This is a genomic window from Candidatus Zixiibacteriota bacterium (assembly GCA_040752815.1).
GTDB lineage: Bacteria > Zixibacteria > MSB-5A5 > GN15 > FEB-12 > JAGGTI01.
The window spans coordinates 57,672-115,342 of sequence record JBFMGC010000003.1; the positions used below are offsets into that span (position 1 = coordinate 57,672).

The following is a 57,671-nucleotide window of genomic DNA, read 5'->3' on the forward strand; positions in this document are numbered from 1 at the left end:
GGTCAAGGCAAATGGGGCAAAAACTGACGCAACACTGTTGGCGACTTTGCGGTCGGCAAGGCTATCCACCGCGTGCAAGGGCCAAATTAGCGCCCGCAGTCTATAAAGCTGCTGTCCGGACGCTGAACTTGTCGAGATGGCGCCACGCGAAAATGAATCCTTAGCTAACATTCTGTTTCACAACCAATTAGAAGACTTTTCAAAAAAACCTTGACTCGCCCGGGAACTTTCCCATATAATTAACCGTATAGTTAGTTAAAATGAATGGTTAGTTATGAACAGACACGAAACCTCACCGGAATCAAAACCCTTGGCCGCCGAGGATCAACCCACTCGCGGCAGAATCGTCGCTGCGGCCCTCCACGAGTTCGCTGTCCACGGCAGGGAAGGAGCTCGAATCGACCGTATCGCTCAAACTGCCGGAGTCAACAAGGCGATGATCTACTACCACTTCCGCTCCAAGGATCAACTCTACATCGATGTAGTAGTGTCGTTCGCGCGGGCCATGTTCCAGCAGATACGTGGGCCAGTGTTTGAAACCTCTGAGTTGTCCAGAGCACTTGAAATCATGGCCGAGCGTCATGTCGAAGCCTTCCTCGATGCCGGTCCGATTCGCCCCATCATTCTCAGGGAATTGGCCAACCCCACGCCCGAAGTAATGGACTCTATCGCGGATGTGCTTACCTCAACGGGTCTGCCTCAAAAGATAATGACCCTGATTGAGCAGGGCGAGAAGGACGGGCGCTTCCGACCTATAGACATCCGCCAGGCAATCGTCGCGTTTGTCAGCATGAGCATTGGTTATTTCATCATCGCCCCGATACAGGACCGCGCTCTGGGTATCACCGATCGCGCTTCGTTTGTTCGGGAGCGACAGAAGGTAATCGTCGACCTCTTCCTGAATGGGCTGAAAGTGAGATGAGCATGAAATACGTTATCATGGCGGCAGTCGTCGTGCTGTCAACGAGCGTGACCGCGCGTGAACTGACCCTGGAGCAGGCGCTACAACTGGCGCACGAACACTCGCACACGCTGAGAGAAGCCGAGGCCAATCGTCTGGCCGCGGAGAAACTGGTATCGGCGGCGCAGGCGGAGCGCTTTCCCACACTATCAGTGGATGCACTGGCGAAATTTGTCGACGAGGTGCCGTCGCTCAATATTGACCTTGCCGCACAAGTCGACATAGCGCGCGAATTCGGTTCCAAAGAGACCTATCAGACCGACCTCCGCCTGACCCTGCCGCTCTACACCGGCGGGCGGATAAGCTCGGCGATTGCGCTGGCCCGTTCGGGCAGCGAATATCGCGCCGCCTTGAACGACCTCGAGCGCGACCGGGTGTTCCTGCAGGCCCGGCTCGACTATTTTAGTCTGACCCGGTCGGCTGAGCTTTTGCGCGCAGCGAGGGCGTCGCTTCGGCGCACGTCTGTGCTTCAGGACAACATCCTCTCGCTCTACAGCGCCGGAGCGGCCGATTCGGTCGATCTGCTCGAGGCTCGCCTGGCCTACACGAGAGCCGACTTCCAGGTGCAGCAGGCCGAGATCAGCTCGCAGTCTCAGAGAATCACTCTCGTTTCCCGGCTGGGGCTGCCCGCGCAGGAGCAGATCGAGTTGACCGATCCGATTCCCGACCCACCGCAGGAACTGCCCCTGGTCGCGGTTTCTACAGAGCGGCCGGAGCTGAGAGCCGCGGTCGCCGGCATTCGCGCCGGTGAGGCGCGGGTCAGAAGTGAGAAAGCCGGATACCTGCCTACTCTGGCGGCGTTCGGAGGCTACTCCTACGGCAAGCCGAATATCGATCCCTTTACCAACCAGTGGAACGACAACTTCACGGTCGGCGCCAAACTGCAGTGGTCGCTGAACCTGGGCGGCGGGACCTCGTCGAAAAAAGCGGCCGCATCGTTTGAGCTCGACGCCGCCCGTCGCCGTCATGACAACACGGCCGAGTCGATTAGCCGCGAAACGGAACTGGCCTACGAGCAGCTTCGGCTGGCGCACCGTCGCTATTTCAGCTCTCGCACCGAGTGGGATGTGGCGGCGGCCAACTATGATCTGGCGCAGCAGCAACATCAGAACGGCGCGCTGTCATCGAATCGACTGCTGGAGATAGAGGCCGTCCTGTCACACGCGGAAGCCTCGCTGGCCGCCGCCAGGGTTGATTTCTACATAGCGCAAAGCGCCTATTACTTCGCTCTCGCTGATGAAAGACTGGGAAAGGGTCTATAGATGAAAAGAATCATGTCAATCGTAATGCCGGCGATGCTTCTGCTGGCCGGCTGCGGCAATGACACCGACCTGATCGGCGGCTCCGGTTTGATCGAGACCACCGAATCCGTCATCTCCGCAGAAACCGCCGGCCGCGTGGTGCAGCATCGCTTTGACGAAGGCACCGAGGTAAGCGCCGGTGACACGCTGCTCGTGATCGATCCAAGCAATCTCGAACTGGAGCTGGTCTCGGCCCGCGCGGGGCTGGACGTTATCAAGGCGCAACTGGCAACCGTGCGCCTTCAGGTCAAACAGGCTGCAACCAGCGAGGAGTTTGTCCGCGCGGAATTCGAACGAGTAGACCGGCTGATGAAAGCCGGCACCGCGACCAAGAAGCAGTTCGACCAGGCCGAGTTTGAGCTTAATCAAGCCACGCTCGCACACCAGAGCGCCGAGGCTCAGGTCCGAACTCTGCAGGCCAATCTATCCAAAGCGGAAAGCGATATCGCCCGGCTCGAACGCAGGCGGGTCGACTGCTACCCCGTGTCACCGGTGAGCGGTGTCGTGACCGAGAAGTTCATCGAGCCGGGGGAATTCCTCGCGCCGGGCAAGCCGATCGTGCGCGTTTCGCGGCTGGATACCGTTACGGTCAAGGTGTACCTCTCGACCGCGGATTTCGCCGGGGTAAAGCTCGGCGACGCGGCCGTAGTCAGCACCGAGAGCGGGGGGCAGGAATTCCGCGGCACGGTGGTGTGGACTTCCGATCAGGCCGAATTCACCCCTAAGAATGTCCAGACCGAGCAGGCCCGCGCCGACCTGGTGTACGCCGTCAAAGTGTCTGTACCGAATCCGGACAGGAACCTGAAGGTCGCCATGCCGGTTTTTGTCAGGCTGGAGAAGTAATGTCATTCCTGATAGCCGACAGACTGGTCAAGAATTACGGCACGCTGGTCGCGCTCGATAGTTTTTCGCTCGAGGTCGCTCCGGGAACGATATTCGCCCTGGTCGGACCCGACGGCGCCGGCAAGACCACGATGATGCGGATTCTCTGCCGCCTGCTGGATCCGGACAGCGGAATGATTACGATCGCCGGGCGCGACGCGGCGAAAGAGTATGAGGCCATCAAGCCGATTCTCGGCTACATGCCGCAGCAGTTTTCACTCTATCCCGACCTTTCGATCGAGGAGAACCTGACGTTCTACGCCGGTTTGTACGGCATCACCGGGCAGGCGTTTCGCGAGAAGCGCGAGCAGCTCTATGAGTTCTCCAACCTCAAGCCGTTTTCCGGCCGTCGCGCCGGAGCGCTCTCCGGCGGGATGAAGCAAAAGCTGGCGCTTTCCTGTGCGCTGATTCATGATCCGCGTTTGCTCATTCTCGATGAGCCGACTACCGGGGTCGACCCGCTCTCGCGCCGCCAGTTCTGGGAAATCCTGCTTCAGTTGAAAGCGGAGGGGGTGACGACTCTCGTCTCTACTCCGTACATGGATGAGGTCGCCCGGTGCGACCGCGCGGCGTTCATCTACAAGGGTCGGAAGCTGGCCGAGGATACCCCGGCAGGGCTGGCCGGCTCATTTACCGGACGGATCTACTATATCGATCACGAACCGACCACCGCGATTGTCCAGGCGATCAACCGCCTGCCCGATCTGTCGGCCGCACGTTTCGGCGCCGGCCTTCATCTGTATCTCGATCAGGATGACAACATCGAGCGACACCTGGCGGCGCTGGCATCTCTCGGCGTGGCTGCCGAGCGAGTTACGCCGATTAAGGCTGAGCTCGAAGATCGATTCATACAACTGATGGAGACAGGCGCATGAACCCAATTCAGGACATCGGCCGGAAACACGCTGTCGAGGTCGATCACCTGAGCCGAACATTCGGTCATTTCACGGCTGTCGATCAGATTTCGCTTACCGTGAATTACGGCGAGATTTTCGGTTTCCTCGGCGCCAACGGAGCCGGCAAGACGACCGCCATTCGTATGCTGTGCGGCCTGCTCATGCCCAGTTCGGGCAATGGACGGGTGGCCGGTTTCGATGTCTACCGCCAGCCGGAACTGATCAAGCCGAGTATCGGCTATATGTCACAAAGATTTTCACTTTATCCCGACCTGACCGGACGCGAGAACCTGGCGTTCTACGGCGCAGCGTACGGCCTCGGCAACGCGCAGTTGAGGCAGCGGATCGATGAAGTCACCGCGCAGTTGGAGCTGGGACAGTTTCTCGACGAACTCTCGAAAAGGCTGCCGGTCGGCTGGCGCCAGCGCCTGGCCCTGGCCGCGGCCATCCTGCACAAGCCGCGCATTTTGTTTCTCGACGAGCCCACCGGCGGGGTCGATCCGGTGTTCCGCCGCCGCTTCTGGGGACTGCTCTACGAACTGGCCGACTCGGGCGTAGCCATATTCGTCACCACTCACTACATGGACGAGGCCGAGTACTGCGGCCGGATTTCGATCATGCACCGGGGCAGAATTATCGAGCAGGGGCGTCCCTTCGACCTCAAGCAGAAACACGCCACCACGTCGCTGGACAACCTGTTCGTCGATCTGATCCGCAGCCAGGAGGCCGTACGTGCATAGGATCAGGTTTATAGCCCAGAAGGAACTCTACCACATCCTGCGGGATTTCCGCTCGCTGATTATTGTCATCATTATGCCGGTGATGATGATCTTCCTCTACGGCTACGCCATCAATATGGACATCGAGAGGGTCACGCTGGCGGTGGTCGACTTCGATCATACCGTCGAATCGCGCCAGTTTACGGAGCGTTTCTATCGTTCGGATTATTTCAGCAGACCCGACAGGGCCGCAGATCTGAGCGATCCGGATCGCCTGCTCCGCTCCGGCGAGGCGGCGGCAATTCTCTATATCCCGGCCGGATTTGGCCAGGCGCTCACGCGCAATGAGGATTTCGAGGTGGGGATGACAGTCGACGGCTCCGACGCGTCGCTGGCGAGTGCGGTGCAGGCCTACTCCAACGGCGTGCTCGTGGAGTTCATGAGAGACCGCCTGCCACCCGGTTTTGAAATCCCGGGCGTGACCATATCCCAGCAGGTGCTCTACAATCCCGACTTGAAGTCATCGCACTTTCTGGTGCCGGGACTGGTGGCGGTTATCCTGATGATGATCTCGGCGCTCATGACTTCCATGACTATCGCGAGGGAGAAAGAGTCCGGCACTATGGAGCAGCTTCTCACCACGCCGGTCAAGCCGCGTGAGATCTTGATCGGCAAGCTCCTGCCGTACGTGGTGATCGCGTTCCTCGACGGCATCCTGGTGATCCTGTTTGCCAGGGTGGTTTTCGGCGTTCCGTTTGTGGGTTCGCAAACGCTGCTGCTATTTTTCGGCCTCATCTATGTGACGACGGCGCTGTCGATCGGCATTCTCATCTCATCGATTGCCAAGACTCTCCAGGAGGCCACGATGCTCGCCCAGATCGCCACCATGTTGCCCTCGGTGATGCTATCCGGGTTCATCTTCGCCATCAAGAACATGCCGTTCGTGCTCCAGGCGCTGAGCAACCTGGTAGCCGCTAAGTTCTTTGTCACCATCATACGGGGGATTATGCTCAAAGGCGCCGCTTTCACTGTGCTGGTTCCGCAGGCAGTGGCGTTGATCCTGCTCATGCTCGTGCTTATGACCGTGGCGGCCCGGAAATTCAAAACCAGGGTAGGTTGATTATGTGGCGCGCTTATTTGGGCCTGATCCGCAAAGAGTTCATCCAGATCCGCCGCGACAAGGCGATGCTGCGGATAGTCTTTCTGATGCCGATCGTCCAGCTTCTGCTCCTTGGGTATGCGGTCAATACCGATGTCAAACTTCTCAAGACCGACGTATACGACTACGACCGCAGCAGCCACTCGCGGGAGTTCATACGGTCGTTTGACGCCGGCGACTACTTCGTGCCGGACGAGCGACTTGTGTCGGACGAAACCACTCCTCTCTGGGAAATGGAGGACCGTTTCCGCAAAAACGAGACCCAGATGGCGATTGTCATCCCTGAGGACTTCTCCGAAAAGCTCACGCTGGGTGATAACATCAGGATAGGGATGATTGCCGACGGTTCCGACGCCAACGCCGCCCGCTCCGGGCTCGGCTACGCCGGGCTGATCACCCGCCAGTACAGCCAGCGAGTCACCGGCATGGAGCTGCCGCTGGAAATCCGCCATACGTTCCGCTACAATCCGGAGCTGGAGTCGGTCTACTTCATGGTGCCCGGAATCGTGGCGACCCTGCTGACCATGGTGACAATTTCCCTCACCGCGATGGGGATTGTGCGGGAGCGAGAGATGGGCACGCTGGAGCAGATCTCGGTCACACCGATCGCCGGTTATGTGCTGCTGCTGGGCAAGATCACGACCTTTGCGCTGCTGGGTCTGGCCGAAATGATGATCGCGCTGGCGGTGGGTATCCTCTGGTTCGGTATCCCATTCGCGGGCTCGCCGCTTTTCCTGGCCCTCATGAGCGGGTTGTACCTGCTGACCACGCTCGGGCTGGGCACGTTCTTTTCGACCGTGACGTCGACCCAGCAGCAGGCGATGTTTCTCGCCTGGTTCTTCTCGATCTTCGCCATCCTGACATCAGGCTTTTTCAGCCCGATTTCCAACATGCCCGGGTGGATGCAGCGGATAACGATGATCAACCCGATGCGCTTTTTCATGGAGGTGGTGCGCGGGATAATGATGAAAGGCTCCGGCCCGGCCGACCTGGTGCCGGAGATTATTGCCATCGCGATATACGGTCTTGTCATCTTCAGCCTGGCCGCCGCACGCTTCCGCAAGCGGAGCGCATAGGGCGCGCGGGCCACGCGGGTTCGTTTCCATAACACACTAAAGGGTGGGCCACCGAGTAAAAGCGTAGGGCAGAATCCCACGCCGCTTCGGTGTGGTGATTCTGCCAAATCCCAAGTGGCAGAATCACTCCGTCGAAGCGCCGGAGGATTCTGCCCTACGATTGTTCACCTGTCGACCCGCTTGTGCGAGGTGGACGTCCTCGTCCACCTCGTTCTTCACTATACGCGACGCCCGCTGGCCCCACCAGAAGTGACGGACCACTGGCCATTCCGCATCGCCCTCCACGGAACTTTTTATGCTCTTTCCGCATTATGAGAGGACCAAACGCAGAGATTAACTGAGGTTGTTCAAGTGTCAGATAACACTAAGCTCGATATCGGCGCCAAAGCCCCGTTGTTCAGCCTGCCGAATCAGGACGGCACCAAAGTCTCACTCAAAGATCATGCCGGGCGCTGGCTTGTACTCTACTTCTATCCCAAAGACGACACCCCCGGCTGCACCACCGAGGCCTGCGACTTTACTTCCGGACTGATAGGATTCGAAAAGCTGGAGGCATCGGTACTTGGGGTCAGTCCCGATTCGCCCGCAAGCCACCGGGAGTTCATCGCCAAGTACAAACTCGGTTTCCCGCTCCTCTCGGATGAAAGCAAAGAGGTGCTTGCGCAGTACGGCGCGTGGAGTAAAAAGAACATGTACGGCAAGGAGACGGTCGGAGTGATTCGCTCGACCTTTCTGATCGACCCCGAGGGCAAGATTGCCCATACCTGGTACGGCGTTAAAGTCGAAGGTCATGCCGATAAAGTCAGAGAGAAACTGGCCGAACTGGCAGGCTGATTATGAGAATTCACCGACGCACCGGCTTTGGCACTGTCTACCGTCGCCGCCAGGCGGCCATGGCGCGAAGTCGGATGGCCTGGCACATCCACCCGGGGCGACTGAATCTGGTAAGGCTCAGGCGATCATTGTCGTGCTGCATGGACACGCCGACGGTTTAGTTAATCTAACGATCTGATCGACAGCCTCGACAAACAGACCGAATTTCATCACCGTTCACCGCGCATACCACTCGGAAACTCGTCCTGCTGCAGCTATATTAGTTTCTATGCGGGTGCTTATCTCCGGATCGAGCGGTTTTATCGGGCAGGCGTTGACCGACACGCTCCTCGCCCACGGCCACGAGCCGATCGCGCTCAAACGCACGACGGGCAAGGTGTCTTCGCATACCGTAGTGTGGGAGCCGATAGCGAGAGGCACGTGGGATTCTGACATCGGTGATGTGGACGCGGTCGTTAATCTGGCGGGCGCTAATCTCGCCGCTCGGCGCTGGTCCGCGGATTTCCAAAAGATCATTCGAGAGAGCCGCATAACCGGCACCACGCAGCTCTGCTGCCACCTCGCCTCACTAAACCGGAGACCGTCGGTGCTGATTTCGGCGTCCGCCACCGGTTACTATGGCCATCGGGGAGACGAGGTCTTGACAGAGGATTCAACACCTGGCCGCGGCTTTCTCTGTGAACTCTGTCACGAGTGGGAGTCCGCCTCTGCGCCCGCAAAAGATGCAGGCATTCGAGTGGTGAACCCACGGATCGGCGTGGTGCTGGCCAGGCACGGCGGTGCGCTCGCTAAGATGTTGCCTATTTTTAGGTTAGGTCTTGGAGGAAAGCTTGGTTCGGGCAAGCAGTGGATGAGCTGGGTCACGCTTTCGGACCTTCTAGAGATTATTCTTCGAGCTATATCCGACCAGACCCTGTCCGGGCCGGTGAACGCCGTTGCGCCCAATCCGGTCACGAATACGGAGTTCACCAGACAGCTCGGCCATGTACTAAGAAGACCAGCTTTGTTACCGGCCCCGGCTTTTGCGCTTCGCGTAGCCTTGGGGCCGATGGCCGACGAGGCGCTGCTGTCATCGGCGCGCGTCCAACCGCAGAAACTCCAGGGTGTTAGGCACAATTTCCAACACTCTGACGTTGCCGCCGCATTGCAGAGCGTCCTGACTGCGCAGAAATAGCTTGCATCCTTCGCTCCTGCGCGCATATAAGAACTATGTGCCGGAGGAGGATAGCTGAAGAAATCGGTTCAGGTTTCCGTACCTCCTGCCGATTAAAAATGGATAGAAGATACTGTTATCACGGAGGATGAAATGAGAGCCCAAATTGGTGAGACCGCCGGCAAAGTCTGGCGGACGCTCAGTCAGCACAAAGAGGTTAGCCTGTCACAGATACCGAAACTGATCGGCGAAAAAGATACGGTGACCTACCAGGCGGTCGGCTGGCTGGCCTGCGAGGACAAGCTTCAATACCGCACCGAGCGCAACCGGACGCTGGTTTCGCTGCGGTCATAGGGAATTGTAGGTCGAAACCATAGTGATCCGGACACAATGTCGGGATGACGAGCATCCCGACCTACAATCAATCCTTAAACAAATCGTCGAAACTCTTCCGGCGCGATTCCTTGTCGTCGGACCGTGACTTCATGCCGCCGGCGGTCTTGTAAACCTGCCGCACCTGGAAGAAGTCACAGAAGTTGGCTTTTTCTTTGTTGCCGACCGGATGTTCGATATTCTCGCGGCACTGGTGGCGACGAGTCGGGTCAAAGTGACGGCACCCGCGACAGCAGCGCAGATCGGTCTGGCAGTTCTGGCACTGATCGTGCCGGGTCACGCTGCCCTTGATGCCGGTTGGCCGCCCGCAACTCCAGCAGAGCAGCCCTTCTTCGCGCATTTCGCTGCCGTGAAGTGGCATACGTAAAGAATAAGTTTTGGAGACTAAGCGGTAAAGGGAAATGTCACCCTCCCAGCAGCGGGTGACGCTACAGCCTTGTAGGGTATAACCCGAACCCCGCTTGTCCGACCAAGGCGGGCAAGGAGGAGCGAGTGGTTCTGCCACAAAAGTGAACGGCAGAATCACTCCCGCAAAGCCGGGAGGATTCTGCCCTACTCCAATCTGAAGGATTATTTCTTCTTGAGCACCAGCGTCCGCATCTCGACCAGCGATACCCACGCATTTTCGTTTTGCCGCGCGAGAAACACCACCGCGTCAGCGACCTCGCTGGACAACAGGCGCGGTTTGGTCGACTTCTGGTCGAGCGGTGTGCCGCCGAAATCGGTCGCGACCGAACCGGGGGCCAGCACGCAGATTTTGATGTTATCGTTGCGTACCTCGGCGGCGGTCGATTCGCTCAGGATATTCAGCGCCGCTTTCGACGCCGCATAGGCGGCATGTTCGGGCGCCGCCTGCTTGGCGCTCATCGACGAGATGTTTATGATCTGCCCGCCCCCCTGCTTCTTCATCAGTGGGATTAACTCGCGAAACGAAAGGAAGACCGCGCGGAGGTTCGTATTAAACGTATGATCGAACTCCTCCTGTGTGGTATCAGAGACGGCCTTCCAGTACCCGATTGCGGCGTTGTTGATGAATACGTCAATGCGCCCGTACTTGCGTACGGCAGACGCGACGATTCTCTTAATACCCGCCGGCTTGCTGATATCAGCGGTAACAGTCAAGACGCGGCTCCTGGGCAAATCGGCGGCCTCGGCAACTTTGCCAAGACGCTCACGGTCACGCCCGCACAGCACCAGCCGGCACTTTTCGCGCGCGAAGGCGAGGGCAATCGACGCCCCGATTCCGCGTGACGCCCCGGTGATGACGACGGTTTTGTCGGCGAGGTCTCTCATGCTTACATCAAAAGGTCGCATTCCGATTCAGGTAGGTCGGGTTCCGAACATAGTCCATTGGAGTGAGAAACCCGACACCCGATCACTCGCCGAACTCCCCTTCGAACTCCAGCTTATCTATTACCCCCCAGTCTCTCGTATAGAAACCACGGTCGCTCCAGGATTTCAATGTCGAGTAGGGATAGGTAAACGGGTCTTTCACTTGCCCGTGATGGACCGGATTGTAGTGAATATAGTCCAAGTGTCGATTCATATCGACCTGATCCCGTATCACGTGATCCCAGAAGCGGTTTTGCCAGACCCACCCCGCGCGCACTCTATCTCGGAACCGTCTGGAATAAGTGATCTTGAAACTGTGCATTAGCATTGAGACGGTTGTCGAGTTGACATCGAGCAACGCGTGGAAATGCTGTGGCATCAGTACCCATGCTAAGGGAACAACCCCCGGCCACGACTCGAGGAAAAGAGACGGTAATTCCAATAAGAGTGGCTCGCGATCATAGGTGACACAGGTGATAAAGAAGACAGAACCGCTTTCTATGTAACGACGCAGCGTTTTCATGTCATCTTCTTAGCCTACCTGAAGGCTCACGTTGCAGTTGATCGGGTTCCGCCGCCTACGTCACCGGACAAGAAACTCGACACCAAATCCTCGTCCACGTCATGTCGGGTTTCTCCCTCCAGCCCAGGGGGCGGTCGCTCGGAACCCGACCTACGATTCTCCTTCCAGCCATGTCCCTTCGCCCCCTACGCCCCGTACATCTCGATTATCTCCTGCTTGGTCTTGCCGAGGATGTCATACTTCTTTCCGACTTTCCTGAAGGCATCGAGCGCCTTATCGAGATGATGTATCTCGTGGCCCGCCGAAATCTGCGTGCGGATACGCGCCTGGCCCTGAGGCACCACCGGGAAGAAAAACCCGATTGCGTATATTCCCTCGGCATACAGATCGCGCGAGATGTCCTGAGATAGCTTGGCGTTGAACAGCATGACCGGAACGATCGGCGTGTCGCCCTCTTTCAGGATGAAACCGGCATCCAGCAGCCCCTTACGCCAGTACTCGGTGTTCTTCTCTAACTTATCGCGGCGTTCAGTGGACTTGGAGAGTATGTCCAGCACCTCGAGCACGCCCGATACGACTACCGGCGCAATCGTGTTCGAAAAGAGATACGGCCGCGCCCGCTGACGGCACATCTCGACCAGTTCGCGCCGTCCGGAGACACAGCCGCCAGAGGCCCCGCCGAGCGCCTTGCCGAATGTTGTCGTGATAATATCCATACGGCCGACCACGCCGTATTTCTCATGCGTGCCGCGACCGGTCCGGCCGATAAACCCGCTGGCGTGAGAATCGTCGCAGAACAGCATGGCGTCGTACTTCTCGCACAGTTCCGCCATTTTGTCAAGCGGGGCCGTGTCGCCGTCCATGGAGAAGACGCCGTCCGTGATGACCATTCTGACACGCCGATCCTTGTGTAACTGCAGCTTCTCCTCGAGATGCTCCATGTTGGCGTGCTTGAACGTATCCTGTTCGGCGCTGCACAGGCGCATGCCGTCGATAATCGACGCGTGCACGAGCCGGTCGGCGATCATCATGTCGTCCTTGGTGAGCACAGCCTCGAACACGCCGGCGTTGGCGTCCATGCACGACGGGAACAGGATCGTATCTTCCGTGCCGAGAAAAGTGGTCACTCTTTGTTCCAGTTCGTGATGAATATCCTGCGTGCCGCAGATGAAGCGCACCGAGGACATCCCGTAGCCGCGACTATCCAGTCCTTCGTGCGCTGCCTTAACTACATCGGGATGACTGGACAAACCGAGATAGTTATTGGCGCACATGTTGATGACTTTTTTGAGCGACGAACCGGTCGGGAACTCGACCTCGATGTCCGCCGCCTGCGGCGAATGAATAAACCGTTCCTGTTTGAATAGGCCGGCTGCCTGGATTCCCTTTAGTTGTTCCTGATATATGCCACGAACCTTATCGCTGTAGCCCACTTTCCGGCTCCTTGATTTGCCGATTTATGTCGTAACCACATCTTTCGTTTTGCGTGCACGAGCTGTCGGGCAGGGTCGCCCGACAGCACACCGTAACTGTCGCCAGTTATGTGCGCGGCAGACCTCCTGGTCTGCCCGCTGACCGGCCGGACGACCTGATGTCGAGAGGCAGACGAGGACGTCTGCCGCCCACAAGAGTCTTCACCTTACGAGCCGGCAGATGGGGGCATCTGCCGGGCACTTTATGTCTGCCGCCCACGCAATCCCGATCTACGAACTGCCGCCCTGACTCCAGCGCAGTCATCACTTCACGAACTTGTTCACCAGCGTAACGATCTTGTTTACCGAATCGAACGACTCCGGGGTCGCCTGGTCATCCGGGATGCTGATCTTGTACTTGTTCTCCAGAAACCGCTTGAGCGAAACCATGGAGAACGAATCGACTATCCCGCCAGAAATCAGCGGCGTATCGAAATCCAACTCCTCGTCCTCGTCTTCGAGGTACTCGTTCCTCACATAATCCAGAACGACCTGCTTCATGTCTTCCATTATCATGCCTCTACTTGTGTATATGTCGCCTCATTCGTTTTCCAATGTCGACGTATCCCCGATTTCCTCACCCCACTCCTTGGCGCGAAGCACCCGGCGCATGATTTTGCCGCTGCGGGTTTTCGGCAGCGACGCCACATATTCGATTTCCTGCGGCATGGCGAGCGGGGAAAGTTTTCGCCTGATGAAGTTCATGATGTCCAGTTCGAGATCGACACTCGCCTCGAACCCCGGCTTGAGCGTGACAAACGCCTTGACCACCTCCATGTTGACCTCATCCGGCTTGGCTACCACTGCCGACTCCGCCACCGCCTTATGCTCAAGCAGCGCCGACTCGACCTCGAACGGGCTGACCAGGTGACCGGCAGTGTTGATGATATCGTCGTCGCGGCCCGCGAACCAGAAGTAGCCGTCGGCATCGATACTCGACCGGTCGCCCGGAAGGTACCAGCCGTCGCGAAACTTCGCCTTGTATGTTTCTTCGTTATTGCGATAGCCGCGCATCATGGCCGGCCAACCGGGTTTGAAAGCGATCAGGCCGACCCGCCCCGGTTCGTGGATCGGTTCGTAGGTTTTCAGATCAAGCACGGTGGCGGTTATTCCGGGGAACGGCCGGCCCATCGATCCCGGCTTTACTTTCATGCCGGGGAAATTGCTGATCATCATGGAACCGGTTTCTGTCTGCCAGTAATTATCATGAAAAGGGAGCCCGAATAAGCGGAGCGACCAGTGCACCGCCTCGGCGTTGAGCGGTTCGCCCACGCTGGCCAGGTGGCGAAGGCTGGACATGTTGTACTTTCTGACTACTTCGTCGCCCGCCTTCATCAGCGAGCGAATGGCGGTCGGCGCGGAGTACCAGACTGTCACCCGGTTTTTCTCAATAAACCGATACCAATTATCTGCCGAGAACCCGATATCGGCTACACACTGGGTAACGCCCAGCGTGAAGGGTGCGATGATTCCATACGATGTACCCGTGACCCAGCCCGGATCGGCGGTGCACCAGTAAATGTCGTCATCATGAAGATCGAGCACCCACTTGGCGGTCAGATATTGCGATATCAGCGAGTAGTGGACATGCTGCACACCTTTGGGTTTGCCGGTGGTGCCCGACGTATAGTGCAGCACCGATGGCGACTCGGCCGTAGTGCGATGCGACTCGAAATCGTCGACCGGTTTGGCCGCTTCGAGCGAGAACGCCATCTCGCGCTCTTTGAGTTCTTTCTTGCCGTCGTGATCGACAACGATGATATGCTGCAGGAACGGCATCTGGTCGATAATCCGCCGCACCTTGCCCACGTGCTTGCGCTGGGTGAGAATCACTTTCGCCTGCGCATCTTCCAGCCGCACGAACAGCGACTCCTCGCCGAAAGCTGAAAACAGCGGCTGGGCAATCGCGCCCAGCTTAAGAACGGCCACGAACCCGAGATATAACTCCGGGATACGATCCATGAAGAGGCAGACCCGGTCGCCCGGATGCACGCCCAGGCCGCGCAGGTAAGCGGCGATCGTGTTGGTCGCCAGGCGGACGTCGTTATAGGTGTATTTTTTCTCCTCGGATCCGGCTCCCTCCCAGATCAACGCCGTTTTGTCGGCCTTGCCCACTTGGCAGACGCGGTCGGAACAATACCAGCCGATATTGATGACCTCGCCCGGCTTGTAGCCCAGCTCTTTCTCGGCGATGTTCCAACTGAAGCTCTTAGCTCGGTCTTCGTAGAGGCCAAAATGACTCATTGTTTACTCGCTTGTTTGGTGTTGCAGGGCGACTACAGCGCAGGCGAGGTCATCGGTGAAACCCGAAGACACTAGGCAGCGCCCGCCATTTGTGTCGCCGATAATCTCTCTCAATCGGCCGTGCAATCGCACCGTTGGTCGGCCCGAGTCATCACTCAGTACTTCTATTTCCCTGAATCTCAAACCTTCATGCAATCCGATCCCCGCCGCTTTCAGCAGCGCTTCCTTGACCGCCAGGATCGCCGCCAGCCGGGCGTGAGGATGTCTACGTGATACGCAGCAGGCCAGTTCCTCCCGCGAAAAGAAATCATCGAGCAGCCTGGTTTGACCTTCCGCAGCGCGCTTGACGCGCCCCACCGCGACTATGTCGATGCCGAATATCTGCGCCAAAGCCAGTTCCTTGAGTTTGGAGAGGGAAAGTCCTCAACTCGCGGCGGGGGCGGTCTGAAGCTTGCGTGTGAGCACGTTGATCATGTCCTCGGTCATGCGGGCGAGATCGTATTGCGGCTTCCAGCCCCACTCGGCGCGGGCGCAGGAATCGTCCATCGAGTTGGGCCAGGAATCGGCAATCGCCTGGCGGACATGATCGAAGTCGTAGGTGACAATGAACTCCGGAATATGTTCGCGGATTTCATCGGCCAGCATCCTCGGCGTGAAACTCATCGCGGTGATATTAAACGCGTTGCGGTGAACGAGCCTCGCGCCGTCGGCTTCCATCAGCTCGATCATTGCCCGGATGGCGTCCGGCATGTACATCATGTCCAGCCAGGTATCCGGCTTCAGATAGCAGGTGTACTTCTTGTAGCGGATGGCCTGATAGAAGATATCGACCGCGTAATCGGTGGTGCCGCCGCCCGGCTCGGTCTCATAAGAGATAAGTCCGGGGAACCGAACGCCGCGGGTGTCAAGATTGAACCGCTTGTGGTAGTAGTCGCACAGAAGCTCACCCGCCACTTTGGTGACGCCATAAATCGTATCCGGGCGCTGAATCGTGTCCTGGGGGGTTTTATCCTGGGGCGTCAGAGGCCCAAAGGCGCCAATCGAACTGGGAAAAAACAACGAACACTGGTACTGCCGCGCCGCCTCGAGCATGTTGTACAAGCCGTTCATGTTGACCTGCCAGGCCACCCCGGGGCGCGACTCGCCGGTGGCAGACAATATGGCCGCCAGATGGTAGACCGTCCCGATCTCGTGAAGCTGCATCACGCGTGTGATATGGTGCGGATCGAGCACATCGAGAAACTCGAACGGGCCGGCGTCGCGCAGTTCCACATCGGCAGGCATTCGAACATCGGTAGCCACCACTTTGTTCTTGCCGTAGCGCTTTCGCAGCGCGGCGGTCAGCTCCGAGCCGATCTGCCCAACGGCACCGGTTACCAGGATCTGCTTCATCTCAGAGGACCTCAATACCTTACTCGTAGTTGACACGGCTGGCTGCGCTGGACGGTCCAAGTCAGCCGTATCGGCGTAAAATCAGGCGGGATAATACGAAACAGTCCGGGAAAATCAAGCGATTCGTCCGGGTTTGGGTAGTAGTCTGCAGTTCTCACTTCGTAGCCCTCAACTGGCGACAGATGAAAGACTTGCCGTAACCTCTTGAGAGGCAGTGCACTTAGATGGTGTGCTGTCATTCGATCCCACCTGACTGCACACGCACAACAGGCACAACCACGACAACCGCGATGCCCCAACTTGACTCAGGCGTCCATGTCTAGATCTCCTGGCGTGTTAATTCGACGTCCTGATGCGTCACGGTCAAGGCCAGTTCGGCCTCGCAACCGGTGCTCCCACTCTCTAACCTGTGGCACTCAACCAGGGCGTCAATGCCGGGTGCAAATGATAACTTGACAAACGAGGGCTTGAATCGTTATGAGAAGATAGCAGCAGGGGTGCACTAGCTAACTCTCTCGTAGAGACTCAACAGGAGTTAGGAGAATGAGCCAATAGTCAGATGACTTCAAGCAGGGACTACTGTCCGAAGGAGAAGGAGGTGTCGCATGATTTGATGTTCGGCTCACTTGTGGCGCAAGTTGGGGACCATGGGAATGACGATAGCTGATAGCGTCTGAAGGCGACTTTGACACACTAGTCAGGGCCTTTCAGACAGTAACTGCGATTCGTTAAACAGATGGAGGCCGATTATGTTAGTAGACAATTCATTACGGCGAGCCATTCTGTTCGGTACAGCATTCGTGCTGGGGCAATTTTGGGGTTGCAATTCTGACACAGGGATTGACGGGCCTGCGCCTTTCGTGCCAAACGAATCAGAGATCAAACTGAACGATTACTTTGATGTGAATGACAACCCGCTCGCTAATAACACTGACAATGCAGCTGTACTTCACACGTGGGATGACTCCCACGGGCGACTCTACATCACTAAAGCTGCCAGCTCCTATGCCGTCCGTTCTCGCATGAGTGATTTGGAGTCGCTGGGGTATCGTTTTTCGCCTGATCACTCATTCGAATTGGAAGACTACGGGATTCCCGAGAACAGCGGCAGAGCGATCCTTGTTCGCTTTGTAACTATTGCAATGACCTATCAGCCCGATCCAACACGCCAAGCGATGTATATTACTTACGCCGAATGCGAACTCGGTTAGGTTCTGGCGCACTACATGCTGACCTTTGTTGAACCACCACCGGATCAGGGCTTCATCTCAGAAGTGCCGGGAGTATGGCGTCTCAACTACCCCGCTGAGTTGGGATACTATCGCTCGGCTCAGAGCGGTGCACTTTCCGTCACAGTGTACGACTTCCTCGATTGCCTTGCCGCCCGTACCGCGGCCACTTGCGGGACTGCCCTAATAGTCTGTGGCGTTACCGGCCCAGGGTATCCGAAATGCGTTGCTGGCGGATGTGCCGGTGGAGCCATTAGCCAGCGCTATCTTGTGTGCATTCAAGCTCTGCTAGCCCTGGTGTAGAGTAACAGAGAGGTATTATGTCAGCGAATAAGCGAGACGAAAATCAAAGCACGTCATCGGCGCACGTCGGATTATGGTTTGGTCTCGGGCTGGCGCTGGGCTTTGCTGCGGGCTTTGGACCAACCGCGGCCAGCACTTTTGCGTTGGGATTTGAATGGGCCGTGTATCTTGTGGCCTTTGCGCTAGGTGCGGCGGGTGTTTTGTTAGCTCAGCGGCTGCTAGGCTATGAACTTGTCCGTTTGAAAAAGTAGCGTCGGGCGAGTCGCCTTATTGGTCGGGCAGTTTGTGGTGCTGAAGCTAGGAGTAACCATCGGTCTGGTAGGGGCTGAACGACCACCCGTATTTCGTTAAGCGAACTATGGTTGGTGTTCGTCCCTACCGCCCGCCGTGCCTTGCCGAGGCTATCGCCTCGAGCAACTGCTCCTTGTTGGCAATTGAGATCTGCCGCCCTTTGATCGGCAGGTCGGCGATCGTGCGCGCATAGCGGCGCAGCTTCACGACCGCCATCGCCTCGAGTTGCTCCCAGGTCGGCCGCCCCGATGATGGCGCCAGCTGAGGAGGCACGCTCTTCAGTGCCGCCGGCGTTGCCTGTGATGCAGCGTCAGGAGCGGTTGGCATTGCGGCCGGCTTGGCACGGACTTTGGGTTGGGGAGTTGATGTCGTTTTCGCGCGGAGGGGGGTGCGTGGCACAGACTGCTCTCTCGCTTTCCGGAGCGGAGCAGGCGCTGCAACCTCAGGGATCCCGCCCGGGCGGTACTTTCCGACAAAGCGTGGATACGGCAGGATCGCAACGACTTCGTCGTCCGACTTGGGGATCACGTGCATCGACACCAGCTCCCCGGCCGTATGCGCGGCCCGTGCTCCGGCCTCGACCGCACCCTGCACAGCGGACCAGTCGCCCTCGATCTTGACCGTCATCCGCCCGGCCGCGCCCTGCTCCGCGGAGACTATGACCACCTGTCCGGCATCCGATGCCGCCCGGGTTGCCGCGAGAGCACCGTCGATTCCGCTCGTTTCGATTAGTCCTAGCGCTGGTCGTGGCATGATCCGCGAATTTACATCGAGGGATGCTCCGTTTCAACTTAATAATCTGAACGGCTTTCGGCGGGCCACAAAAGAGTGTCGCCCGTGCACCCCTCAGGCACGGGCGACTGGGCACCAAGAAAAAGAGGACCTACCGAGCGCCTTGTCAGCGCCAGGAGTAAGAATGACGGACGGTATTGAGCAAGGGTCATGCCGCAGGATTGGTCCTGACGGCTAACCGTAAGTTCCCCAGCTTGTTACGCCGACAGACTGAATCGGGTACGTCGAGACTCCACCGTCCCCTTCGTATGAAAATACGAAACTGGATCGAAAAGAAAGGCGGTAAGCGCTTGACCGGTAAGCACTTACCGCCACCAAGGAGGGTTCAGTGATTTCGTACGGACTAACGAAACGGTTCTGACAGACCGTACTCGTCTTAATCGGGCATGCTGCCCTCCAGGCTGATGCCGTACCGTTTCAGCTTGGTTCTTACGGTCGCTTCGTGGATGCCGAGTATGCGGGCGGCCTCGCTCTTGTTGCCGCCCGCCGCGAGCAGCGCCTCGGTGATCAGTTGCCGCTCGAACAGCTCCACCCGCTCAAACAGCCCGGGGGAGTGATCCGCCGCCTGCTCGGGGGACAGAATCGAACGGACCACTTCGTGGAGTTGTCCGTCGGCCACCGACTGCGACATGAGCGAGAGCCGATTAATCACGTTGTCGAGTTCGCGAATGTTTCCCGGCCAGTCATGCGCCAGGAATTGCTGAACCAATTCGGGCGACACTCTTTGCTGCGGCCCGAGCAGTCCGCGCTTGCGCGTGAAGTGCTCGACCAGAAGCGGGATGTCTTCCTTGCGCCGGCGCAGCGGCGGCAGGTGGAGCGTAATGCCGCTCAGGCGATAGTAGAGGTCGCGGCGGAACGTACCTTGCTCGACCATCGCTTCCAAATCACGGTTGGTCGCCGCTACCAGGATGATGTCGATCTCCACCTGGCGGGTGCTTCCCAGCGGCGTGATGCGGCGAGACTCCAGCACGCCCAGCAGCTTGGCCTGAAGGCCGAGTGGGAGATCACCGATTTCGTCGAGCAGGAAAACTCCGCCGTTAGCCGCTTCGAACAGACCCGGCTTGTTGTGGTCGGCGCCGGTGAACGCTCCCTTGCGGAAACCAAACAGCTCGGATTCTAACAGATTCTCAGGCACCGAGGCGCAGTTTACTGCCACGAACGGACCGTCCGGCCGAACCAGCGAATGATAGTAGCGGGCGAGATGGTCCTTGCCCACACCGGTTTCGCCGGTAATCAGCACCGGCAGATCGGAGCGACTCAGCAGGGGCAGTTGCTTCTTTATCCGCTCCAGCGCGGGGCACCGGGTCAGATAATCGAACTCGCTTCGGTTTGTGACCGCCGCCGACGATGAACTTTCAGCGGTGAACCGTCCCAGGGCGTTGATTAGACGGCTGATTTCGTCCTGCTTGTTCCTGATTCGATTGCGCGAGTAAAACTCCTCCGCGCGGAACAGGTAGGTCAGCCTCTGGCGCTCGGTGAACACCGGCGATGATCCCGCGGCAGTCAGGGCCTCGGCTTTCTCCCAGCGCACGCCGGATTCGTCGAGGATATCGATAGCGCGCTGGAACAACTGGCGGGCCTCAGCGGCCTGCCTTTCGCCGAGATCGTCGGAGTTGCCGGTTGTTACCTGCGCCATGATCTTCTTAAGCGCGCCCAGTTCGACACGTTCGTCGACCCGCTCCATGATAACCGTAGCGCGCGCGGCTATCTTCCGCGCCAGGCGGAAGTCGCCGGTGCGCACCGCCAGCTCCGCCAGGTGACGCATCACCCGACCGGCCAGGGTGGTTCCGGGTGCAATAGTCTCGGCCTTCGCCAGCGCCTTGCGCAGGACGCTGCCGGAGAGATCAAACTCGCCGGTGCGATACTGCAGCTCGCCGAGATAGGTGAGATAGATGACCTCGTCGCGGGGCGAGTTGACCGCGGTCAGGAGAACGCCGGCTTTGCCGAACATCTCTTCGGCGTGCTCGAACTCGGCCTGCTGCAGGTAAACGTAGCCGAGCGAGAGCTGCGCCCGCATGGTCTCGAGATCATCGCCCAGATCGGATGACATCTCGATGTTGATTAAAAGGTGCCTCTCGGCCTCGGCAAAGTCGCCCATGAAGGTGTGCAGGCGGCCGATATTACCCATCATGAATGCCAGTTTGCGGCGGTCATCGAGCCGACGCGCGATCACCACCGCGTCCATCAGCACCGCCAGGGCGTTGCGATAGTCGGCGAGGCGGAAATACAGGCCGGCCAGATGATTGAGCGCCCGGCTTTGTCCTTCCGGGCAGTCGTTTCGTCTAAAGATCGATTCTGCGTCGCGGTACGCCTTTTGTGCTTCCGCGAGCTCACCCCTGTCACGCAGGATGCCGCCCAGGGTGACAAAGACCTCCGCCAGCATCAGGGAGTCGCCGGCTTTGGTCATTAGCGCCTGGGCGAGACGCGCCGCCTTAAGGGCGGCCGTGTAGTTGGTGAGGGAAGCATAAGCCTGGGCGGCGAGGTGGAGAATTTCCCCGACCTCGACTGACCCGACCTCAGTGGCTATCTGGCTCTGCTGAGCCTCATAGCACTGCACGGCGCCGACAAAGTCCCGCCTGGCCAAAAGTGTGCGCATGTGCGCGGCGGCCGAGACGCAGAACGCCTTGTCTACGTCGTGTCGGTTCATTATCTCGCCTCCCGGAGCAGTCTGTTACGTGCCGAGAACGACGCCTTCTCGGGTCGATAGCCCGAGCCGGCGCCGCCGCTCTGTGCCGCAGTCTGAACCGTGCTTTTCGGCTGACTAACGGCGGTTTCAATGGTCGCGCCGATCAACAGCGAGTTCACAAAGATGTCGATCGCCGGATAACCTGTGACTATCGCGAGGCGATAGGTCTGTTTGGCGGCGATACCGCCGCCGTCCGTTATCTGATCACCTCCCCACGGATGATCACCATCGTCGCCTTCGCCCCCGCCGGTCAGGCCTGGGTTGTTTACACCTTCGCCGCGGATCACCCCCGCCGGGGCGGTCACCGCCATGGCGAAAACCAGCGCCAGCACAAGAGCCGGCACCATGTACGAATGTTTCATGACACACTCCTTGGTTTGAGTATTTGATAAAGCTGTATTTTTCACGTCGTCCGCCATCGGCAGTCAGTCAGGCGGTGGTGAGGGGAAATGTCACTCCGGTCAACTACAGGATAACGCTGAGTTTATTTTGTGTCAATTGATTTGTGGGGTGATAAAGTAGCCTGAATCGGACTATATTCGCACGACAGAGCCGTGTCGCGTTTGCGTTGATGACATTGGCGTGATGCATACGCATAAATGAAAACCAATCCGACTGTTGCATGCCTGGGAGCGGCTGGAATAGGCAGAGTGCGTGCTGAGTGTACCTTCGCTCATCCAACAATCCCCATGACAACGCGTTCGCCTACAAGTATATTCCGACCGGACCCTGTGACCAGATCGCAACACAATGACCGGCTCAACCTCTGTTAATCGCATCGCTACTTCGCCCGCGGTGCCGGGCCTGCTCGCCCTGTCTCCGTTTCTGGCGGCGCTTGCGGCTGCGATCGGCATGATGGCTATCGGCCGCATGCTCGTGGCGATACTACTCCTTGCCGGGGCGGTGGCCGTGGCGCTCACGCTTCTACCTCGAATCTCGTTCTATTTGTTTATGGGATCGATGGCCGTCTGGCTGCCCCAGCAGGTCACCATGACCTTCGCCGTGCACGTTTTTGACTTCATGTTGGCGGTCTTGTTCGCGGGTGTGGCTGTCGAGTTTCTGCTGAAGTCGAATGGTGAAATTCGCTCCACCGGCTACGATCTGGCCTTTCTGGCCCTGATAGCGGCTACGTTGATTTCGGCCATCCTGGCCTACCGGCCGGTATACTCGATAGTGCCGGTTGTGCGTATCGCGACCATCTACATTGCTTTTCGAGTTTTCTACAAGTACGGTGAGGAGCTAGGGGTCAGGCGAGTCCTTACCACGTACGTCGGAATAGTGACACTGTTATCCGTATATAACTTCGTCAAGTTCATCGCTCACGGAGGGCAGATACGGGTTTTCGGGCTGGCGGAACTAGGATACGAGCCGATGTCCATGACGGCACTCCCCATGGCGCTCGCTTTCCTCCTCTGGGCGAACAGGTTCGGCGAGCGTTTCTGGTATGGCGTGGTCTGCGTGCTTATTGCCGCGGGAATATTCGCCACTCAAGCGAGAGGGCCGCTACTGACAGTAATGCTCGCAACGCCGGTGCTGCTCTGGTTTACCTGGCGTAAGGCGAAACGCGAGCAGAACCACACGGTAGTCCGATCGGCGCGACTGGTCACGCTTGGCATGATTTTGCTCGCCGTTGTCACAGTTTCTCTCAGCACCAATTTGCTCGCTAATGCCTGGGGGAGGTATCAGGAATTCATCGTGTCGCTGGGAGATCCTGAGGGGACAATTGCGCTCCGTCTGGTGCTCTGGAGAATCGCGCTGCGCACGTTTATGGATAATCCGCTGGTGGGAATCGGGATCGGCAATTTCCGAATTGTCCACGAAATCTATCCTGATTTGCGTGTGATTCCGTTGCACTTACAAGTCAAGGGGATGTCTGCTCACAATGTTCTACTCCACTATCTGGCAGAGACCGGCCTGGCCGGGACACTATCCTTGCTGACTCTCACGTGGCTTGGCCTACGCAACAGCTATCGTACTTACCGAGAAAGATTCTCGACAAGTGGCACGCAAGTATCGGCTGCGCTATTCATTGCCCTGCTTGTCTTTGCCCTCACTTTGCTTTACATGCGGGCGTGGACCTGGGGCGAGGGGGGGTACGTGATGGCGCTGCTTTTTGGAGTGGGCGCGGCGTGGAATCGACCAGCGCGACGGTCCTGACTAAGGCATTGTGTAGCGAGGGCCCCCTCGCAGACAGTCTCGGCCTGTTGCGAATAACAGTTGACAAATGGATCGAAGTGCCGATATTAATATTAGCGAAGCGCTGCTTGAGGGCATTTGAAGGACTTAATACCCGCCACCGAGTGTGGCTGAATCGGCAGACGCTTCCAACATCTAAATCTTCGGACCAGACAACCCCTGGCTCACCAGGGGTTGTTGTTTTCCGGCTCCTTGTGGTCCTGCCTGAGACTACCCAATTGCTGCAAGCGATCACCCCCCGGCCATCCCCCGCAGACTTCGTTGACCGACCAAGTGATTGTGATACAGCACCTTAAACTCACTCTTCCAGTCATTCCTGGTTGGGCGCGAGTTTTGCACAGCCTGGCCTGATGAACACGCCCCTCGACCCCCTCGGAGGTATCAGATGACTCGCAACCCCGTAATCATTTCGACTCTTGCAGTTCTCCTGGTGATAGCCCTGGCCGCCGGATGCAACAAGGAGAAGATAGTCGAAAACACTGAATACGTCCACGATATCGAGTACATACAACTGCCGCCCGATACAATCATCCAGTTTGACACGGTGGTGGTCGAGGACTCTGTGACGGTCCACGAGGTCGATACCGTAATGGTGATTGATACGGTTGTTCAGGTAACTCATGTCTATGATACCGTCGTAGTAACCCAGACCGTCACCATCCATGATACCGTGTTCACTGTTCAACATCATTACGACACGACTGTAGTTGTGGACACCGTCGTCACGCTGCAGTGCAACCCGAATCAGTACTTGGCTTTCACGGCGCTGGAGTACCATACCGATCCGCTGGTAATCCAGTTTATTTACCAACAGTTCGGCTACAACGACGGCTGGGTGCTGTATCTGTCGGCGCATCAGTCTGAAATCACGCGTCGATCTGCCGACGTTTACGATATCTACGGATACATTGACTACTGGACTCCCGACTGGTCGGCCTACTATCCTCTGGAGTATTACTGGCGGATGACCTTCACCGGCGGCGATCCGGCTGATCCGAACAAGTGGAATATCAGCGAGCCGCCGACCGGGGCACCGTCGGGCCACCAACCGGGCGTGCGTATGGCGCCGAAGGCCTCGCCGATTCAGCGCGAGATGAACTAGGGGAGTCGAGTTGCGCGCATTGTCCACCTGAGCGCGCGACCGGGCATTGTCCTTCGGGCAAGGGCCATGTCCACACGCGCTGACTTAACGTTAGATATCGTGCCTGGCGCAACTCCTGGTGCGCCAGGGTTCAGGGAGCAAGCCGTGTTTTTTCCGATGCATGGGGCTGTGGTCTTGGCAATGGTCGAGTTGGCGCACGAGGACGTACGCCAACCACGAATATGCACACGACTTACCGCGAAGCGCCTAAGCTGTCATGCCCGATCCAGTCGGGCATCCACGGCCACTCTCAGTTGCAAAAGGCGAGACGGTAGCCCACAGCTTGCCGTGGCTTGTTCGCATCTGAACGAAGTATCACTGTAGTGCCCGGCCCTGCGCAGAAGCGCGGGGTCCTCATCTGCCGGCGAAGGGCAGGTCTTCGTGCGAGAGTTGTTTCAATCCCACCCGCAAGAGGGTGGGCCACCGGGGCATCCGTCGCGTGCATTCTACAGTCACTCGTCTCACAAATCCATCGGGTCGATGCGGCGGCCGAAATCGTCGACTCGGTAAAGCGCCCGCCGATGAAACGGGAGTGCTTCGATTGGAACGGTCAGACTCTCTGTCAGAAACGTCGCCACCTCGGTCGGCTTGGCGTAGCTCCCCTCGCCCAATCCCAGAACCATAACCAGCTGGTTGGTTTCGATCTGTAGAGTGTAAACACCGGGCCTGAGATTCACCGTTTTCACCTTGTCTTCCGCGCCTCGTTCGCACTCGAGCTTTTCGCTCGCCAGGATCGTGGCTAGCGACGCCTCCAATTGTTCGCGATCCGACCAATACTCATACGATACCGCGTACTCGGCCCGGTTGAGCGCTCCGCTTAGCGACGCCTTTTTCTCCAGCGCGGTGCGCGCCTCAAGGATTTCGATCCCCTGCGGCAGCTGCCTGCGCAGATTGTCGATCATGTACGGCATCAGGCCGGTCTCGAGTGTGATGTCGATATACTCCGCTTCCGACGTAAACCCCAGCGGCAGCGGCGGGCCAAGCGAGAGTTTCATGATCGGATTGTGTCCCTGGCTGTAGGCCACCGGAAGGCGGGCGCGCCGTAGCGCACGTTCCATCAAATGCAGATTGTCCAGGTGCGACATATACTTGAATCGGGCCGACTTGCTCCATCGCACCCGCACCCGATTCTTGGTTGGCGCGGTCTGATCCTTGACGATAACTCGTTTCTTGGCGCGTCCGAACTCGGGTTGCTTCTCGTTCCGGCTGCTTTCTCTCTCAGGGGGTTGCATCTGGGCGACATGAGGTTGAAGTTGCAACGACGTCTTCTGCCGCTCCTCGATCAGGTGCTCAACCGATTTGCCTTTGGCAATGTGAGACCACGGAAGCCGCTGGGTGAACGGTATCGGCTTCATCTTGGCGACCGTGTCGATATTGTGCCGCTCGAGCGCCTCTGTCCACTTGGCGAAATCAAACGATTCGCCCCAGCTGTCGAATCGGCAACCCAGACGAAACGCCGTCTCGATCACGTCGGCCATCTCCCGCCCGCCGCGTCCGATCAGCGCCGAAATCGTCGCCATCTGGCTGCTGGCAAAGCGAAACTGCACCTGCCCGGAGCGCGTCTGTCGCTTGACAAATCGTATGCGCTCGAAAACTTCTTTCTCGGGCAGGGCTTCGTCCCACTGGAACGGCGTGTGCGCTTTCGGCACGAACGGCGAGAGGGTGACGTTGATGGCCGCCTTATGCGTGTACTCTCGTCCGACCGTGAGCACCTTGCCGCACAGATCGGCGATACCGCGAAGGTCGTCCTCAGTTTCGGTCGGCAGCCCGACCATGAAATACAGTTTGAGGCTGGTCCAGCCGTTGGAAAAGGCGATCCGCGCCGTGTCCAGAATCGCTTCATCCGGGAAATCTTTGCGAATCACGAGGCGCAGCCGTTCGGTGCCGGCCTCGGGGGCGATAGTCAGCCCGAACTTGCGCACTGTGCTCGCGGCTTTGATAACGGTGGGCGAAACACTGCCCGGCCTGAGTGAGGGCAAGGATATCGATACTCGCTGCTGCGCGAGGCGTGACGATAATGATATCACCAGCTTTTCGAGATCGGGATAATCGGTTGCCGATAATGCCAAGAGCGACACCGCGCTGTAGCCGGTGGCGTTCAGCTGCGTCTCCACCTGGCGGCTGATGTCGCTCACAGAGCGAATACGCACCGGGCGATAGATCGGTCCCGCGTAGCAGAACTTGCACCCTTGCGGGCAGCCGCGCATGATTTCGACCCCGAGATGATCGTGCACGGTCTCGACCAGAGGTACCAGCGGCTGACTTGGATAGTATTCGGGCTTCAAATCCGGGATAACACGCGCCTTAATCGTCTCCGGCGCAAACGGCACAACTGGTTTTGCCTGGGTGTCGTAGAATCGCGGAACGTATACTGATTCGACTCGCTCAGCTAACGCGCGCAGACGCTCTTCTTTGCTGTGGCCGCGCAACTCATGCAGAATCGCGAGCATCTGCGGGAGACCTTCCTCGGCGTCGCCGATAAAGAACAGGTCAAAGAACGGCGCGAGCGGCTCCGGGTTGTAGACCGCGGGGCCGCCGGCCATGATTATCGGATCGCTTTCCCCGCGCTGGTCGGCCCGAAGAGCGAGACCGGCGAGTTCGAGCATCGCCAGCGTGTTGGTGGCGACCATCTCGTCAACCAGGGTGAACCCGATTGCGTCGAATTCGCGCGCCGGGCGGGAGGTCTCCAGCGAAAACAGCGGAATCGCCTCGCGCCGCATGAGCGCTTCGGCGTCGGTATCGACCGCGAACACCCGCTCGCACAGGAAGCGGTCGTCTTGGTTGACGATATGATAGAGGCTTTGAAGGCCGACATACGACTGGCCGACCTCGTACTTGTCCGGGTAGGCGTGGAGGTAGTTGACCCGGCCCTTAGGATCCTTGACGATCTGGCCCGGTTCGCCGCCGGAATACCGTCCGGGGCGGATGACAAACGGGAAGAAGCGTTCTTCGAGCAGTTTTCTCATAGGAAGCAGGTGCGACGGTTTCCGGTCGGCGGGGGGAAGGATAAGGGATTGGGGGGAGGGGGGCAAGGGGGGGTGTTTTTTGGGGGACGGACCTGCGGTCTGCCCCGACTGGAGGGGCATGACGCTTAGGGGTCGACAGCCACCAAGGCCGTCACCGCCCCCTTAAATCGAAAACCGCCAGCCGCAGTAGTGGCGGTCGCCGGCCGACGTGTCGGGCGGGCAGCATATCACCTCGGTTTTGATCCGGGGATCGATAGTGCGCGCGAATTCGGTGTACTCAACTACGCCAACCGACTTGCAGGGAAACAGCGGGAGCTGCTTCTTCCGGCGCGCCGACTGCACCCGGCAGTCGACCATATAGAACTCGAACGACGATTCGGTCTCGTTCCTGATTTCCTGCGTGTTCAGGAAAGCGTACATACGATACCGCAGCGCCTTTTTCAGACCCGGCAATCCGCTGCCGGGCGGTATGCCGTGAAGCGCCATGATCCGCTGCGCCTCGATTACGGTGAATTTCGCCCACGCCTGGGTGTCGAGTTCAATCGCGGCTGCCATGCCGGAATGTCTCTCGACCGCCTGGAACCAGAGGCCGTCGTGGGCAAGCCAGTTCTTGGCGAAATCGGCCAGCATTTTCTCAAGGGTTTCGCGATCAAGGTCTTTCAGTTGCTCGAACATCGCCGTGCTATCCGGTCAGATCGTATTCGGATACAACTATAAACCGAATGCCGCCTTTACAAAAGAAACTTGTGAGCCTATTTTGGGGGTTAGAGACTGTAACGGTTGTCGAATGGGCGAACGGGCATGGTTTTCGCTTTGCATGGCTCCGGCGCTCATTCGTCTTGTTTTTGGAGTACCCGATGAGACTTCCCGCCCTGGCGATTTTGTTATCGACTGGCCTGCTTGCTTTCAATGCCCCCGCGCATGCCGGGCAACTGGACCCTGATTTGGCCGAGGTCATCCTTAATGCTCCCGCAGACTCGCTGATCAGTGTCTGGATCGAAACGGTGACCTCTCATGACGCCAAAGACCTGAAACGATCTGTCGCCTCTCGGGCGGCCACGCCCGCCGAGCAGCACGCGATCGCCTGGAATGAGTTGAAACATGCCGCCCGCGAGCAGGACGGCCTGGTAGAACATCTCAATACGCTCAAGGCACGTGGCCGGGCGGAGCGCGTGAAAGGGCACTGGATTGTCAACGTTGTCGAGGCTGAGATAGCCGCCGATCAGTTTGCTCTACTGGCAAAGCGAAATGAGATAGTCAATATCTATTTGAAACCTACAATCGCCCTGGTCGAACCACTGAGCGAGGTGGAGCCTGCCCCGCAATCGCCGGACAGCGCCATGTCCAACCTTCAGCACATACGAGCCCGTGAGGCCTGGGCCGCGGGCTACACCGGCGCGGGTCGACTGATATGCAGTTTCGATACGGGTGTGAACGGACTGCACCCGGCTTTGTACAGCCGGTGGAAAGGGCACGACGGTGACTCGGCGGCCGCCTGGTTCGACCCGGTCATGGATCAGCCATTTCCCCACTACTTCTCCTACAGCCCGGCCCACGGCACCCACACCATGGGGATCATGGTCGGAGCCGACCCGACTACATTTGACACTGTCGGGGTGGCCCCCGGGGCGAAGTGGATTTCGGCGGCGGTTATCGATATTCCCGGCGCGTCTATTCTCGACGCTTTCGAGTGGGCGGCCGACCCCGACGGCAACCCGAACACGGTAGCCGATGTGCCGGATGTCATTAATCACAGTTGGGGTTACACGTACATTTCATGCCTGGACATTTTTTACGACGCTGTCGACAACACCGAAGCGATGGGCATTGTCAACATCTTCTCGGCCGGAAATGTCGGACCGAACCAGATGACTATTGTAAGCCCGGCCGACCGGGCGCTTGACTCGATCGATTGTTTCGCGGTGGGTAATCTCAATCATGCTATCGATCAGCTCGCCGGTAATTCGTCACGAGGGCCGTCGCCCTGCGACGCCCTTGCTATCAAGCCGAACGTAGTCGCCCCAGGGACCAGTATAAGATCGTGCTGGTACAACTATACCACCACGCGATATAACACGATGAGCGGTACGTCGCAGGCGGCGCCGCATGTCTCCGGTCTGGTGGCGCTGCTGAGGCAGAAGAACCCAAATGCCACGGTTGACGAGATCAAGACGGCAATACTAACCACCACCCGCAGGGTGATCGCCTGGGGTGGTATGCCCAATAACCTGTATGGCTGGGGCGAGATTGACTGCCTCGCGGCACTGAACGCGCTGTCCTCGGCCAATCCGACATCCCACCTGCGCGTCTATGATTTCGATCATGCGCCGATTCTGCCGGGTGATACTGTCCGTGGTGCGGTCCTTCTGCAGAACTTGGGAGCGCTCGCCACCAGTGTGACTGCGCGGCTTTTGGCGACCAACAGCGCCCTGACGATACTGGATCCAAATCTAACATTCGGTAATATCGCCCAGGGGAGTATTGTGCGGTCGACCGATTCGCTAACGGTAGTTGTCGCGGATACGGTCACCGACGGCACCCTTTTGTCGGCGGACTTCCAGATCCAGCGCGGGGCGGTGAATGATACCGTGCTGCTACACTTCATCACAGGCGATCCACCCGATAAGATGCTTGCCACCCACAGCGGCAGTCGCATACGCTTCACGCTCTCGGATTTCGGCGCCTATGGGTTCGGGCCAATGACCTATCCTTTCTTCCCTCTACCCGAGGGAGTCGGATTCACGTTCGACGGTCTGAGCAATGATCTTTTCGAGGGCGGGCTGATGATCGGCACCGGTTACTCCAAGGTCTCCAGCGGCGTTCATTCGTACTTGTTCGAACCGGACATGGATTTCAAAGTCGCGCCGAGCGGGCAGATCCAATATCTCGCCCCCGGACCAATCGCCCCCCAGCAGACCTGGGCGATGTTCAACGACAGCAATGCCAAGCGCCCGCTGGGAGTACTGGTCACTCAGGAGTCCTTTCTGTACGATACGCCGAATGACGATTTTGTCATACTCCGGTATATCCTGAAGAATGTCTCCGGGGCGACGCTTTCGAACTTGCATGTTGGCCTTTTCATGGATTGGGATTTATCGCCTAATGTCAACTCCAATGCGGGAGCGTACGAGCCTGTCGGCGAGTTTGTGTGGCAGGCGTACTACAACGGATCGACATACTCACGCTACCGGGGAATAAAACTCCTTGTTGGACCGCAGTCGGCGGCCGGTGTAATCGATTTCGATGTGTATCGCCACTGGCCGCCAATCACTGAGCCGCAAGTCGGCGACGGGTATTCTACGGATGAGAAGTTCGGTACGATGGTCAGCGGTTTTCTATATGCCGACATCAACAGAACCGAGCGTGATGACTGCTTCTCGATCGTCGCCGCCGGTCCAATGACACTAGCGAACGATCAGGTCGACACCGTCACTTTCGCCGTCCTGGCCGGCACCGCACTGGAGGATGTTCGCGACGCCGCCCTGCGAGCTGAAGCACTCGTGACCGATGTCGACGATGACCCTGGAGATCCGACCCTGCCGCGGGAGTTTGTCCTCCACCAGAATTACCCCAACCCGTTTAATCCGTCGACTACGATCAGTTTCGACCTGCCGCGCCGCAGCCGCTACCGTCTGGAAATACTGAACGTGCTCGGCCAGACCTTGTACGAGGTTGAATCCGAGGCGCCCGCCGGCCGCCATGATCTCGCCTGGGATGGCGCAGGGTATGCAACGGGAGCATATTTCTATCGCCTCACGGTCAGTAAACGCTCATGGACGCGCAAGATGATGCTGTTGAAGTAAGACACGCCTGCAACATGCAAGTTGAATCCTCACACAGGCAAAGCTGACGGCACGGTTGGAGCCCTGCCGATCGATTCAGGTTGTGGTTGGCGTACGTCCTCGTGCGACAACTTTAGCAGTGACGTGAGCTGCCTAGGCCTGATCACAAGAACAACGGCCAGATGGGACCATTGTGAATCGCACGGAGTTGCTCGGCCTCGGCTGAGGTGCGGCAAAAGAACACCAGGGATTCGATCGGCACCAGGTTCAGATCAAAATCCCCCAGGTGGCGGAACTCCTGCTCGGCCCGCCAATCAGATTTTTGGCCGTTCGACTGCCAGAGCCAGCGGTCATCTCCCGAACAATCCGGGGTAGACCCGCTCGCATGATAACGTACCTGCTGCACGCCCAGCCGTTCGGCCAGGAGCCGCTCAATACCCACACCGTACGGTTCAAACGACATCTCACTGTAACGTGCCCGCCAGCGCATTAGCGGGATGACCTCGGCCGGATTGAGGCCGGAAAGGGAAACAGTCGCAACTTTCCCCGGCATATGTCGACCGCTTGCGATGATTCGCTGCATCTTAGCAATACGCAGGAGAGTGTCGAATGCCGTTCGAGTCCAACGGTCCGACCGAATGACTTCGCGATAGAATACGACTTTCCTCTCATCAGGCCACGGCTGACTCACACTACGTGTCCAATGTATCAAGTACTTTTCGCGCACCTGCTCAAGATCGAGGTTCAGCCGCTCGGCGCTAAGGTCGTACTTGAGTGGCATGGACCGATCCGCCTCGGTCAGGATAAACCTTTTGTCTATATCGCGGCCCGATACATCCGCCTCCGCCAGCAGAGCCTCCATCGTGCCACCTGGGCGGCAGCAAATCGGCAGCAACAGGTCGGCATGGACGACAACCGCCCGATCCCGCTCCGCCGCGCCGGCCGATACTGTGTCCGTCCCGCTGCTTCTCGCGCGGACAAAGCGGGTGAGTTCATGGTCGAGATTGAATTCCGCCAGTGCGAGATCACACTCGCCGAGAAAACTCGCCTCCGACACCGACGGTATAACCAGTACAAGGGGGAGGCGAAGGTCCGACGCTAGCGACGTAAGCAGCTCCCAGGTCTGCAGGCCGACCGAGCTGACCAAGCCGAGACCCTCGCTCTGCAGCCAACGCATGGCCGCGACCGATCGTCTGACCCACTCGGTGCGACCGGTCGGTCTGAGCGGCTGTCGCGACAGCAGTATGGCGGCGTAGCGCATCGCAGCCCTCCTAAGCCGGGGTGCTGAATGATTCTCCTGCCAGATTAAAACGGTTCAATCGACCGGTGTCAAGCATTTCTCGCCGCCTGTTGACACAGAGCGAATGGAGCGCGTATTGTTAGTATGCGGGAAAACGAATCCCAGCCAGGAGCAGCCAGTTGATACAACCAAGAAAAGCGAGTTCCACTATCAGCTCCGCAAGTCGAGTGCTGGAGCTTGCCCGGCGGTGGCATCCAACTCAAATCAAATGGCGACGCCACCTCCATCAACATCCCGAAATCGCCCATGAGGAGCACGAAACGACTGCTTTTCTCAAGAACGAGCTCGGCAAGCTCGGCTTGAAGTTCCGCCCGCTCAGCCTTAAGACCGGGGTTATCGCTGAGCTTGCCGGTTCCGCGCCCGGGCCTACAGTCGCGATAAGATCAGATATCGACGCGCTGCCCGTACCAGAGCAAACCGGCCTGCCGTTCGCCTCCAGAATTGCCGGAAAAATGCACGCCTGCGGGCACGATATGCACATGGCCACAGTTCTCGGCGCGGCGGCGGTGCTTTCGGAATTGAAATCCGAGCTAAAGGGCACGGTGCGGTTTCTCTTTCAGCCTGCTGAAGAGGTCCCTCCGGGAGGAGCGATCCTGTTGATCAAGGATGGCGCATTGGGCAAAGTCGACGTCATCTTCGGGCTGCATGTTGATCCCGCCCACCCCGCCGGCACGATCGCTCTGTGCGATGGTCCATTGATGGCCAACGTGTACGATTTTGATATTGGGATCAACGGAAAGGGCAGTCACGCCGCCCGTCCGCATCTGGGTGTGGACGCTATCGCCACGGCTGCGGCCGTCATCGATGCCCTGCAGGTTTTAGTCTCTCGACGGATCGATCAAAGCGTACCGGCGGTGATTACGATCGGCCAGATCGACGGCGGCACGGCCAGAAACGTGATTGCGGCAAACGTGCGCCTTATCGGCACTGCCCGTACGCTTGATCCAACCATGGCCAAACGGATCCCAGGTCTGATACGGCAGACAGTCAATGCCGTGTGCCGGGCCCATGGCGCGAGCGCCGAAATAACGCCGGTGGCCTCATACCCGATGCTCATAAACGACCCGGCTGTCAATCGCCTATATACCGATCAATTCGCTTCAATGTTCGGACGAAGGCAGGTCCGAATCGCTGACCGCAGCCTGGGCGGTGAGGATTTCGCATACTATCTGCAAAGAGTGCCGGGCGCGATGTTCCGCCTCGGCATTCGCAACTCGAAAATCGGCGCCGACCAGCCCTGGCATTCATCGAAGTTCATCGCAGATGAGGATGCCATTTTCTACGGCACGTCGTTGCTCGCAGCGGCCACCATGAAATACGCGGAAACCGGTGCTTCATGAAACGCGCCGCCCTGACATTGCTTTTCGTACTCGCGGGGATGATTGTCTCTACCCCGGAGGCCGTGGGTCAACGCACGCCGGGACAGGCGGTGACCTGGCGCAATTTCGATTATGTCCGTGCGGTGACATCGTCAAACAGTCACGTTTATTACGCCACCTCCGGCGGCATAATCCGCTACGACAAACTGCGCCGTCAGTGGGAGTTGCCGCTTACGGGCGCCGACGGCACCCCGACTGAGGACGTACAGCAGTTGTGGGTCGACCAGTTCGGGCAGACACTCTTCCTCGGCACTGAATTGGCGCTGTACGAGTATGATGCGTTCTTCGATCGCTGGACCTCAATCACCGAATTGCCCCAGCTTGATAACCAGATCAGCCATGTGCCTGCGCCGGACATCCTCACACCCCAGTTCGATGCCATCTATCGCGGCCAGGGGGAGTTTGTCGATTTTTTCAGCCGTCGTTTCGAGACCACTGATATCGTTCAGGACGCCGTCGGCGATCTCTGGATCGGCACATGGGGCTTCGGTCCGGCGCGGGGAGAAGTATTATCGGGCCTGATGGAGCTGCTTCCGTACGGATTGCTGCAGAACCAGGTGGATGTCATCCTGCCGGACGATACGGTCCTATGGCTGGCGGGTGAGATCAGGGGTGATTTTCGCACCGGACTCACCAGCTTTGACCCGTCGGGCAATCGATTCTCCTATATTGAATCCGGCCTTACGGGCGATTTTCCCGCCAATGATGTCTACTGTCTTCAGGCGGATTCGGCCTGGATCTACGTGGGTACGCCGAGAGGGTTGTATCGCCTAAACAAATCTGACCACATAGCCCGCGGGCCGCTTAATAGCCGCCGCGGATTGCCCGATGATTTCGTAACCTCTCTCGCGCTTACCGGCGAATCGCTCTATGTAGGCACGGCCGGAGGGCTGAGCCTTCTGCGGCTCCGCTCGGACTCGCTGGTCCGGATCTGGCCAGAGACGTTTCGCCGGCAGATCATATACGACCTGGAGGTTGTCGACAACACCGTGTGGATAGCGTCGAGCGCCGGGGCATTCCGCTACACTCCGGAGAATGACCGCCTCCAGCAGTTTCAGGATTCCGACCTGGTGCTATTCCATGAGGTGCTAAACGTCGAGCATTATGGTTCAGCGGTCTGGCTGGCCGCCGATGAGGGTGTGGTGAGACTCGATCTGAATACGGGCAAATCGGAGGCGTTTCGAGAACCATCGAGCCTGCGCGACCGCCGCGCCCTGGCGGTGAATGACCGCCTGATAGCACTGGCGGTCAACAACGGAGTGGCGTTGATAATTCCGGGCCGAAAGAAGACTCGCACGGTGAAGCTGACGACCAACGATGGTCTTTCCTCCGATGACATCCGCACGCTCTATCTTGGCGGCGACTACTTGTGGATCGGTTCCGACAGAGGACTGACCCGATTCCTTTGGAACGACCCTCGCTGGGTGGATTGACCCGGAGACCCGCGGCGCACGGCTCGTAGCATACTGGGATGACCATCGCGCCTTGTGCGTTCGGTGCGAGGCGGACGTGCCGGTTCACCACGCACCGAATGTCGGGTTCTACTGCCGCGTGTACGTGCCGCGCATGGAGACAAACCAGGTCTGGCCGTCCATCGAGTTCTCCATCATCCAATTCATCGTCTTGTCAGTGATGTCATAGTAGGTAGTCCGGGTGAACATGGTCATGCCCTGCATGAGGTCCTTGCCTGAGTGCACCAGTCTGCCGTCCATGAAATCGCCCTCGTAGTATGACATCCGCCCGGCGAAATTGTCGGTCCAAATGCCCTGCCACTTGCCGGTCTCGCGATCGAATCCGGTCAGGCTGAGACCTTTCATTTCCATGCCCATCATGTTGCCGGTGAAATCCATTTGCAGGGCGGCGCCGCCGCACACCAGAGTAAACACTGCAGCGGCATCATGCTTGGTCCACTCGGCATTCGGGTCCATGCGCATTTCGCCCTGGTATTTCCACGAGCCGACAAATCCGGCCACCTGTTTCATCTCGGCAGGCGGGCCGAACGCGTGCATTTCCTGAGTCTCGCCGTGGCCCTCATGCTGAGCCAGTACCGGCAGGGCCGGCACAGTTGCGGCGAGTACTATCATAATGATGTTGAACACTGACTTCATACTGTACTCCAGACGGGAAAAGTATCGGTTATAGGTTTGAGTTCCTGATTGGTTGGTTCATATACGAAAACGGCCCCTGAGTGTCAAGCCGTCAATCAGCAAACATCAGGTTGCTCGCGAGGGTTCCCGCATGAGGGCGAATGTGATGCGACGGCAGAAGGTGGTAGCCCACAGCTTGCTGAGCGGTACTCCACATCTACAATGATGGCAGAATCGCCGGTAGGGCGCTATCGCGCGCGACCCAGGGATTCTGCCCTACGCCGCTGTCGCCACAGGCTGACGGAACCGGTCGGTTCCGTCGGCTACTTCTTCTTCACCTTGTCGCGGGACAATACCGAATGAAATTCGTTGAAGATCATCTCCTTCGGTGTAAACGCAAACGGGCCCAGTTCAAACGTGGTCTGCTGCCCTTCGATCAATTGACGAACATACACCGACTGTCCACCCTCGGATGCCACCCGGATTATCACCGGCATCTCGAATTTGGCGTCAACTTTCTCAGTACTCACCGCAGCCGTGATATAGTGGGCATCGTCCCGTTTGACGATTTGGTACTGCACGTTGTACTCTGGAATGTTCCGTCCGAACAGCCAGTGATGGAAAAACCAATCAAGCGAGTCGCCGTAGTGCTTCTCGGCCAGACGAATGAACGATTCGTTGGTGTACGGTGTCGTGTTGACCATGGTCTTGAGCTCGTTGAGAAAACGCCAGAAGGTTTGGTCGCGGTTGCCCTGGCCCTCAAGATCGTACATCATGAAACGGAGCATGTGCAGCAGCCATGAACCCTTGGAGCGGGCCAGCGCCGATTCCACCCGTCGCCCGGTTCCAAGAGGTCGGTCATTGTTCAAATCCAAAAGATCATAGATATAATCACGGCGGCGGCGCAGTTCGCCGAAGAAGATTCCCGGGTCGAGCTCATGCCACACGGCCATGAGAGACAGATAGTCCGGCACCGCTTCCATCAGCCAGTATTCGCGGTCGGTTTTGGGCTGCATGAGCGCGCCGAAGTACTGCCGCGAGGCCGCCTCGGCCGCTTCCATGAGCAGTCCGCCAGTGCCGTCGACATGGCACGTGGTCTGGGACACGCCCATCAGGCCGGGCATGGTCGGCGACGGTTCAGGGTAGATGAACTCGGCGAAGGTCGACGGTGGCGGACCGAGCCGTCCGGTCATGAAATTGAAAGCGGCGACCACAGTAGGTTCATACTGGGGCGACGGGATAAAACACTCGTAGTGCGACTTGTCAATGTGACCTGAGCGGAGGAAGTTCAACGTGATGCCGATATCGCTGACCACCGTGGCCGTGTCGAACCCGGAGGCGTACGGCTGAAACTGAAACATGCGGCAAGGCTCGGACGGCGCCGACATAAACCGGGTGCGGCCGCGCTCGGATGATTCCAGCGGTGTGACGGCCGGCATTACGTAGTTATAGCCGGTGTGAATATCGAACGTCAGCGTATGCGGCGTTGCCGCCGGGTTCTCCACAAACGGCAGCACCTGGTGGTACTTCGTGCCGTGGTAGACCACGCGAAGATCAAGCGTGTCACCGCGGCGGCGGTATTCGGGTAGTAGTATTCCCATGAAGGTAAACGAGCCGCGACGCCAGAAGTCAACCGGCTGACCCCGATAGATGATGGAATCGACGCCCAGGTTGTGGTGCAGGAAAAGGGAGACAAACCGAAGGCTGTCGGCGTTTACCAGGATTTTCAAGTCGATCGCCGCTCGATCGATATTCTTGCCGTCGAGGCCGACCATGCGCAGTTCGCCGGTGCGGTCGAGAATCGTGCTAGGATATGCGATGTCGGACATGCGGTAGTCGTCGTACACACCCAGTTCCATACGCTGCAAACTAGCGCCATCGGTCATGAAGTCGTCGCCGCCCTCGTGTTCATAAGCGACCGTCACCGGCTCAGGGCGGTTGGGATCAAACATGTAGACGTACCGGTTGAAATCAATCCAGAAGAAACCGTCGCCTTTGCGCTCGAACAATGAACGCAGCAGTTGAAAGTAGTTGTCGTATTGGTGCATGACCACCGGCTTGAAGAAGAACTCGCCCTGCTGGGACCGGTTGAAATCGGCCCAGGGGAGCACGGTCTGCTCGAACTGGAACCGCTCGCGCAGGCGGAGATCGAAGTCATCCGAGAAGTTGATGAACGCCATTTCGAACTTTTCATCCACCGCCGGCTTACGCGAGGCAAACAGCAGGGACTGACTCTCGACGTGGCTCGGCATCTCAATTCGGGCATGACCGCGTCCGATGAAAATCGCCGTGGTGGGACGACCCTCCAGCTTGCGCAGCAGATACAGCCGACCCTCCTCGAATGTGAACGTGGCTATATCCTTCTGGTACACGAACGACGAAACCTGCGCCAATTCGGCGGGCGGTCTCATGCCCAGATCGGATCCCAACTGGCCATAGCAGTCCTTGAAGCGGCGGAAAAGCTCGCTTTCGGCCAGGGCAGCGGCAGACGTCAGGAGATGGGCGGCAAGCAATAAGACAACGACTTTGGTCCTCAAGGCAGGTTCCTTTCCTGGTTGGCGGTGTCAATAGTATGTAGACGCGGCGCCGCCTTATTTGTCCATATAAAACCGTGACACAGTCGTGTATTGTACGATCTGCCGGCGGAACCGGACGTATTTATCCTCGAGTTCCCGGCAAGCCGGGATAAAGGTAAACTGCGAATGTGCCCCCCATACGTCGCGGATGGCCGCCTCGATCGCCAGCGCCTCGGCGATCGACTCACGGCGCACGTCGTCTTTCGAGTAGTAAGGCTCACCCAGCGCCGCCGCCGAGCCAAGCTGGATGATGGCCGTGTAGCGGCGGTATTCGCGCTCCAGCGACGTTTCAACCTCGGTCATCGTTTCGGGGTGAAAGGCGAACGCATCGACCGTGCCGCGATCAGTGATAAATGACTTGTCGCCGATGGCATCCTCGCGCTCGGTCTGGCGGCGGAAGATTTCGCGGTGGAGGGCGGAGCGATCATGGCGGATATCGGGCGATTCGCTCAAGATGACACGCGCCAGTTCCTCGAAGAAGACGAACCCAGCCAGTAAGTCTTCGTTCTTGAGCCGTTCGATAAACTCAGTCTTGCCGGATCCGGGCGCACCGGTGACGACGATTCGACAACTGTTGTGACTGGTCATCAGGAGTGAATCTATTGGCGTGCGCGGGGTGTGTCAAGCAGGGGCGATTGTAAGTGGCCCACCGTTTGGGTGGGATTAGTGTGACTTTCTCGGAAAGAACGATGTCGGGTTTCGCGCTCAATCGGATAATGCGCGGAACCCGACCTACAAGCCCACCTCCCACCTGCCGCGAACGACCCGTGGATTCTGCCCTACCCATGCTACCAAAACGTTTCCATTGTCCTTCGCGCACCAATCTGCTATCCTTCCGCCCTGAGGAGTGACTATGGACATCCCGAAGATTCAACAATATCTCAAAGAACACCAACTCGATGGCTGGCTATTGGCTGACTTTCACGGGCGTAACGAAATTGCGGTCCGCGCCATGGGACTATCGTCGCATCTTACGCGCCGGGCGTTCTATTTTATTCCCGCCAACGGCGAACCGATAGCACTGGTAAACCCAATAGAGCAGAGCCGCTTCACTCACGTGCCCGGCCGGGTCAAAACCTATAGAGGATATCGCGGTCTGGAGGCTGATTTGGCGAAGATACTGCGCGGGGCGAAGAGAATCGCGATGGAATACTCATCCCAGGGGCGTCTGCCCTATATCGGCCTGGTCGACGCCGGCACTATTGAACTGGTGCGAAGTTTCGGCGTGGAAACTGTCTCATCGGCCGATCTGGTTGCCGATTTCCAGGCCCGTCTCTCGCTGGCACAGGTGGATAGTCATCGCCGTGCCGCCAAATTGGTCAATCAGATCAAGGATGAAGCGTTCAAGTTCATCGCCGACGCCCTCAGTAGCGGTCGCAGCATCAACGAATACGATGTCTGCAAGTTTATCACGGACCGTTTCAAGGCGAGCGGCCTTGTCTTTGATGTTACTCCGAATTGTTCGGTCGATGCCAACGCCGGCAACCCGCATTACGAGCCCACTCAGCAATCGTCTGCGCCGATAAGAAAAGGGAATTTGATTCTAATCGACCTTTGGGCACGCTTTGACAATGCCGATGGCGTATATGCCGACATCACATGGATGGGGTTCGCCGGGACGCGCGCCGAGATACCGGCATCGCACGCGCAGCGGTTCGCGGTGGTCGTGCAAGCCCGCGATGCCGCCCTCGCGTTTTTGCGCGAGAATATCGGGAGGCGTCCTGTGCTCGGCGCCGAAGTGGACGATGCCTGCCGGGCGGTGATAGAGGCCGCCGGGCTCGGTCCGCACTTTACACACCGCACCGGGCATTCCATTACCTCAAATGTTCACGGCGACGGCCCCAATATCGACAATCTCGAAACCGAGGACGGCCGTGTGTTGCAGACCGGTCATCTGTTTTCAATTGAACCGGGGGTTTATTTCGTCGACTCCGGCTTCCGCACCGAAATCAATTGCTTAATCACCGAGAACGGTCCCGAGGTGGCCACACTGCCGCTTCAGACGGAAATTGTCGCGCTGTTCTGAGCCGTGTATATCACCGATCAAATGATTGCCGATATGACGGCGAAATACGGCCGTCCGCACCACCGGGGGTATCGTTTTGAGACTACCCGCAGGGAGCTCGAACGCATCAGGGCGTCGCAAGTCGACGGCCGCAATCATGATGTCACGCTGTATATTCGCAAGGGTGAGCAGATAGTCGTCATCGCGAAGCACATCTATCCGCCCGGGCTTTATCGGGCGCCCTCGGGCGGGCTTAAGCCGGGCGAGAGTTTCGAATCCGGCATCCACCGCGAGGTTGCCGAGGAGACCGGCTGCCGCATCAGCATAGACAAATTCCTGCTGCAAACCGCCGTGAGATTTCATCATGTGGACGACAGCGTGCCGTGGCGATCGTTTGTATTTCTTGCCGACTATCTTGACGGCGATTTCGAATACACTGACCGGCATGAAATCCGCGAGGTGCGCTTGGCGGGCTGGGCCGAGTTCGTAAGCTTCGGCCGCATCATGCGCGCCACCGAAACGGGCGGCCTGCATTACCGCGCCGCCCTGCACGAGACTGTGGCGGCACTCGTGCAGGGACCAACATCACGGCCTCCACACGGCGGGTTCGAGGCATGACCGAACGGCTGACGAAACAGACACTAGTCGCCGCAACGCTGGTGACAGTCGGCGGCAACGTGCTGGGGCGGCTTTTCGGCTACCTGCGGGAGGCAGTCACGGCCGATTATTTCGGCACCTCGGCAGCGCTCGACATCTTTCTGATCGCTTTCATCATTCCGGAAATAATGACCTTTGTCATCTTCGCGGCACTGCCGACCACCGTTATCCAGACGGTATCCGCTGTAGGGCGGCAAGAGCGGAACAGGGAGAACTCGCTTTTCTGGAACGGCTTTTATGCCATTGGCGGAATTCTGCTCCTGGTGACGTCGAGTCTGATCTTGGCGCGGCACGAGATCATCGGTTGGTCTGCCGGCGAGCTTTCGCCGGAGGCCGCCGTGTCGGCCGCGCGGCTGCTGGGCATTCTGGCGTTGGTGGTTTTGTTTCGCGGGCTCGAGGCGTATTTCCGCGCTTGGCTGTTTCACCGCAAGCATTTCGTGGCGCCGGCGCTGTCGCCTATCGTGCTCGACCTTGTGCTGATCGGGTGGATTCTGCTTGGTTATGACGCCCTCCAGATCGATACCCTTGCCTACGGCTGGTTGAGCGCGTCCGTGTTGCTGTTGGTTATGCATGTGGTCATGGCGATAAGAGTCGTTCGTCCGGGTCGGCCGGCAGGTCAGGGCGATGCGGCCATAGCGCCCCTCTTGAAAATGACGATGATAGTCGCAGCTATCGAGGCAACGTCGCTTCTGTATCCGGCCATAGATAGATTTCTCGCTGTTAGATACTTAGGCGACGGGGAAATCGCCGCGTTACGCTACGCCCTGTTTCTGGCGATGGTTCCGCCGGGAATGCTGGTAGTGACTTTCGCGGCTGCGTCGTTTCCCTGGATTGCAGACATGGCCGCCAACCAGCCGGAGCGACTGAAGTCATTCTATCAGGAGACGATTCGTCTTGTCCTTTATGTTCTCGCGCCGCTTGTGGCGGCGATGATTGTGTTTGCACCTGAGGTCGTCTCGGTGGCGTTTCGTCGGGGCGAGTTTGATCAGTATTCGGTCGGACTGACCGCCGGGCCGCTTCTGTGCTATTCGCTCGGGCTGATATTCTACGGCCTCTACTTCTACCGGATCAGGTACTATTACGCGAAGAGACTGCTCACGCAACTTGGTTTTACGCTTGGACTCACCCTCATGCTCAAACTGATTGCGTCGGTTGCACTCGTTCGATGGCTGGGCGCTAATGGCCTCGCGCTGGCGACCTCGCTTGCCTGGCTGGCGACAAGTATGATCATGACCAAAGACCTCGCTCGCCGTGCCGGACTCACGCTCGCCGATGACACGCGGCGATGGCTGTTTCGCTTGCTTGTGGCTGCCGCGGGCACGGTTCTCGTATGGCTGGCCGCCCGGCAGATATGGCCGGCGCCGCTTGCGTCCGGCCTGACTGCCCAATTCGTGTGGCTGATTGTTGTAGGCATTGTCGGACTCGCCGTATATGTAGCTTCGTCCTTCGCATTGAAGCTGCCCGAACCGACACGGCTGTTTGAGACCATTAGAAACCGGATTGAAACTCGTAGGTCGGGTTCCGAACATGAATCATTGGGGTGAGAAACCCGACAGTATTCGTAGGGCAGAATTCCTTGGTCGCTTGCGTCAGTGAGCGACCGGCAATTCTGCCATTTATAATCAACGGCAGAATCACGACGTCGAAGCGCCGTGGGATCCTGCCCTAGAAGATTGCCATCCGCCACCTCAGCTTAGCCGGCAGCGTGCGAAGCGCGTTCATCCGGCTCGACAGATAACCCCGCCAGCGATCTTCGTACTTTTTGAAAACCGGCTCCGATGTCAGCAAGTGCATCGCGGCCAGTTGATTGATGTGTAGTCGGTGATATGGCACGGTGGCGGGATTGCGCGGCGTCTCCGGAAGATGATACAGCGACCAGTAGCCGATATCATAGCGCGGCAGCCAGGCGGCCAGAGTCTTCACGCCGGCATCCCACAGTTGCTGTGCATAGGATGAGTTTTGTTGTGCCAGATCATGCAATCCCCACAGCGCATAGACGAACCCGTTGAGCACGTGGCACGCCGGGCGGCACGGGTACTCCTCGTAAAACGGTCCGGCATCGTGGTAAGTCGTCACGCCGTCGTCGGCTGTATCTCGCCCCAACGGTTCAAGCGCCCGCACGGCGGAATCGAGATAGCGAGACTCGCCGAGCACCGCGCCCACACGGCACAGAACCGACATGCCCAGTCCCTGCACCATGGCCGACCTGAACGGCACTGTCAGCCCGAACTCCTTCTTGGGAATAGTCACCATCCAGGAACCGTCGGCCTGCTGATTGGCCGCCAGCCACTCGGCGCAGATTCGGGCCCGGCTCAAGCTTTCCTCTGTTTTCGCGCGATGGTAGAGTTCCAGATGTCCCAGTGCATACATCGCCAGGTGGGTGGGGAAGACGACCGCGCCGTTGGGAATCGGCGTCAGGGGCAATCCGGACGGGTCAAACGGTCCGGGGTAGGCGGCGCGGCTGCGAAAGTCAACATAGTAGGCAAGGGGGTCGGTGCGATCATGGATGACAGTGGGTACGGCATGGTAGTAATCCCGGGACTCGACTCCGACATACTGCAGCAGGTTGGAAATGCTCCGGCGAAGATTGTGCATAAGGCATTATACGGGAGCAGGGAGGCGGCGGGAATCGAAAAGTCTTGAGAGAATAGCGGGTTGGCTTGGGCGTGAATGGCAGAATGCCGCTGCGCTTCGCCGGAGCAATTCCGCCGCAGCTTGGGGCGGCCTTGGCGGCTGTCATCGTGATGAAACCCACCGGGATGATGAGCCACCATAGGAATCATGTCGCAAAAGGAGATGCTGCTGTGGCGATTCCGGCCCGAGCGGCCTGAATCTGACCGCTCACAAATACAGTTGATTGCCCTCCTGATTTAGCTTAGAATGCCCTCTGATGAACTGGCTGTTCAAGAACTTCTGGCTCAAGATCGTCGCGTTTTGTCTCGGGCTGCTGGTGTGGCTTCATGTCGAGACCGAGAAAATCTACAACCATGTCGTAAGCCTGCCGATAAGCGAGATCACCCTCAGCGACGGTCTCGTGCTGGCGGAACCGCCCCCGGATTCTCTGGAGGTTTCGGTGCTCGCTACCGGCAAACAGTTGTTGCGCCGCCGATGGCGCAGCGAGGGCGTCCGCATTAACGCCAGCCAGTTTCGCGCCGGGCGCTTCAATATCAATCTTTCCACGCAGAACACAGCGCTGGTGCATCCGACCACCGAGGTGACGCTCCAGGAGATTTCCTCGCCTAAAGTTACCCGTCTGGAAATCGACGCGGAGTCATCAGTCAAGCTGCCGGTGGCGGCGAGGATTGAGGTATCCGCGGATGACGGTTTCGCCGTGGGTCAGCAATTGCACCTCGAGCCGGCATCGGCGTCGCTTATAGGGCCGCGATCCCGGCTGAAAGATATTGACTCGCTGCGGACAGCTCCGCGTAGACTGGGAACGCTGCGTAACCCGGTGACTATAACGCTGCCTCTCGAGCAGCCGATCGGGTACGGTTTCCGGGTCGAGCCGGATTCGGTATCGATTACCATACCGGTCTTTCCGGTAAAGACACGGGTATTCGAACGTCTACCGATTCAGATCTTCAATGCCCCGCCCAACACTGAGACACGCACGCGGCCCGATTTTGTGCGGGTCGAGCTGACCGGCCCGCCCGACGAAATCGATCGCGTCGATCCCAATGCACTGACCCTCTCCGTCGACTACCACCAGATCGGCCCCGGCAACCGCACCAGGGTTCACTTTGATTGTCCACCGGGGTTTCGTTTGAAGTCGCTGTCGATCGATTCGGTTGCGGTCGTCAGTATTCCATATGATAACGCTGGGGATTGAGACCTCTTGCGACGAAACCTCGGCGGCAGTTGTTCGCGATGGCCGCGATGTTTTGTCAAACGTGATCCTGTCACAGGCGGTGCACTCGCGGTTCGGCGGCGTGATACCGGAGGTGGCCAGCCGGGAGCATGTAAAGGCGATTGTGCCGATCTACAAGCAGGCGCTCGCGGATGCCAACGTTGCTCTTGATGATATCGGACTTGTGGCAGCGACAGTCGGCCCCGGCCTGGTGGGCCCGCTGTTAGTGGGCCTTAGTTTCGCCAAGGGGTTGGCGTACGCGCGCAAGCTGCCGTTTGTACCGGTGAACCACCTCGAGGGGCATCTCGCGGCGAACGTGCTCGAACATCGCGAACTTGACAAACACCATCTAACGCTGATTGTCTCCGGCGGCCACACGATGCTGGTAGAGGTTCTCTCTTTCGGTGAGTACAACGTGCTGGGACGGACCCGCGATGATGCCGCCGGCGAGGCGTTCGATAAGGTCGCAAAGATCATGGGGCTGGGGTATCCGGGCGGAGCGGCTCTGGACAAATTGGCCGAGACCGGAAACGCGAGACATCATCGCTTTCCCCGAGCTGTCATGAAAGATGACTACCAGTTCTCGTTTTCCGGATTGAAGACGGCAGTGGCGATCTATCTGGCAAAGCTCACACCTGAAGAACTTGAAAAAAACAAGGCCGACATTGCCGCATCGTTCCAGGAAGCGGTAGTGGATGCGCTAGTTTCAAAGACGATACTGGCTGCTCAGCACACCGGCGTGCGGCATGTGACTATATCCGGCGGCGTAGCGGCCAATAGCCGCCTTCGCACCCGGCTGCACGAGGAGGTGAAAGCGATAGGTGGGCGGATGTTTTATCCATCGTTACAGCTCTGTACCGATAATGCCGCGATGATCGCCGCGGCCGGATACTACAATTTCGAAAAGTACGGCCCCGGCGAGCTGATCGCCAACGCGATCCCGAATTTGCGGTTGGGGTAGGAGAGCCTCCCACGGCGCGCGGCGGCCGCGTGCAACCGTCAAGATGCCGGGGCCGGTACCCTGGTCAGCCTGCGGCCTGGGGCTGAACCGACTTGCTCGCCAATGCCCTCTCGTGTTACCGCCCCCGTACAAATAAACATGGCGGGGCATCCTTGCCCCGCCACGGACATCCCTGCTGAGAGGTTTTGCACGCGCTCTTCCGTAAGGACGTCAATTTTCACAGCAGCGATATTGCAGTGCCGTTGTCCGCCCAGGTGTCATACGTGAAGTCACGCCAAGCTGACCGCTGCTGTTCTCGGATTCAACAATTTTTTTGACCTTTTGATCCATGAAAGTGCGGAGGGGCGGGACCTAAAATAAGAACGGGGCCTTGCGGCCCCGTTCTCGCGATGTGGTTGGGCTGAAATGTTCCAGCAAGCCTTACTCCCTTTGGCTTTCAAGTAGTGAAACGCGCCACTACCGGCGGAAGTTCCAAAAAAAAAGAGAATTTGGCTCTATTTTTCTGAGGAGCCTCTGGCTTCACTTAACCCTTTGTATATCAATCTATTACCGGGAGTACGTGAATAGCCTTAACGATCAACTGCACCTCGTCGCCGACTTTGAGGCCCATATCGACCGCCGAGTCGGTGGTCAGCACCGAGGCCATTTGGGCCGGGCCGATGACGTCGAATTTGGCCGGGGTCATAATATCGCAGGTCTTGATCGACTTGACTCTCGCCTTGATCTGATTTCGAGCACCGTATTTCATCGTAGCTCCTTTTGCCGGCGGTTAACTGTGTTGCTTCAGAGGCAATTTGCAGGTTAGCGACAAGGCTGAGAAAGCGCCAGTTCAAACAGCCACGTCATCTGTCGCGTAGACCTGCCCGAAAGCACGAGAATGCTGTTCCGTGCGGTCCAACGACCCGCTGCCCTTGAATCTTGTCGCCAGTTCCGGACAGGTCTATATTCGCCCGATGCAAACCGCGCTTCATATCGCCGCGCTCGTAGCCGAGTTGAAAGCGGAACTCGAAGGCGGGCGGATTGTCGCCACCGAGTTCTACAAAAAGCTGCGGACCGCCCTTTTTGTCGTTCAGCGCGGGCGGGAACGCCACGGGCTGGCTTTGGTCTATCATCCGGCCGGATCAGGGTGTTTCTGTGTGCCGGTGTCGAAGATCAAACTGGATACGACCGAGAAGCCCTGGCCGATTTTCGGACTCGACAACGCCGAAGTCACCGGTATAGTCCAGCCGCACCTCGATCGCATATTCGAAATGAAGGTCACACGCGACGGCGTACCCTGTCGCATACTGTTTGAGGCGCTCGGTCCGAACGGTAATGTCTGGCTGCTCGACCAAAGCGGCGGCAAGTCAGCGACGCTGCGTAATCGCAAGTTCACTCCGGGTGAAGTCTACCAGGCTCCGGAGACCGGAGATCGTATCGGCCCATACGATATCAGCGGTGATGGTCTTCTGGCGAGAATGCGGCAGGAAAGCAATCGCTCGGCAGTGGCCGTTCTCAAGGGCGTGCTGCTTGGTTTCAACGATACTCTGGCGCGGGAGGCGCTCGTGCGCGCGAGGATACATTCGCCTGATTCCGTCGCCATTACCGCCGAGCAAGCTGATGCGCTCGCGAAGGCGATCACACAGGTCGCCTCGCGTTTCGAGGTGGGGCACGCAGGTTATCTATACACTTTCAAGGGCGGAATCGAAGTTTACCCCTTCCGGTTAGAATCGACCGATATCGAACCCGAGAAGTTCAGGACGCTTTCGTTGGCGACTATGGAGATGGTCAATCGCCGTCAGACGGTAGTCAGCGAGGTATCCGAGGAACAGCGCCTGCTGAAAGCGGTCAGCGGAGCGATCAAGCGTCACGAGAGACTGGTGCACAATATAGAACTCGATATCGCCAAAGCGGCCGACTACGGGAAGTACAAGCGGATCGGCGAGCTGCTTCAGCTTCACCGCGATAGGCTCAGGAAGGGATTGAAGACGATATCCGTCGAGGACATCCTCGATCCTCACCGGCCCACCGTGCACATCGACCTGGATCCGGCTGCCGGCCCGCAGGAGAACATCGATGAGTACTTCCGCCGGCACCGCAAGGGGCGCGAAGGGCTGGACCTTCTGAGAAGGCGGGGGGAAATCGCCGGCCAGGAGCTCGAGGCGCTGCGCAAAATGCTGACTGAACTGGAGACTGATTTTGAGTCGGCACAAAAGCAGTACCATGCCGAGCTTCAGTCGCTGCTTCCTCGCGAGGCGCCCAAGCGTGAGACCCAGCCGAGACTGCCCTACCGCGAAGCCAGGCTGTCCACGGGGCTGACAATCTATATCGGCCGCGACGGGGCCGACAACGATCGGACAACGTTCGACTTTGCCAAACCTTACGAACTCTGGTTCCACACGCAGCAGTGTCCGGGCTCGCATGTGGTGATGAAATACCCGAACAAATCTTTTGCCCCGTCAAAACGGGAGATCGAGGAAACCGCCGCGATTGCCGCCTGGCACAGCAAGGCCCGCCATGACAGCCTGGTCGCCGTCGCCTATACCGAGAGACGCTACGTGAGAAAACCGCGCAATGCCAAGCCGGGACTGGTGACAGTCGAACGGGAGAAATCGGTCATGGTGGTTCCGCAAAAGGAGCACACTTCCGGAAAGTAGACGGTGGGGGAGTACTATGTCCTATCGATCCGGGTTCCCGCCAGACATAATCGCCCGACTTATCCATTGACTTTGTGGATAATCATTGTTAGTTAGTCCTAACAACCATAGGATTAAGATGAAACCTAAAATCGACCGCAAGTCACAAATCCTGGTGTTCGCTACGGAGGCATTCAGCCGCGATGGTTACGACAAGGTAACCGTTAAGCAGCTGGCCGATCAATGCGGCATCACTGAACCGGCAATCTACCGGCATTTTGCCTCTAAAGACGCAATTTACATTGGCGTTCTCGAGTCCCTTCGCGACCGGCTCAAGTACGAGGAGCTGTTCAAACAACTGGAGCAGGAGAACGATCTCGAATCGCTGCTCAGATCGATAGCCCGTCACATTATCGCGTTCTATACGGAAAACGCCGATATTTATCGCCTGCTGCTGTACGCCGCGCTTCGCGGGCACGACAAGGCCAAGCGGATTTTCGAGCTGATTAGGGGACCGTATGTGAGGTTCCTGGTCGAGCAGCTCGACCGTATGCACCAGCAGGGGCTGATTGTCAAGAAGCAGAGCGAGATCACCGCGAGGTGTTTTGTCGGCATGGTGTTCGATTGCGCGATGGGCAACTCGCTCTGGAAGGGACTACAGGGCAAATCCTACGACCCGGAGACAATCGTCAACAACAACGTCCCGATCTACGTGCGGGGGTTGAAGTCCTGACCTGGGGCCCGGGGGACGACCACTCTTCCCCGTTCACACGGCCTCTGCCCGCCTGTGGCTCTGTTGTATCTCGCAAACCACTTGTTGACCCGCGCCGCCTGAGGTGAGAAGTTTGGTTTCGGCGACCCTCAAGGTTGCGACTTTGCAGGCGCGTTATGGAAAGCCCCTGACCGGGCACTCAGACAGGTGGTGAAGGTATGAGCGTGTTCAGGAGATTCCCCTCTTACGATCAGATAATACATGGGGCGGCGGCATCGGCCGCCCGTTTTCCGCTCTCGCTTATAAGCGCCCTTATCGGCGTAGCAGCAGCGGTCACGCTGGCCGATCGCGATTATGACGGCCAGTATCCCGTGCTCGAAAAGCTCCTGGCCTGCGCTGCGCTCGGAATCCCACTATTTGTAGCGCTGACGACATTCGCGGAGAAACGCCTCTGGGCGCGATCCGGACAACTCTTCCTGCAGTCGGCAGGTGTCGTGTTACTAACCGCATACTACTTTTCTTTGCCGGCAAAAATCAACGAACCGATGTACCCCATGGTCCGGTTCGCACTGCTCTTTATCGGTTTGCACTTCCTGGTCGCATGGCTGCCCTGGACCGGCAGGGACCAGGTGGTCGGATTCTGGCAATACAATAAGACGCTTTTTCTACGACTCCTGATATCCGGGCTGTATTCGGTGGTGCTGTTCCTGGGTCTGGCGCTGGCGCTGGCCGCGATAGACCACCTGTTCGAGGCCGACATCCAGCCCGAGACCTACTTCCGTCTCTGGATAACCATTGTCGGCCTGTTCTTCACCTGGGTCGTCCTGGCCGGTGTGCCGAAAGACCTGGCCGCGCTCAACCAAAGCGACGAGTATCCGAGCGGCCTGAAAGTGTTCACACAGTTCATACTTTTGCCGCTGGTCGGAATATATTTCGTGATCCTGATCGCATACGAGGCCAAGATCATCATCGAGTGGAACTGGCCCCGGGGGTGGGTATCCGAACTGGTTCTCTGGTACGCGGTGATAGGGATACTCTCGTCGCTGCTCCTGCATCCATTGAGAGAGCGAATCGAAAGCCGGTGGATTGAGGCGATCTCAAAGTGGTACTATTTGAGCCTCGTGCCGCTCGTGGTGATGCTCTTCCTGGCCATCATGCGAAGAATCTCGGACTACGGCGTCACGGAGAACCGCTATTTCGTGCTGGCGATGGCGGTAGGGCTGGCGGTTGGGGTGGGGTACATGATCGTCTCCAAACGGAAAGACATGCGCCTGATTCCGATCATTATCTGTCTTATAGCGTTTCTTTCGGCTTACGGCCCCTGGAGCGCGTTCGCCGTCTCGCGCGGAAGTCAGCAGGCGCGGCTGGCAGCACTTATGGCCAGGAACGGGATGCTGGTCGAGGGCACGGCCCAGAAACCTCCGGCGGAACCGACCCTCGAAGACCGGCAGCAAATGAGCAGCGCAACGAGTTATCTCAACGAGATGCATGGACTCGATGCGTTTGCGGAATGGCTGCCGGACAGCACGCGACAGGGATTGGATACGCTCCCGTTCTATACCAGAGACGAGGCCACCACGGAGAAGCTTGGTTTTGCGTATGCCAGCCCGGCCGTGGCATTTGACAGGGGTAAGTTCGCACCCCTCAGACTCGGCGATGAGGAACCGATAAGCACGGAGGGCTACGATCTGATGCTCCGGTTTGACGACTTGTCGGCATCCAAGTCGATCAGAAACTTCACTCTTGAGTCGGACACCTGTCGGCTGGAATTCGATACCGCCAGTTGCCGGCTGACTCTGCAGTTCAGGGGGGTATCGTATGACACGAGCGCCGTTACGGTCGTGTCCATGAGAGAACGTCTGCCTGAACTTATGGAGAAACGGAAGAGCGATGACCCGTCTCCTCAGGATATGACTTTCCATTCGGTGGATGTCGATTCGTCGGCGATGGTAGTGTTGAAAAGCATATGGTTCGGCGGGGATAGTCTGAACATCCGTTCACTCAACGGCTACCTATTCTTGCGCCGGCCCAAATGAAAAAACGGGTCTGGTGGCCCACGTTTCAGGTCTGGTGGGCCACCCGGCCTCCGCCAAAATCGTACTGAACTGGGTTAACGGGCGGAGAATCGACAACAATGTGGACATCTCCGGCATGAGCGGCATGATCTTTCTGCGGCGACCCCAATGAAAAAACCCCGTTTCCGGGGCCTCTTCGATCATCGTGTCCGTGACTACCGCTGCACCTTCTCGCCGGTCATCGCCTCGATCTCGTCTAACAGCATTTTTTCCAGCTCCGCCTCCGGCGCGGTCTTGATGATCTCGCCCTTTTTCATCAGAATCGCCTTCCCCTTGCCGCCGGTGATGCCGACATCAGCCGCCGCCGCCTCGCCGGGACCATTCACCGGGCACCCCATAACCGCAACTTTCAGCGATGACTTCATATGCTTGGTCTTCTGCTCGATCGATTCCGCCAGTGGAATCAAATCGATCTGGCACCGCCCGCAGGTTGGGCAGGCGATAATCTCCACGCCCTCTTTTCGTAACGCGCACGACTTGAGAATCTGCTTGCCGACCCGGATTTCGTGAATCGGATCCGCTGAAAGCGAAACGCGGATTGTATCGCCGATACCAGTGAGAAGAATCGCGCCGATACCCACCGAGGATTTGACCGTGCCGGTCTCAAGCGTGCCGGACTCGGTGATTCCCACGTGCAGAGGGTAATCGCACCGCTGGGCCAGCATGTGGTAGGCCCAGAAGGCGGTATTGGTGCTGGTCGATTTGACCGAGATAACGATATCGTGAAAGTCCATTTCTTCGAGAATGGCCGCCTCGCGCAGCGCCGCCTCGACAAACGCGCGGGGGTCGTCGTGGCCGTACTGCTCGAGCAAATCCTTGGGAAGCGAACCGGAGTTGACACCGATCCGTATCGGAATGCCCTTATCCTTGGCAGCTTTGGTGACCTCGCGGACTTTCCAGTCCTCGCCGATGTTTCCGGGGTTTATCCTGATCTTGTCAAACCCGGCCGCAATAGCCGCCAGGGCCAGCTTGTACTGAAAGTGTATGTCGGCGACCAGCGGACGGTCGACTTGCTTCCTGATTTCCGCCAGCTTTTCACCGGCATCGGCGTTTAGCACCGACAGCCGCACGATATCGGCGCCGGCCTCGAATAACTGGTTTATCTGTTTAACCGTGGCGGGCACGTCGCGGGTATCAGTCGTAGTCATCGATTGAATCGCGATCGGAAAACCACCTCCGATGATGACATTGCCGATCTTGACCGCGCGGCTTGAGCGTCGCTGCACCGGATAATTAAGTTCCATAAGCTTTCTTGACCACCTATCAGGCGAGTGATAATTTACCCGTTGTACGGAACAGTGCAAACGAAAGTTGGTTTCCCTTGATTTGGCTGAAACGTCTGCTGCCGCTCCTGGTCCTCGGCATGGCGGTGGGCGGGTATGTGCTCTGGGATCGCTGGAATTCAGAGAAACGATCTTTGGAGGAAAACCGCCTAGCCCTGGTCACCGCGCAGGTGTGGATCGCCACCGCCCGGTACCGCTACGATCCGGAGCGATTTGTCGCGTACCGGGACTCGCTGCTGCAGGCGGAGTCGGTTCCGCGTGAGAAGGTGCTCGAATTCCTCAACGGACGTGAAAACCAGCCGGAAGACCTTCTTCCGTTTGCCCAAAAAGTCCAGAAGTGCGTTGATTCGCTTTACAGGATTGAAGACTCTATCGTGCGCCAACGAAAGATCGACATGCGCGATTCGGTACGCGCAGCCGCCCAGAGTCCGGTCGATCTGCGCTAGCCCGGTCTGTTATCAAGTAGTCGCGAGGACGCAAACATGAACAGATACCTGATTTCTCCCGCATTAGTGATCACGGCGGTCTCCAGCGTGTCGTCCGGCGTTGACGCCGGCGAACCGGCCAGGCAAGAGCCAATAGCCACGTTTTCAATCGTGGCGCGGGACTCGGCCACCGGCGAACTCGGTGTGGCGGTGGCCTCGAAGTTCTTTACGGTCGGCAATGTCGTTCCGTGGGCGAAAGCAGGAATCGGCGCAGTAGCCACGCAGGCGTTCTGCAATACGTCGTTTGGCTGGCGCGGGCTGGATATGCTGGAGACGGGCATGACTCCCGAGCAAATTCGCGACAGCCTGCTCAAGAACGACAACGATCCCGGCCGCCGCCAGTTCGGCATTGTCGCCGCCGATGGCCGCTCGGTCACTTACACCGGCGACGGCTGCTCCGCCTGGGCGGGAGGGCGCTCCGGCCTGAATTATGCGGTGCAGGGCAATATTCTCGCGGGCGAGGCGGTGGTGGTCGCTATGGAAAAGGCCTTTCTGCAGACGGGTGGCAATCTTGCAGATCGGATGTACGCAGCTCTTCTGGCGGGCGAGGCGGCCGGCGGCGACTCGCGAGGTAAACAATCCGCAGCCTTGCTGGTAGTACGCGAGGGTGCCGGCTACGGCGGCTATACTGATAGGGCTATCGATATCCGCATCGATGACCACCCCGAACCGTTTCTTGAACTGGGGCGCATCCTGAATATCGCTCAGATGAACTACTCCTGGAATATCGCCTGGACCGCGTTTACCGAAAAGCGGTTCGCCGATGCTCTGCCGCCCATGGAGCGCTGTGCCACACTGGCCCCGGACTATGGTGAAGTTTTCTACGATCTCGCGGTGATTCGCCTGGCGAACGGAGACAGGCCGGGTGCGCGGGAGGCGCTCAGGAAAGCGGTGGTATTGAATCCCAAGCTGGTGGCGCAGGCTCGGGTGGATAGTGATCTCGGCGCCTTACACGGCGACGACAAGTATGAGACGATATTGAGAGAATCGAAGGAGTAGGCCGGCTAAGCAACCTCAAACGCGTTCGGATAGTGCTCCAGTTTGCCGCTCTGAAAGGTGATTACATCGAAGCGGAAATCGACGCCGCTTAGGTCATTGCTGATGATGTATTGCCGGGCGGAATCGGTCATGTGGGCGATTTTCTTCTTATCTACTCTCTCGATCGGATGACCGAACTTCTTGCCGACCGACGCTTTTACCTCCACAAACGCGATCACATCCTGCTTGCGCACAATAAGATCGATTTCCCTCCGCCCCGCGCGCCAGTTGCGCGCGATGATCTCGAAACCGTTGTCAGTGTAGAAACGAGCCGCCAACCGCTCGAATCTTCTTCCCGTTTCGATTCTGCGCCGGTTCTTCGGCTTTGGGTTCTTAGAAGAGGGCATACTGGTTGACCAGTTCGGCCACGGGGCGGAAGGTTCGTCTGTGAATGTCGCACGGCCCGTGCTTGCGCAGTTCCTGAAGGTGCTCCGCGGTCGGGTACCCCTTATGCGTGGAAAACGAAAAGCCGGGGTAAAGCTCCTGGTACCGATCCATGATCCGGTCGCGGGTAACTTTGGCAATAACGCTGGCGGCGGAGATGGCGCGGCAGCGGCGGTCTCCTCCGACCACCGCAAACTGGGGCTGGGACAGATTTGGAATCGACGCATTGCCGTCGACCAAAACCACATCGGGGCGCGGATCGAGGTCGATCACCGCCTTGCGCATCGCGCGCAGCGATGCCTGCAGGATGTTGATCTGGTCGATGGTCGCATGATCTATGATGCCTACCGCGCACGGCAGCGACAGCCCCACGATCTGCTCGAATACGTAGCCTCGCCTGGCCGGCGTGAGCTTCTTGGAATCATCGAGCCCGTCGATCTCGACTTCACGCGGTAAAATCACCGCCGCCGCGACGACCGGTCCGGCGAGCGGCCCGCGCCCGGCTTCGTCGACCCCGCAAACACCCGAGTAGCCGCGCTCGTAAAGCATCGTCTCGAGGTTTTCGAGAAACGCGCTTAGTGTAGTGTCTGACAGGATCGATTTGATGGCCACACGATGCTCCGGACTGACAGTGTCGTGTAGACACGCCGGGTTCACTATAAACATTATGTCGGCTGGTCAAAACTCTTTTGTTACCTGACCACGCCGGGTATTTTGGGCCCGAAGGGCAGGACCCCTATGGTCCTGTGACGTGGCAAAGGTGGCGAGAGCGACAATGTCGGGACCGTAAAGGTCCCGACATACGGCTGAATAGGTGGTACGTGGGCGGCAGACCTCCCGGTCTGCCCCGGGCAAGGTGACGCGGGAAAAGGGACGGGCGAGGCCCCCGGATCAAGTCCGGGGCAGGCTCTGCCGCCCACGAAAAAACCGTACGAAACCAACACATGTCCAAAGAACGTCAACTCGAATTCAGAATCATCGCCGGTGAGCTGAAAGGCAAAAAGATCGTCACGCCCGATCTCGGCATAACCCGTCCGCCGTTGTCGCGACTGCGCAAGGCGATTTTCGATTACCTGACGCCTTACTTGGACAACGCCGATTATCTCGATCTCTTCAGCGGCACCGGTTCGTACGTCTTCGAGGCGGTCTCCCGCGGCGCAAAAAGCGGCACCGGCGTGGAACTGGAGCCCCGCCTGGCCGAGGCGATCAATTCGCAGGCGACAAAACTTGGTGTCGGGGACAGACTCCGATGTCTGACCGGCGATGTCTTTACAGTCATCCCAGCTCTCCAGCAGCAGGGATCACGATTCGATATCATTATGATGGCTCCGCCGCAGTACAAGGGGATTATCGATCTCACTCTGAAGCTCTTGGCTGAGCATAGACTCATTATGGGCGTAGGTCAAAAACCTTCTGGTTTTGATATCTCCAAGGGACCGGATGTCGAAACCGCAGGGGTTTCGACCTACAGGGGCGAGGATCGTACGTCGCAGATCATCTGCCAGCACGATACATCGGAAACAGACAAGATTGACTGGGGAGCCTGGCGAATCGTACAGCAGCGAAAGTACGGGAACACGACGTTTACGATTCTCGGGATGTAGCTGTCGGGTTGCGCGTGGGTTTTGCGTACTGTGAGGCGACACCGGCTGACAGCGGACCGACGGCCCAGCCTCCGAGTGGGATTAATCATGGCTGTGCACTACGGTCACTGTCGGCGAAGACACCCCCAAGTCACCCTGAGCCTGTCGAAGGGTGACTACGTGACGGTGACACGGCCCGACAGTGACGGCGTCGGGACTGCAAGGGTCCCGACCTACGTTTGAGAGGAAAGTAGGTCGAATCCAGACCCGCTTCGGGGCGGATTCGACAACCGTTAACGTCCCCGACCCGTCACGGACAATCAGGAAAAAGGCGCACGGTACGTGACTTGGACAAAGGCCATCAGCGGTGAGTTTTCAGACTGTCAGCGCCTGGGCTGACTTTTGCGTTATACCGCTCGAACAGAGTAAGGGGATGTTTGATTAGCTCGTGTACTGCCTCGGGATTGAATCCCTTGTCGCTGATATGCGAGACCATCCACCAGCCCAGGGTGTAGACCAGCGACGGGCGATCAATCTCATGCGCTTTCACCTCCCGCTCCAGCTCATCCTCCGGAATTGTCCGGCTCAGATACTGACGAAGGACGCTCCTCGCAGCCTCCTGATAGGTGTTGCCCAGCCAGTCCGAGGCGACCTCTTCGGCAACCTCACCGCTCTTCACCAGGGCCATCATCTTATCGAGCTCCCGTAACCAGTGCACGACCACCGCGGTATCTTCCTTGATTGTGCGATTGAAACCCTCGGGAGGATTACAATGCATGGCGGTACCCTCCGTGACCAGCCTCCGGATCAGCCGGTTTCTCCAACGGATCGTCCAATCTGCGGCTTCGTCCCGCGAGGGCGCGAAGTACGGCTGCGCGAAGATGTGATGGAACTCGTGGGCCAGCACGGGCTCGATGCCGTCGGCGGACAGCGTGTCCAGGCCCTCGTAGCGGGTGTCCGG

53 protein-coding genes (1 of these 53 only partly in view) are annotated in these 57,671 nt (G+C 58.3%); 30 read left to right on the forward strand and 23 right to left on the reverse strand.

Going from position 1 to position 57,671, the window contains the following annotated elements; genetic code table 11:
* Positions 1-274 precede the first annotated feature (274 nt).
* The 11 genes from AB1772_01585 (at position 275) to AB1772_01635 (ending at position 9,335) form a co-directional block, all read left to right on the forward strand.
* Positions 275-922: a TetR/AcrR family transcriptional regulator gene (locus tag AB1772_01585; GenBank protein ID MEW5795029.1), complete on the forward strand. Its 648-nt coding sequence runs from the start codon at positions 275-277 to the stop codon at positions 920-922.
* A gap of 2 nt (positions 923-924) precedes the next feature.
* Positions 925-2,223, forward strand: coding sequence for a TolC family protein (locus tag AB1772_01590; GenBank protein ID MEW5795030.1), 1,299 nt, complete (start codon positions 925-927; stop codon positions 2,221-2,223).
* Positions 2,224-3,105, forward strand: a complete 882-nt coding sequence (locus AB1772_01595; protein MEW5795031.1) for an HlyD family efflux transporter periplasmic adaptor subunit — start codon at positions 2,224-2,226, stop codon at positions 3,103-3,105.
* A complete protein-coding gene (locus tag AB1772_01600; protein MEW5795032.1) occupies positions 3,105-4,019 on the forward strand; it encodes an ABC transporter ATP-binding protein in 915 nt (304 codons plus the stop codon). Before AB1772_01595 ends, AB1772_01600 begins: the two co-directional genes overlap by 1 nt.
* On the forward strand, positions 4,016-4,780 hold the full coding sequence (locus AB1772_01605; protein MEW5795033.1) for an ABC transporter ATP-binding protein: 765 nt from the start codon (positions 4,016-4,018) through the stop codon (positions 4,778-4,780). The genes AB1772_01600 and AB1772_01605 overlap by 4 nt, the downstream gene beginning before the upstream one ends.
* Positions 4,773-5,879: an ABC transporter permease gene (locus AB1772_01610; protein ID MEW5795034.1), complete on the forward strand. Its 1,107-nt coding sequence runs from the start codon at positions 4,773-4,775 to the stop codon at positions 5,877-5,879. Before AB1772_01605 ends, AB1772_01610 begins: the two co-directional genes overlap by 8 nt.
* Positions 5,880-5,881: 2 nt before the next feature.
* Positions 5,882-6,994, forward strand: coding sequence for an ABC transporter permease (locus AB1772_01615; GenBank protein MEW5795035.1), 1,113 nt, complete (start codon positions 5,882-5,884; stop codon positions 6,992-6,994).
* Between the two features lie 351 nt (positions 6,995-7,345).
* Positions 7,346-7,828 (forward strand): peroxiredoxin, encoded by a 483-nt coding sequence (locus AB1772_01620; protein ID MEW5795036.1) that lies wholly within the window; start codon positions 7,346-7,348, stop codon positions 7,826-7,828.
* A gap of 2 nt (positions 7,829-7,830) precedes the next feature.
* On the forward strand, positions 7,831-7,989 hold the full coding sequence (locus AB1772_01625) for a hypothetical protein (protein MEW5795037.1): 159 nt from the start codon (positions 7,831-7,833) through the stop codon (positions 7,987-7,989).
* 107 nt (positions 7,990-8,096) lie between these two features.
* A complete protein-coding gene (locus AB1772_01630) occupies positions 8,097-9,002 on the forward strand; it encodes a TIGR01777 family oxidoreductase (GenBank protein ID MEW5795038.1) in 906 nt (301 codons plus the stop codon).
* Between the two features lie 132 nt (positions 9,003-9,134).
* A complete protein-coding gene (locus tag AB1772_01635) occupies positions 9,135-9,335 on the forward strand; it encodes a winged helix-turn-helix domain-containing protein (GenBank protein MEW5795039.1) in 201 nt (66 codons plus the stop codon).
* Between the two features lie 67 nt (positions 9,336-9,402).
* Here the strand turns inward: AB1772_01635 and AB1772_01640 are convergent, their stop codons facing one another.
* The 8 genes from AB1772_01640 to AB1772_01675 form a co-directional block, all read right to left on the reverse strand.
* Entirely contained in the window at positions 9,403-9,735 is a 333-nt protein-coding gene (locus AB1772_01640) for a hypothetical protein (GenBank protein ID MEW5795040.1), read from the reverse strand.
* Positions 9,736-9,944: 209 nt separating this feature from the next.
* On the reverse strand, positions 9,945-10,667 hold the full coding sequence (locus AB1772_01645) for an SDR family oxidoreductase (protein MEW5795041.1): 723 nt from the start codon (positions 10,665-10,667) through the stop codon (positions 9,945-9,947).
* A gap of 82 nt (positions 10,668-10,749) precedes the next feature.
* Positions 10,750-11,229 (reverse strand): transposase, encoded by a 480-nt coding sequence (locus AB1772_01650; protein ID MEW5795042.1) that lies wholly within the window; start codon positions 11,227-11,229, stop codon positions 10,750-10,752.
* Positions 11,230-11,414: 185 nt separating this feature from the next.
* Complete coding sequence (gene kbl / locus AB1772_01655; GenBank protein MEW5795043.1) at positions 11,415-12,662, reverse strand: glycine C-acetyltransferase; 1,248 nt, start codon at positions 12,660-12,662, stop codon at positions 11,415-11,417.
* A gap of 303 nt (positions 12,663-12,965) precedes the next feature.
* On the reverse strand, positions 12,966-13,217 hold the full coding sequence (locus AB1772_01660; protein ID MEW5795044.1) for an acyl carrier protein: 252 nt from the start codon (positions 13,215-13,217) through the stop codon (positions 12,966-12,968).
* Between the two features lie 24 nt (positions 13,218-13,241).
* Entirely contained in the window at positions 13,242-14,945 is a 1,704-nt protein-coding gene (acsA, locus tag AB1772_01665; protein MEW5795045.1) for an acetate--CoA ligase, read from the reverse strand.
* Positions 14,946-14,948: 3 nt separating this feature from the next.
* On the reverse strand, positions 14,949-15,335 hold the full coding sequence (acpS, locus tag AB1772_01670; protein ID MEW5795046.1) for a holo-ACP synthase: 387 nt from the start codon (positions 15,333-15,335) through the stop codon (positions 14,949-14,951).
* A gap of 33 nt (positions 15,336-15,368) precedes the next feature.
* The gene (locus AB1772_01675; protein MEW5795047.1) at positions 15,369-16,337 is read right to left on the reverse strand and encodes an L-threonine 3-dehydrogenase; all 969 of its coding nucleotides are present in this window, start codon (positions 16,335-16,337) and stop codon (positions 15,369-15,371) included.
* Between the two features lie 749 nt (positions 16,338-17,086).
* On the opposite strand from AB1772_01675, the gene AB1772_01680 reads away from it, so the two are divergent.
* Both AB1772_01680 and AB1772_01685 read left to right on the forward strand, forming a co-directional pair.
* Positions 17,087-17,548, forward strand: a complete 462-nt coding sequence (locus tag AB1772_01680) for a hypothetical protein (protein ID MEW5795048.1) — start codon at positions 17,087-17,089, stop codon at positions 17,546-17,548.
* Positions 17,549-17,886: 338 nt separating this feature from the next.
* Positions 17,887-18,120 carry a hypothetical protein gene (locus AB1772_01685; GenBank protein ID MEW5795049.1) on the forward strand — a complete coding sequence of 78 codons (234 nt, stop codon included), beginning with the start codon at positions 17,887-17,889 and terminating at the stop codon, positions 18,118-18,120.
* A 124-nt stretch (positions 18,121-18,244) separates the two neighbouring features.
* Here the strand turns inward: AB1772_01685 and AB1772_01690 are convergent, their stop codons facing one another.
* From AB1772_01690 to AB1772_01700, 3 genes are all read right to left on the reverse strand, one after another.
* Entirely contained in the window at positions 18,245-18,913 is a 669-nt protein-coding gene (locus AB1772_01690) for a BMC domain-containing protein (GenBank protein ID MEW5795050.1), read from the reverse strand.
* 415 nt (positions 18,914-19,328) lie between these two features.
* On the reverse strand, positions 19,329-21,599 hold the full coding sequence (locus AB1772_01695; GenBank protein MEW5795051.1) for a sigma 54-interacting transcriptional regulator: 2,271 nt from the start codon (positions 21,597-21,599) through the stop codon (positions 19,329-19,331).
* On the reverse strand, positions 21,599-22,000 hold the full coding sequence (locus AB1772_01700; GenBank protein ID MEW5795052.1) for a hypothetical protein: 402 nt from the start codon (positions 21,998-22,000) through the stop codon (positions 21,599-21,601). Before AB1772_01700 ends, AB1772_01695 begins: the two co-directional genes overlap by 1 nt.
* A gap of 388 nt (positions 22,001-22,388) precedes the next feature.
* Here AB1772_01700 and AB1772_01705 point away from each other — a divergent pair, with 388 nt between their 5' ends.
* Together AB1772_01705 and AB1772_01710 are read left to right on the forward strand one after the other, a co-directional pair.
* Positions 22,389-23,795 (forward strand): O-antigen ligase family protein, encoded by a 1,407-nt coding sequence (locus AB1772_01705; GenBank protein ID MEW5795053.1) that lies wholly within the window; start codon positions 22,389-22,391, stop codon positions 23,793-23,795.
* A 424-nt stretch (positions 23,796-24,219) separates the two neighbouring features.
* Positions 24,220-24,936, forward strand: coding sequence for a hypothetical protein (locus AB1772_01710; protein MEW5795054.1), 717 nt, complete (start codon positions 24,220-24,222; stop codon positions 24,934-24,936).
* A 500-nt stretch (positions 24,937-25,436) separates the two neighbouring features.
* Here the strand turns inward: AB1772_01710 and AB1772_01715 are convergent, their stop codons facing one another.
* Both AB1772_01715 and AB1772_01720 read right to left on the reverse strand, forming a co-directional pair.
* Complete coding sequence (locus tag AB1772_01715) at positions 25,437-27,941, reverse strand: TIGR03960 family B12-binding radical SAM protein (GenBank protein MEW5795055.1); 2,505 nt, start codon at positions 27,939-27,941, stop codon at positions 25,437-25,439.
* A 162-nt stretch (positions 27,942-28,103) separates the two neighbouring features.
* A complete protein-coding gene (locus AB1772_01720) occupies positions 28,104-28,616 on the reverse strand; it encodes a DUF6125 family protein (protein MEW5795056.1) in 513 nt (170 codons plus the stop codon).
* Positions 28,617-28,798: 182 nt separating this feature from the next.
* Between AB1772_01720 and AB1772_01725 the strand changes: the two genes are divergently transcribed.
* Positions 28,799-31,744 (forward strand): S8 family serine peptidase, encoded by a 2,946-nt coding sequence (locus AB1772_01725; GenBank protein ID MEW5795057.1) that lies wholly within the window; start codon positions 28,799-28,801, stop codon positions 31,742-31,744.
* A gap of 142 nt (positions 31,745-31,886) precedes the next feature.
* On the opposite strand, the gene AB1772_01730 is transcribed toward AB1772_01725, so the two are convergent.
* Positions 31,887-32,984 (reverse strand): hypothetical protein, encoded by a 1,098-nt coding sequence (locus AB1772_01730; GenBank protein MEW5795058.1) that lies wholly within the window; start codon positions 32,982-32,984, stop codon positions 31,887-31,889.
* Between the two features lie 158 nt (positions 32,985-33,142).
* Here AB1772_01730 and AB1772_01735 point away from each other — a divergent pair, with 158 nt between their 5' ends.
* The gene (locus tag AB1772_01735; GenBank protein MEW5795059.1) at positions 33,143-34,363 is read left to right on the forward strand and encodes a M20 family metallopeptidase; all 1,221 of its coding nucleotides are present in this window, start codon (positions 33,143-33,145) and stop codon (positions 34,361-34,363) included.
* Positions 34,360-35,835 (forward strand): hypothetical protein, encoded by a 1,476-nt coding sequence (locus AB1772_01740; protein ID MEW5795060.1) that lies wholly within the window; start codon positions 34,360-34,362, stop codon positions 35,833-35,835. The genes AB1772_01735 and AB1772_01740 overlap by 4 nt, the downstream gene beginning before the upstream one ends.
* Positions 35,836-35,943: 108 nt before the next feature.
* On the opposite strand, the gene AB1772_01745 is transcribed toward AB1772_01740, so the two are convergent.
* The 3 genes from AB1772_01745 to AB1772_01755 form a co-directional block, all read right to left on the reverse strand.
* Positions 35,944-36,510, reverse strand: a complete 567-nt coding sequence (locus tag AB1772_01745) for a DUF1579 family protein (protein ID MEW5795061.1) — start codon at positions 36,508-36,510, stop codon at positions 35,944-35,946.
* Between the two features lie 302 nt (positions 36,511-36,812).
* Complete coding sequence (locus AB1772_01750) at positions 36,813-39,026, reverse strand: hypothetical protein (protein ID MEW5795062.1); 2,214 nt, start codon at positions 39,024-39,026, stop codon at positions 36,813-36,815.
* Between the two features lie 54 nt (positions 39,027-39,080).
* Positions 39,081-39,653, reverse strand: a complete 573-nt coding sequence (locus AB1772_01755; GenBank protein MEW5795063.1) for an AAA family ATPase — start codon at positions 39,651-39,653, stop codon at positions 39,081-39,083.
* Positions 39,654-39,918: 265 nt separating this feature from the next.
* On the opposite strand from AB1772_01755, the gene AB1772_01760 reads away from it, so the two are divergent.
* The 3 genes from AB1772_01760 to AB1772_01770 are packed head-to-tail and all read left to right on the forward strand — an operon-like array spanning position 39,919 to position 43,271.
* The gene (locus AB1772_01760; GenBank protein ID MEW5795064.1) at positions 39,919-41,091 is read left to right on the forward strand and encodes a Xaa-Pro peptidase family protein; all 1,173 of its coding nucleotides are present in this window, start codon (positions 39,919-39,921) and stop codon (positions 41,089-41,091) included.
* Positions 41,092-41,124: 33 nt separating this feature from the next.
* A complete protein-coding gene (locus AB1772_01765; protein ID MEW5795065.1) occupies positions 41,125-41,688 on the forward strand; it encodes an NUDIX hydrolase in 564 nt (187 codons plus the stop codon).
* Complete coding sequence (locus AB1772_01770; GenBank protein MEW5795066.1) at positions 41,685-43,271, forward strand: lipid II flippase MurJ; 1,587 nt, start codon at positions 41,685-41,687, stop codon at positions 43,269-43,271. The genes AB1772_01765 and AB1772_01770 overlap by 4 nt, the downstream gene beginning before the upstream one ends.
* A gap of 121 nt (positions 43,272-43,392) precedes the next feature.
* Here the strand turns inward: AB1772_01770 and AB1772_01775 are convergent, their stop codons facing one another.
* The gene (locus tag AB1772_01775) at positions 43,393-44,322 is read right to left on the reverse strand and encodes a D-glucuronyl C5-epimerase family protein (protein MEW5795067.1); all 930 of its coding nucleotides are present in this window, start codon (positions 44,320-44,322) and stop codon (positions 43,393-43,395) included.
* Between the two features lie 295 nt (positions 44,323-44,617).
* Between AB1772_01775 and AB1772_01780 the strand changes: the two genes are divergently transcribed.
* Together AB1772_01780 and tsaD are read left to right on the forward strand one after the other, a co-directional pair.
* Complete coding sequence (locus AB1772_01780; GenBank protein ID MEW5795068.1) at positions 44,618-45,556, forward strand: hypothetical protein; 939 nt, start codon at positions 44,618-44,620, stop codon at positions 45,554-45,556.
* The gene (gene tsaD / locus AB1772_01785) at positions 45,537-46,535 is read left to right on the forward strand and encodes a tRNA (adenosine(37)-N6)-threonylcarbamoyltransferase complex transferase subunit TsaD (protein MEW5795069.1); all 999 of its coding nucleotides are present in this window, start codon (positions 45,537-45,539) and stop codon (positions 46,533-46,535) included. Before AB1772_01780 ends, tsaD begins: the two co-directional genes overlap by 20 nt.
* Before the next feature lie 538 nt (positions 46,536-47,073).
* On the opposite strand, the gene AB1772_01790 is transcribed toward tsaD, so the two are convergent.
* Complete coding sequence (locus AB1772_01790; protein MEW5795070.1) at positions 47,074-47,283, reverse strand: TOBE domain-containing protein; 210 nt, start codon at positions 47,281-47,283, stop codon at positions 47,074-47,076.
* Between the two features lie 139 nt (positions 47,284-47,422).
* On the opposite strand from AB1772_01790, the gene AB1772_01795 reads away from it, so the two are divergent.
* From AB1772_01795 to AB1772_01810, 4 genes are all read left to right on the forward strand, one after another.
* Complete coding sequence (locus AB1772_01795) at positions 47,423-49,171, forward strand: NFACT RNA binding domain-containing protein (protein MEW5795071.1); 1,749 nt, start codon at positions 47,423-47,425, stop codon at positions 49,169-49,171.
* Between the two features lie 118 nt (positions 49,172-49,289).
* Positions 49,290-49,883 carry a TetR/AcrR family transcriptional regulator gene (locus AB1772_01800; GenBank protein MEW5795072.1) on the forward strand — a complete coding sequence of 198 codons (594 nt, stop codon included), beginning with the start codon at positions 49,290-49,292 and terminating at the stop codon, positions 49,881-49,883.
* Between the two features lie 197 nt (positions 49,884-50,080).
* Positions 50,081-51,898 (forward strand): DUF4153 domain-containing protein, encoded by a 1,818-nt coding sequence (locus tag AB1772_01805; protein MEW5795073.1) that lies wholly within the window; start codon positions 50,081-50,083, stop codon positions 51,896-51,898.
* 13 nt (positions 51,899-51,911) lie between these two features.
* Positions 51,912-52,049: a hypothetical protein gene (locus AB1772_01810; GenBank protein ID MEW5795074.1), complete on the forward strand. Its 138-nt coding sequence runs from the start codon at positions 51,912-51,914 to the stop codon at positions 52,047-52,049.
* A 43-nt stretch (positions 52,050-52,092) separates the two neighbouring features.
* Here the strand turns inward: AB1772_01810 and ispG are convergent, their stop codons facing one another.
* Entirely contained in the window at positions 52,093-53,181 is a 1,089-nt protein-coding gene (ispG, locus tag AB1772_01815) for a flavodoxin-dependent (E)-4-hydroxy-3-methylbut-2-enyl-diphosphate synthase (GenBank protein MEW5795075.1), read from the reverse strand.
* A 77-nt stretch (positions 53,182-53,258) separates the two neighbouring features.
* Here ispG and AB1772_01820 point away from each other — a divergent pair, with 77 nt between their 5' ends.
* Together AB1772_01820 and AB1772_01825 are read left to right on the forward strand one after the other, a co-directional pair.
* Positions 53,259-53,666, forward strand: a complete 408-nt coding sequence (locus AB1772_01820; GenBank protein MEW5795076.1) for a hypothetical protein — start codon at positions 53,259-53,261, stop codon at positions 53,664-53,666.
* Between the two features lie 36 nt (positions 53,667-53,702).
* Positions 53,703-54,704 (forward strand): DUF1028 domain-containing protein, encoded by a 1,002-nt coding sequence (locus AB1772_01825; GenBank protein MEW5795077.1) that lies wholly within the window; start codon positions 53,703-53,705, stop codon positions 54,702-54,704.
* A 5-nt stretch (positions 54,705-54,709) separates the two neighbouring features.
* Here AB1772_01825 and AB1772_01830 read toward each other — a convergent pair whose 3' ends face one another.
* Together AB1772_01830 and AB1772_01835 are read right to left on the reverse strand one after the other, a co-directional pair.
* Positions 54,710-55,090 (reverse strand): YraN family protein, encoded by a 381-nt coding sequence (locus tag AB1772_01830; protein MEW5795078.1) that lies wholly within the window; start codon positions 55,088-55,090, stop codon positions 54,710-54,712.
* Positions 55,077-55,739, reverse strand: a complete 663-nt coding sequence (locus AB1772_01835) for a ribonuclease HII (GenBank protein MEW5795079.1) — start codon at positions 55,737-55,739, stop codon at positions 55,077-55,079. The genes AB1772_01830 and AB1772_01835 overlap by 14 nt, the downstream gene beginning before the upstream one ends.
* A gap of 332 nt (positions 55,740-56,071) precedes the next feature.
* Here AB1772_01835 and AB1772_01840 point away from each other — a divergent pair, with 332 nt between their 5' ends.
* A complete protein-coding gene (locus AB1772_01840) occupies positions 56,072-56,731 on the forward strand; it encodes an RsmD family RNA methyltransferase (GenBank protein ID MEW5795080.1) in 660 nt (219 codons plus the stop codon).
* Positions 56,732-57,071: 340 nt separating this feature from the next.
* Here the strand turns inward: AB1772_01840 and AB1772_01845 are convergent, their stop codons facing one another.
* Positions 57,072-57,671, reverse strand: the 3' end of a protein-coding gene (locus AB1772_01845) for a DUF5700 domain-containing putative Zn-dependent protease (GenBank protein MEW5795081.1). 630 nt of this gene lie beyond the right edge of the window; the window shows 600 of its 1,230 coding nt (coding positions 631-1,230); its start codon lies off the right edge, out of view — the gene reads right to left on this strand; the stop codon is at positions 57,072-57,074.

Excerpts from the sequence above, each read along its gene's own strand:
- AB1772_01585 (MEW5795029.1), top strand. The coding sequence starts at position 275 with ATGAACAGACACGAAACCTCACCGGAATCAAAACCCTTGGCCGCCGAG.
- AB1772_01590 (MEW5795030.1), top strand. The coding sequence starts at position 925 with ATGAAATACGTTATCATGGCGGCAGTCGTCGTGCTGTCAACGAGCGTG.
- AB1772_01595 (MEW5795031.1), top strand. The coding sequence starts at position 2,224 with ATGAAAAGAATCATGTCAATCGTAATGCCGGCGATGCTTCTGCTGGCC.
- AB1772_01600 (MEW5795032.1), top strand. The coding sequence starts at position 3,105 with ATGTCATTCCTGATAGCCGACAGACTGGTCAAGAATTACGGCACGCTG.
- AB1772_01605 (MEW5795033.1), top strand. The coding sequence starts at position 4,016 with ATGAACCCAATTCAGGACATCGGCCGGAAACACGCTGTCGAGGTCGAT.
- AB1772_01615 (MEW5795035.1), top strand. The coding sequence starts at position 5,882 with ATGTGGCGCGCTTATTTGGGCCTGATCCGCAAAGAGTTCATCCAGATC.
- AB1772_01625 (MEW5795037.1), top strand. The coding sequence starts at position 7,831 with ATGAGAATTCACCGACGCACCGGCTTTGGCACTGTCTACCGTCGCCGC.
- AB1772_01630 (MEW5795038.1), top strand. The coding sequence starts at position 8,097 with ATGCGGGTGCTTATCTCCGGATCGAGCGGTTTTATCGGGCAGGCGTTG.
- AB1772_01635 (MEW5795039.1), top strand. The coding sequence starts at position 9,135 with ATGAGAGCCCAAATTGGTGAGACCGCCGGCAAAGTCTGGCGGACGCTC.
- AB1772_01640 (MEW5795040.1), bottom strand. The coding sequence starts at position 9,735 with ATGCCACTTCACGGCAGCGAAATGCGCGAAGAAGGGCTGCTCTGCTGG.
- AB1772_01645 (MEW5795041.1), bottom strand. The coding sequence starts at position 10,667 with ATGAGAGACCTCGCCGACAAAACCGTCGTCATCACCGGGGCGTCACGC.
- AB1772_01650 (MEW5795042.1), bottom strand. The coding sequence starts at position 11,229 with ATGAAAACGCTGCGTCGTTACATAGAAAGCGGTTCTGTCTTCTTTATC.
- AB1772_01660 (MEW5795044.1), bottom strand. The coding sequence starts at position 13,217 with ATGATAATGGAAGACATGAAGCAGGTCGTTCTGGATTATGTGAGGAAC.
- acsA (MEW5795045.1), bottom strand. The coding sequence starts at position 14,945 with ATGAGTCATTTTGGCCTCTACGAAGACCGAGCTAAGAGCTTCAGTTGG.
- AB1772_01675 (MEW5795047.1), bottom strand. The coding sequence starts at position 16,337 with ATGAAGCAGATCCTGGTAACCGGTGCCGTTGGGCAGATCGGCTCGGAG.
- AB1772_01680 (MEW5795048.1), top strand. The coding sequence starts at position 17,087 with ATGTTAGTAGACAATTCATTACGGCGAGCCATTCTGTTCGGTACAGCA.
- AB1772_01685 (MEW5795049.1), top strand. The coding sequence starts at position 17,887 with ATGTCAGCGAATAAGCGAGACGAAAATCAAAGCACGTCATCGGCGCAC.
- AB1772_01690 (MEW5795050.1), bottom strand. The coding sequence starts at position 18,913 with ATGCCACGACCAGCGCTAGGACTAATCGAAACGAGCGGAATCGACGGT.
- AB1772_01695 (MEW5795051.1), bottom strand. The coding sequence starts at position 21,599 with ATGAACCGACACGACGTAGACAAGGCGTTCTGCGTCTCGGCCGCCGCG.
- AB1772_01700 (MEW5795052.1), bottom strand. The coding sequence starts at position 22,000 with ATGAAACATTCGTACATGGTGCCGGCTCTTGTGCTGGCGCTGGTTTTC.
- AB1772_01705 (MEW5795053.1), top strand. The coding sequence starts at position 22,389 with ATGACCGGCTCAACCTCTGTTAATCGCATCGCTACTTCGCCCGCGGTG.
- AB1772_01710 (MEW5795054.1), top strand. The coding sequence starts at position 24,220 with ATGACTCGCAACCCCGTAATCATTTCGACTCTTGCAGTTCTCCTGGTG.
- AB1772_01715 (MEW5795055.1), bottom strand. The coding sequence starts at position 27,941 with ATGAGAAAACTGCTCGAAGAACGCTTCTTCCCGTTTGTCATCCGCCCC.
- AB1772_01720 (MEW5795056.1), bottom strand. The coding sequence starts at position 28,616 with ATGTTCGAGCAACTGAAAGACCTTGATCGCGAAACCCTTGAGAAAATG.
- AB1772_01725 (MEW5795057.1), top strand. The coding sequence starts at position 28,799 with ATGAGACTTCCCGCCCTGGCGATTTTGTTATCGACTGGCCTGCTTGCT.
- AB1772_01730 (MEW5795058.1), bottom strand. The coding sequence starts at position 32,984 with ATGCGCTACGCCGCCATACTGCTGTCGCGACAGCCGCTCAGACCGACC.
- AB1772_01740 (MEW5795060.1), top strand. The coding sequence starts at position 34,360 with ATGAAACGCGCCGCCCTGACATTGCTTTTCGTACTCGCGGGGATGATT.
- AB1772_01745 (MEW5795061.1), bottom strand. The coding sequence starts at position 36,510 with ATGAAGTCAGTGTTCAACATCATTATGATAGTACTCGCCGCAACTGTG.
- AB1772_01755 (MEW5795063.1), bottom strand. The coding sequence starts at position 39,653 with ATGACCAGTCACAACAGTTGTCGAATCGTCGTCACCGGTGCGCCCGGA.
- AB1772_01760 (MEW5795064.1), top strand. The coding sequence starts at position 39,919 with ATGGACATCCCGAAGATTCAACAATATCTCAAAGAACACCAACTCGAT.
- AB1772_01765 (MEW5795065.1), top strand. The coding sequence starts at position 41,125 with ATGACGGCGAAATACGGCCGTCCGCACCACCGGGGGTATCGTTTTGAG.
- AB1772_01770 (MEW5795066.1), top strand. The coding sequence starts at position 41,685 with ATGACCGAACGGCTGACGAAACAGACACTAGTCGCCGCAACGCTGGTG.
- AB1772_01775 (MEW5795067.1), bottom strand. The coding sequence starts at position 44,322 with ATGCACAATCTTCGCCGGAGCATTTCCAACCTGCTGCAGTATGTCGGA.
- AB1772_01780 (MEW5795068.1), top strand. The coding sequence starts at position 44,618 with ATGAACTGGCTGTTCAAGAACTTCTGGCTCAAGATCGTCGCGTTTTGT.
- tsaD (MEW5795069.1), top strand. The coding sequence starts at position 45,537 with ATGATAACGCTGGGGATTGAGACCTCTTGCGACGAAACCTCGGCGGCA.
- AB1772_01790 (MEW5795070.1), bottom strand. The coding sequence starts at position 47,283 with ATGAAATACGGTGCTCGAAATCAGATCAAGGCGAGAGTCAAGTCGATC.
- AB1772_01800 (MEW5795072.1), top strand. The coding sequence starts at position 49,290 with ATGAAACCTAAAATCGACCGCAAGTCACAAATCCTGGTGTTCGCTACG.
- AB1772_01805 (MEW5795073.1), top strand. The coding sequence starts at position 50,081 with ATGAGCGTGTTCAGGAGATTCCCCTCTTACGATCAGATAATACATGGG.
- ispG (MEW5795075.1), bottom strand. The coding sequence starts at position 53,181 with ATGGAACTTAATTATCCGGTGCAGCGACGCTCAAGCCGCGCGGTCAAG.
- AB1772_01825 (MEW5795077.1), top strand. The coding sequence starts at position 53,703 with ATGAACAGATACCTGATTTCTCCCGCATTAGTGATCACGGCGGTCTCC.
- AB1772_01830 (MEW5795078.1), bottom strand. The coding sequence starts at position 55,090 with ATGCCCTCTTCTAAGAACCCAAAGCCGAAGAACCGGCGCAGAATCGAA.
- AB1772_01840 (MEW5795080.1), top strand. The coding sequence starts at position 56,072 with ATGTCCAAAGAACGTCAACTCGAATTCAGAATCATCGCCGGTGAGCTG.